Source organism: Streptomyces sp. NPDC014764, from assembly GCF_043082785.1.
GTDB lineage: Bacteria > Actinomycetota > Actinomycetes > Streptomycetales > Streptomycetaceae > Streptomyces > Streptomyces althioticus.
In genome coordinates, this window is record NZ_JBIBXY010000007.1 from 54,799 (window position 1) to 108,573 (window position 53,775).

Consider the following 53,775-nt stretch of genomic DNA (forward strand, 5'->3'; position numbering starts at 1 on the left):
GACGGTCGCTGTGCGGTTCGCGGAGGTGGTGCTCGTCGCCGAGCCGGCGGTGCTGCGGGGGCGGCGGTTCGGGAACGTGGTGCTGGCGGCGTCCGACCGTGCGATGGACGCCGGGGCGTTGACGCGGGCGGTCGCGGGGGATCCGTTTCCGGCGCGGGTGGTGCGGGGGGAGGCCCTGCGGCGGTGGGTGGGCGAGGCGTCCCCGGTTCTCGAGGCGACGGCGGTGCCGTCACCGCTGCCGCCTTCGGGGGCGTTCGCGATCGGGTAGGGGGCGGGTGCAGCGCCATCGTGGTCTCTCGCGCAGTTCCCCGCGCCCCTGGGGGTGACGGTGACTGGTCGGGTGCGGGGCCGGTTGAGGGCTGAGCGCGCAGTTCCCCGCGCCCCTGGGGGGGGCTGACGGTGGCTTGTCGGGTGCGGCGCTGTCGTGGCTTCTCGCGCAGTTCCCCGCGCCCCTTCAGGGTGACGGTGGTGCTGCGCCCTTCAGGGGGCGCGGGGAACTGCGCGAACGGCACCCACTCGGCGGCAGTGACGTTGACCGCGGGTCCGCCGTGGCGCCTTCGGGGGCGCGGGGAACTGCGCGAACGGCACCCGCCGAGCCGCGGCTACCCGACGGCCGTCCCCTTGCCGACCTCCTCCTGGGCGCCGGGCAAGGCGCCCGCGACCGGCTTCGTGCGGCGGCGCAAGTTGCGGACGTCCGGGACCGTCAGGACCGCGGCAGTGACCACAACGACCAGCACGGCGCACCCCCACAGCGCCTCCGGCCTGCCGAACGCCGTCTCCGCCGGCCCCGCGAGCGCCATCGCCGCCGGGACGAGCGCGACCGACCCGAACCAGTCGTACGCGGACACCCGCGACAGCTTCTCCTCCGGTATCTCCTGGTGCAGCGCCGTCATCCAGGAGACGCCGAAGACCTCCACGGACAGCCCCGTCACGAACATCACCGCGCACAGCACCACCACCGGCACCGGCACCGCGAGCGCCGCGGACGGCAGGGCCAGCGGGAACACGCACAGCGTGCCCACCAGCAGCAGACGGCGCGGCTGCCAGCGCGTCATCAGCAGCGCACCCGCCACCGTGCCGCCGCCGAAGAACGCCAGTGCGATGCCCCAAGGAGCCGGCCCGCCCAGATGGTCGCGGGCGACGAGCGGACCGTAGACCGCGTCCGCCGCGCCGACGACCGCGTTGGCGATGGAGAACTGCACGACGATGCCCCACAGCCACGGCCGGCCGGTGAACTCCCGCCAGCCGTCCCGCAGGTCGGCGAGCATCCCGCCGCCCGGCTCGCGCGGCGGGATGTGCTTCACGTCGAGGAACGCCCGCAGCACCGCCGCGACCGCGAAGGCCGCCGCGTCCACCGCCAGCACCCAGCCGGGCCCGATCGCGGCGACCATCGCCCCGCCGAGCGCGGCGCCGCCCAGGGTCGCCCCTTGCATCGCCATACGGAACACGGCGAACGCGCGCCCGGCCTGTTCGCCGTCGACGGAGGACAGCAGCATGCCCTCGGCGGCAGGGTTGAAGAACGCCTGCCCGGCGCCTCCCAGCCCGCTGAGCAGCATCATCTGCCACAGCTGCGGCTCACCCACGAGGACCAGCGCGGCGAACGCGGCCTGCGAGGTGCAGTTCAGGACGTTGGCCGCGACCATCACCCGGTGCCGCGGCAGCCGGTCCGCGACGGCGCCGCCGATCAGCAGGAACAGCACGAGCGGCAGGGTGCGGGCGGCGGCCACCAGGCCCACGTCTCCGCCGTCGCCGCCCGCGCCCAGCACGGCGAACGCGGCGGCGATCAGCGCGCCGTGGCTGCCCAGGTTGGTCACCACGGCGGAGGCGGTCAGCAGCGTGTAGTTGCGGCCGGCGCAGGCGGGGCGGCGGCGGACGGCGGAGGTCGGCACCCGGTGACTATCGCCGGGAGAGGGCCGTCTTGCCAAGTGGGTGCCAAGTGGGTACCGGGCCCGCACACGTGCGGGCCCGGGCCGTCACGAATCCGTCGGCGGTTCCTCGGTCAGCCGGACCGTGCTGAGAATCTTCTGCACGGTCGCCTCGGGGATCTCTTCCTTCACGCCCGCCGCGCCGTACAGGTTCCAGGTGACGAAATCGCCCGCGCCGTTCTTGAACCCGAAGGTGATCGCCTTGCCCTCGCTGTCGCACTTGCCCTTCTGCGGCGTGCCTTCCGAGTGCGCCGTGGCCACGTGCCCGGTGATCCCGGACTTCGTGGTGTACGGCTTCGGCGCGTCGAACTTCACGCTCTTCTTGTCGGGCTGCGTGTAACCGCCGAAGATCCACCACGGCACGCGGGTCTCGGCCGCCTGCTTGGTGTCCTTCGCGCCGTTCTCACCACGGGTGCCGGCGGTGGCGAGCGCGGTGTCCTCGGTGCGGCCGTCCTTGTTCTCGTCCTCGGTGCACCACTTGGACTTCAGGTAGGCGGGAGCGGTGACGGTGGTACGGCCCATCTCACCGTCCTTCTCCTCCCATTCGAAGCCCACGGAGGTGCCCGGCGACTCGATCTCCCAGTCGCCCGGGACGTCGAACTTGGTGCCGAAGCGGGTGTTCACGACGACCTGCCAGCCGGGGATCGTCGCCTTCTCACCCTCGCCGCCGCGCGGGTTGCCACCCGACGTCGAGGGGGTCGGGTCCGCGGAGGCGTCCTCGGACGCGGTCGCGCTCGGCTTGGTCGGCTTCTTGCCGTCAGCCTCGTCGTCCTTGTCGCCGCCGAGCACCAGGAAACCGGTCACGCCCGCGGCCACGACCACCGCCGTCGCCGCGATGATCGCCACCAGCTTCGTACGGTTCCCGCCACCGCCGCCGTCACCGGGCTGCGGCATGCCCACGGTGGAGGGCTCGCCCCACTGCGGCTGCTGCTGGTACGGGTTCGGCTGCTGGTAGCCGGATTGCTGGTAGGGATTCGGCTGCTGGTACCCCGGCTGCTGGTACGGATTGTTCGACTGCGGGTTCTGCTCGCCCCCGGGCGGCTGCTGTCCTGGCCACATGGGCAGCCACACTAGCCGCGCCCTGACACGATTCGGTCACTGCCCTTTGACAGGGACGTAGCAACCGGGTCCACGGGCCGCGGGCCCGGACAGGGGGAGGCGGCTCACCGGTCCCACGGGCGGACCGGTGAACCCTCCACGGCCCGGCCGGCCTCCCTCACACAGCCGCGCCGGCGCCGTACGGACCGAACAGGTCGAGCAGCCGGATGCGGGCCGAGTGCAGCCGGTGGGCCACCACCTCGCCCACCCGGCGGGTCACCTCACGGCCCAGCTCCGGATCCTCCTCGCACAGGGCGAGGACGGCCGCGGCGTCGAACTCGTACGCCCGCACCGGGGTGGCCGCCTCGGCGCCCAGCTGCCAGACGTGCGGACGGAACAGCCACGACCAGCCGACCAGTTCGTTGTGCCCGAGCCGCTCGATGACGACGGGCCGGCGGCCCGGCACCCGCATGTCCAGCTCCACGGTGCCGGTCCTGATCACCCAGAACCGGTCCGCCCGGCCGCCCTCCTCCATCAGCCGGGACCCCTGCGGAAACGACACCTCGCGCGCGGTGGCCATGAGCCGCTCCCGGTGCTCTGCGGGCAGGGCACGCGGCAGGCTGTGGGACGGGGGAGCGAACATGGCGGGCCTCCCGGGGCGAAGTGTGGGCCGTCGTCGGCATCTCCACTGGCTGCTTCCAGGGTCCCCCCGTCCGCCGACGCCCGCATGGGCCGACCGGCCCCGGCGGCGCGGCATACGGCCCCGACCGGACGGCTTCGCCCGAACCGGTAGGCTTCCCGGTCGTGCCACCTGCCCGGGTTGGCACCCACATGCACGGACACACGGCATCGGCGGACCGGAGGAAGAGGCGTTGCACGTCCAGGAATGGCTCGAGACCGTACCCGCGGTCGCCGTGTACGCGCTGGTGGGAATCGTCATCGGGCTGGAGAGCCTGGGCATCCCGCTGCCCGGCGAGATCATCCTGGTCTCCTCGGCGCTGCTGGCCTCCCAGCACGGCGACATCGACCCGGTGATCCTCGGCGCCTGCGCCACCGCCGGCGCGATCATCGGCGACTCGATCGGCTACGCCATCGGCCGCAAGGGCGGGCGGCCGCTGCTGGCCTGGCTGGGCGGGAAGTTCCCCCGCCACTTCAGCGAGGCGCACATCGCGACCGCCGAGCGGTCCTTCCAGAAGTGGGGCATGTGGGCGGTCTTCTTCGGCCGCTTCGTCGCCCTGCTGCGGATCTTCGCGGGCCCGCTCGCGGGTGTGCTGCGCATGCCGTACTGGAAGTTCCTGACCGCCAACGTCCTCGGCGGCATCCTGTGGGCGGGCGGCACGACGGCGGTCATCTACTACGTGGGGATCGTCGCGGAGTCCTGGCTGAAGCGGTTCTCCTGGCTGGGGCTGGTGGCGGCTGTTCTGATCGGCGTGACGTCGATGCTGGTGCTGAAGCGCAAGGCGAAGAAGACGGCGTCCGCCGCGGAGACCACGCCCACACCGGCGCCGGTCGGCGACTGACCCACCCGGGCGGTGCGGGCCGGTGGGGGCTTGGCGCGCAGTTCCCCGCGCCCCTGAGGGTGTCTGTCACCTGGGTGACCTTGAGGGCGCCGGTCCTGGCAGCCACCTAGGGGCGCGGGGAACTGCGCGAACGGCCACGACGGGCCCGCGGTCGCCCGTTCACCTCACGCCCTGGGTGCGGGCCGGTGGGGGCTTGGCGCGCAGTTCCCCGCGCCCCTAGGCGTACTGCCCGACAGGCACCTGCGAGGTCACCGGTGCGACAGGCACCTTCAGGGGCGCGGGTAACTGCGCGCCGAACACCCACCGGCCCGCACGCCGACAGGCGACCGCGTCTCAGCCCCCGTGCTGATCCCGATGCGCCTTCGCCAGCTCCGCGTACATCGTGCCGTTGAGGGTCAGCCCCTCCCGCTCCTCCGGCGTCAGCTCCCGCCGCACCTTCGCCGGGACGCCCGCGACCAGGGAGCCGGGCGGCACCCGCATCCCCTGCGGCACCAGCGCCTGCGCGGCGACCAGCGAGCCCGCCCCGATCACCGCGCCGTTCAGCACCGTCGCGCCCATGCCGATCAGGCAGTCGTCCTCCACGGTCGCGCCGTGGACCACCGCGTTGTGCCCGACGGACACCCGCTCGCCCACGCTCACCGGGAACCCGGGGTCGGCGTGCAGGGTGCAGTTGTCCTGCACGTTGCTGCTCGCGCCCACGGTGATCGACTCCACGTCGCCGCGCAGCACCGCGCCGTACCAGACGCTCGCCCCCGCGTTCAGCGTCACGTCGCCGATCACGCTCGCCGTGGGGGCCACGAACGCCCCCTCGTCGATCCGCGGCTCCCTGCCGCCGATGCCGGTGATCAGAGCCTGGTGCGTCATCGTCGCCTCCTAGTCGAACGTCGGGGGAACGGTACGCCACCCGGTGGGGTGAAGATCACAGGGGCGTCGGCCCGTACCCGTCGCACCCGCGGACTACGGTGAGCGGGTGCCGAAGCGCAAGAACACGTTCTCGTCCTGGCCGCGCCGCCTCGCCCAGCGCGCGGTCCACGCGGGCTGGGCCTGGGCGCAGCGCACGGGCTCGGTGACCGCCGAACACCCCGGCCGCTTCCGCTTCGGGGCGATGGGAACAGGAACCAGACTCGCCTTCCCGCTCGGCACCGTCTTCGGCGAGCCCTGGATCCGCATCGGCTCCCACTGCATCGTCGGCGAGCAGGTCACCCTCACCGCGGGACTCATGCCCGGCCTCGACCTCGGCCCCGAGCCGATCCTGCGCATCGGCGACGGCGTCGTCCTCGGCCGCGGCAGCCACGTCATCGCCGACACCACCGTGACCATCGGCAGCGACTGCTACTTCGGTCCGTACGTCTACGTCACCTCGACCAACCACTCCTACGACGACCCGCACGAGCCCATCGGCAAGCAGTGGCCTCGCATGGAGCCGGTCGAGATCGGCCCCGGCTGCTGGATCGGCACCGGCGCGGTGATCCTGCCGGGCGCCCGCGTCGGGCGGAACGTGGTGGTGGCCGCGGGCGCGGTCGTCCGGGGCGAGGTGCCGGACCACTGCGTGGTCGCGGGCGCGCCCGCCCGGGTCGTACGCCGCTGGACGCCCGACGAGGGCTGGCAGCCGCCGCTGCGCACCCCGCCGCCCGTGCCGCTCCCCGACGACGTCACGCCGGAACAGCTGCGGGCGCTGTCGCGGCTCGACGAGGAGGGCGTGGCCCGCCTCGCGGAGCTGGACGGGGCGGAACCGGAGGCCCACGGCGCCGCGCGGCTGGCCGAGATGGAGTCCGGCGCCTGACGCCCGCGCCGTACCCGCACCGGCCTCGCAGTACAGTGCGGTGAACCACCGGGTGCAGCACCCGGACAGTCGGAACGGACGGAACGTGGCGGACCTCGACCTGCTGACCCGGTCCCTGGCGCGCAACGTCAAGCGCTGGCGCACCGAGCGCGGATTCACCCTGGACATGCTCGCGGCCCGGGCGGGCGTCAGCCGCGGCATGCTCATCCAGATCGAGCAGGCCCGCACCAACCCGAGCATCGGCACGATCGTCAAGATCGGTGACGCGCTCGGCGTCAGCGTGCCCACGCTGCTCGACTACGAGCGGGGCCCGAACGTCCGCATCGTCCCCGCCGACCGAACGGTCCGCCTGTGGCACACCGAACGCGGCAGCTACAGCCGTCTGCTGACCGGCACCGAGGCGCTGGGCCCGCTGGAGATGTGGGAGTGGCGGCTGATGCCGGGGGAGAGCAGCGACTCCGACCCGCACCCCGAGGGCACGGTGGAACTCATCCACGTCACGGCCGGGGAGCTGACCCTCACCGTCGACGGGGAGGAGCACCGGGTGCCGGCCGGCGCCAGCGCCTCCTTCGAGGCCAACACGCCCCATGTGTACGGCAACGCGGGTGACGAGCCGGTCGAGATGATCATGACGGTGTCGGTGCCGCCCGCGCAGTGAGACGCGCTCCGGACACCGTGCCGCACGCTGTTACCGTGCCGCCATGCGCGCACCCATCGGAAACTTCGACCAGGCCGTCCCCGCCCCCGACTGCCTCGACGAGCTGACCGCCCCCGTCGCCGCCGCGGTCCGCGCCTGGACCGGCAGCGTCCCCGCCGACCAGATCCTCTACGTCGAGACCGACCCGCGGTGGGCCGACACCGCCGTCTTCGTCGAGCACTACGGCAGCGACCTGCTGGAGCGGTCGGCGAACTGCGTGGTGGTGGCGGGCAGGCGCGGCGGGGAGTCGACCCTTGCCGCGTGCGTCGTGCTGTCCACCACGCGGGCCGACGTGAACGGGGTGGTGCGACGCCACCTCGGCGTCCGCAAGGCGTCGTTCGCGCCGATGGACACGGCGACGGGGGAGACCGGCATGGAGTACGGCGGCATCACCCCCGTCGGGCTGCCCGAGTCCTGGCCCGTGCTGGTGGACGCGGCCGTCGTCGACCTGCCGTACGTGCTGGTCGGCAGCGGACGCAGGCGCGGGAAGCTGCTCGTGCCGGGCAAGGCGTTCGCGGAACTGCCGGGCGCGGTCGTCCTGGAGGGGCTGGGCAGGCCCGCCGCCTGAACCGGCCGCGCGGGCGTCGTCAGTACCGCGCGGCCGTGCCCAGGTACCGCTCCGCGAAGGCCGCCGCGGTGGCCGGCGAGCTGAACAGACGGCGCAGCCGGGCGAGCGCGGTGCCCGCGCGGAAGGGGTCGCCCGACGCACCTCCGTGGTACAGCTCGGACAGCCACCGGGAGAACTCCTGGTAGTCCCACACCTGCCGCAGCCGCGACGCCGAGTAGCCGGCCAGCCCGGCCCCGTCGCCTTTCAGCAGCCGTCCGACGAGCGCGTCGCCCAGCGCGAACGCGTCGTGCAGCGCCAGGTTGAGGCCCTTGGCGGCGATCGGCGCGACCAGGTGCGCCGCGTCCCCCGCCAGATGGAGGCGGCCGAAGGACATCGGTTCGGTGACGTAGTCGTGCATGTCCAGCACACGCTTCTCGATCAGCGGCCCCTCGGTGAGCGGCTCCGCGCCGGCCGCGCCCAGTCGGCGGTGCAGCTCCGCCCACACCCGTTCGTGCGGCCAGTTCTCCGGGTCGTCGCCGGGCGGGCACTGGAGGTAGTAACGCGTCACCTCGGGACTGCGGGGCATCTGCCCGGCGAACCCGTCCGGATGGCAGCCGAACAGCACGCGGTCGGCGGACGGCGGCGCCTCGGCGAGGAGGGCGAGCCAGCCGATGCCGTAGTCGTGGCGCGCCACCCGGGCCCGCCCGGCGACGGCCGCCCTGGTCACCCCGCGCGCGCCGTCGCACCCCGCGACGAAGGCGCATGCGACGGCCTCCCGGCGGCCGCTCTCCGGGCAGACGTACGACACCGACGGCCGGTCCCCGTCCAGGTCGTGCACCCGCACGTCCCGCACCCCGAACCGCACGACCCCGCCGCGCACATCCGCGTACTCCCGCACCAGGTCCGTGACCAGGAACTGCTGCGGATACACCCAGTGGTGGCAGCCCGTCAGCTCGTGGTACCCGAACGGATGGCGCTCGCCGTCGAAGCGGAACTCGCAGGCGGTGTCCCGCCGGGCCCGCTCCAGCAGGTTCCCGGCGAGACCCCGCCACTCCAGGCCGCGCACCACCGGTTCCTCGATCACCCCGGCCCGCGGCCGCCGCTCGACGAACTCCCGTGTCTCGGTCTCCAGCACCAGGCAGTCCAGCCCGGCCGCCCGCAGCACACACCCCACGGTCAGACCGGCGGGTCCCGCGCCCACCACGACGACCGGAAACCGTTGCGGCAAACGGGAGTTGGAGGAAGCAGGCATCTCGGTCACCGCGCCATTATGGCGTCACCCCGCCGTTCGGAACCGGCGGACGCACATCTCAGGCGAGCCGCGGGATCTCGATCGCGGGGCAGCGGTCCATCACCATGTCCACGCCCGCCGCACGCGTACGCGCGTACGCGTCCTGGTCGACCACCCCGAGCTGGAACCACACGGCCTTGGCGCCCTTGGCCACCGCCTCGTCCGCGACCGCGCCCGCCAGGTCGCTGTTGACGAACACGTCCACCACGTCCACGTCGAAGGGGATGTCGGCGAGCGAGGCGTACCCCTGCTCCCCGTGCACCGTCTCCGCCTTGGGGTGCACCGGCACCACGCGCTTGCCGAACCGCTGGAGCACCTGCGCGACCCCGTACGCGGCGCGCTGCCGGTTGGAGGACAGGCCGACCACGGCCCAGGTGTCACCGGACTCGGTGAGGATCTTGCGGACCGTTGCGTCGTCGCCGTACACCGTCGGCCTCCCGTGGCTCTGAAGTGAGATTGAGCTGGCGTTCCCGTCAACCAGGGGCACGGCGCGGTGATTCCCGCAAGCGACGGCGCGAAAAGCGTGCGAGATACCTGCGTGCGCCCGCTCGCGCGCCTACGCTCGCCTCGTGCTGCGCATCACCGACGCCCGAACCGGCGAACTCGTGGACGCCGCCCCCGCCCGCCGGGGCCTGACCCGCGTCGAGGCCCACCCACGGGCCCTCGACCCCACCGGCCTGCGCGTGCTGCTGGCCGCCGACCTGCTCGTGCGTGCCCTGGAACTCGGCGGCACCCCGGTGTGGGCGCTGCTCGCCGCCGAAGGGCGGCACGCGGAGCTGCGCGCGGCGGCCGACGCGCTCGGGATCCGGCCCTTCGAGGACGGCGAGGGCACCGCCGGACTGGGCGAGGCCCAGGTGCTGCACGTCGTCGACGAGGGCGGCGCCGAACCCGACGGCGTTCGGGTCGCCGTCGCGCCCGTCACATGGTCGGCCCCCGGCGCCCCGGCGGAGGCCGACCAGGCCGCCCTGCGCCTCGCGCTGCTCACCCACCCGAGGCACGCACCCGCGGTGATCGACACGGACGCGCTGGAGCAGGCCGGCGACACCCTGCGCCGCTGGCGCGGCGCGGTCGCCGACTGGGCCCGGCGGCCCTCACGCCCCGTGCCCCACGAGGCGCGCGCCGAGCTGCGCGCCGCATGGGAGGACGACCTGGACACCGCCGCCGTGCTCGGCGCGCTCCGCGCGGTGGAGACCGACCCGGGCCTTCCCGACGGCGCCCGCTTCGAGACCTACGCCTACGCCGACCGGCTCCTCGGCCTCGATCTCGCCCGCGACCTCGGACACCCCGCATGATCGAGCGCGCGGCGGCCGGCCCCCTGCGCCGGCTGGTGGTGCTGCGGCACGCCAAGTCCGCCCGCCCCGAGGGCGTCGCCGACCACGAACGTCCGCTCGCCGCGCGCGGCCGTCGGGACGCGCCCGCCGTGGGACGGGCCCTCGCCGACATGGACCGCCTGCCCGGACTCGCCCTGTGCTCCACCGCCGTCCGCGCCCGCCGCACCTGGGAGCTGGCCGCCGCGCAGTGGGGCACGCCCCCGCCGGTCCGGCTCGACCCGCGCCTCTACCACGCGGACGTCCCCGGCCTGCTGGACGTGATCCGCGAGACGCCCGCCGAGGTCGAGACGCTGCTGCTCGTCGGCCACAACCCGGGTCTCGAGGACCTGGTGCTGACCCTCGCCGACGACGGCCTCGACGGCCTCCTGGACCGGGTGCGCGCCAAGTTCCCGACCTCCGCGATCGCCGTGCTCGACTGGCGCGGCGCCGCCTGGCGCGACCTGCTCCCCGGCGGCGCCCTGCTCACGTCGGTCGCCGTCCCGCGCGGCAGGCGCTGACGCCCGCCGCATAGGCTGGCCGGATGCAGGACGAGTACCGCACCGTGGCCCGCGCGGGTGTGCACGAGACCGAGATCAACCGCTCCCGCTTCCTGTGCGCCCTCGCCCCGGCGGCCACCGAGCAGGAGGCGCAGGACTTCATCGCCGCCGTCCGCAAGGAGCACGCCGACGCCACCCACAACTGCTGGGCGTACGTCATCGGCGCGGACGCCTCCGTGCAGAAGGCCAGCGACGACGGGGAGCCCGGCGGCACCGCGGGCGTCCCCATGCTGCAGATGCTGCTGCGCCGCGACATGCGCTACGTCGTCGCCGTCGTCACCCGCTACTTCGGCGGAGTGAAGCTCGGCGCGGGCGGCCTCATCCGCGCCTACGGCGGCTCGGTCGGCGAGGCCCTGGACGCGCTCGGCACGATCACCCGGCGCCGCTTCCGGCTGGCCACCGTGACCGTCGACCACCAGCGGGCGGGGAAGGTGCAGAACGACCTGCGCTCCACCGGCCGAGAGGTGCGCGACGTGCACTACGGCGAGGAGGTCACCATCGAGATCGGCCTCCCCGACGCCGACGTGGACGCCTTCCGCGCCTGGCTCGCCGACGCCACCTCCGGCACCGCCCGCCTCGAACTGGGCGGGGAGGCCTACGGGGACGCCTGACACCCCACCCGTTTCCTCCCCATCGGGGTGATAACGGGCGATACGGGCCCGGGACGTGACGGGTGATACGGGAGCAACCGCCCGCGCTGTCGGAGGCGCCCGATACGCTGCCGGGACCATGAGATTCCTGCACACGTCCGACTGGCACCTCGGCCGCTCCTTCCACCGGGTCGGCATGCTCGGCGCCCAGGCCGAGTTCATCGGCCACCTCGTCTCGACCGTGCGCGAGCGCGAGGTGGACGCGGTGGTGGTGTCGGGGGACGTGTACGACCGGGCGGTGCCGCCGCTCTCCGCGGTCGAGCTGTTCGACGACGCGCTGCACCGGCTCGCCGACCTCGGCGTGCCCACGGTGATGATCTCCGGGAACCACGACTCGGCCCGCCGTCTCGGCGTCGGCGCGGGACTCATGGGCCGCGCCGGCATCCACCTGCGCACCGAACCCTCCGCGTGCGGCACCCCCGTCCTGCTGCCCGACGCGCACGGCGACGTCGCCTTCTACGGACTTCCCTACCTGGAGCCCGCCCTCGTACGGGACGAGTTCGGCGTGGAGCGGGCAGGGCACGAGACCGTGCTCGCCGCCGCCATGGACCGGGTGCGCGCCGACCTCGCCGCCCGCCCGGCCGGCACCCGCTCCGTCGTCCTCGCCCACGCCTTCGTCACCGGCGGAGAACCGAGCGACAGCGAACGGGACATCGCGGTCGGCGGTGTCGCGTCCGTGCCCGCCGCCGTGTTCGACGGCGTCGACTACGTGGCGCTCGGCCACCTGCACGGCTGCCAGACCCTCACCGACCGCGTCCGCTACTCCGGCTCCCCGCTGCCCTACTCCTTCTCCGAGGCCGGGCACCGCAAGTCCATGTGGCTGGTCGACCTGGCCGCCGACGGGAGCGTCATCGCCGAGCGCGTCGACTGCCCCGTGCCGCGCCCCCTCGCCCGCATCCGCGGCGCCCTCGAGGAACTGCTCGCCGACCCCGCGCTCGCGCCGCACGAGGAGGCGTGGGTCGAGGCGACCCTCACCGACCCGGTCCGCCCCGCCGACCCCATGGCCCGGCTCGCCGAGCGCTTCCCGCACACCCTCGCCCTCGTCTTCGACCCGGACCGGCCGCCGGACGACCCCGACGTGTCCTACGCCCGCCGCCTCGCCGGCCGCGACGACCAGCAGATCGCCGAGGACTTCGTCGCCCATGTGCGCGGCGCCGGACCCGACGCCCGTGAGCGCACCGTGCTGCGGGACGCCTTCGGCGCCGTCCGCGCCGACGAGGCCGTGCGCGAGGTGGCCCGATGAGACTGCACCGCCTGGACATCACCGCCTTCGGCCCGTTCGGCACCACCCAGACCGTCGACTTCGACGCCCTGTCCGCCGCCGGTCTCTTCCTGCTGCACGGCCCCACCGGCGCCGGCAAGACCTCCGTCCTGGACGCCGTCTGCTACGCCCTCTACGGCTCCGTCCCAGGCGCCCGCCAGGGCGCCCAGGGCACCACCCTGCGCAGCGACCACGCCGCGCCCGCCACCCGCACCTCCGTCACCCTCGAACTCACCGTCGCCGGACGCCGTCTGGAGATCACCCGGCAGCCCCCGTGGGAGCGCCCCAAGAAGCGCGGCGCCGGCACCACCGTCGACAAGGCGCAGACCTGGCTGCGGGAGCGTGACACCGCCACCGGCGCCTGGAAGGACCTCAGCCGCTCCCACCAGGAGATCGGCGAAGAGATCACCCAGCTGCTCGGCATGAGCCGCGAGCAGTTCTGCCAGGTCGTGCTGCTCCCGCAGGGCGACTTCGCGCGCTTCCTGCGCGCCGACGCCGAGGCCCGCGGCAAGCTGCTGGGCCGCCTCTTCGACACCCACCGCTTCGCCGAGGTCGAGAAGCACCTCGCCGACCGCCGCCGCGCCGCCGAGGCCCGCGTGCGCGACGGCGACACAGAGCTGCTCGCCGACGCGCACCGCATGCAGCAGGCCGCGGGCGGCGCCATGGAACTGCCCGAGCTGTCGCCGGGCGAACACGGCCTCGCCGACGCCGTGCTGACCGCGGCAGCAGTAGCCCGCAGCACTGCCCGCGAACAGCTCACCGCCGCCCACTGCCGCCTCACCACCGCCGAGTCCGTCCGCACCGAGGCGGGCCGCGCCCTGGACGAGGCGCGCGAGCGGCACCGGCTGCAACGACGGTTCGCCGAAGCGCGGGAGCGGGCCGAGCGGCTGCGGGAGCGGTCCGGCGCCCACGACGAGGACCAGGCCCGCATGGACCGGGCCCGCAAGGCCGAGACCGTCGCCCCCGCATTGGAGCTGCGGGACTCCGCCGAGGCCGAGCACCTCCGTGCGGCCACCGCCGAGCGGCGCGCCCGCGCCCTCCTCCCCGCGTCCCTCGCGGACGCCGGACCGGACGGCCTGGCCGCGGCGGCCCGCCGTGCCGCCGAGGAACTGGGCGGGCTGGAGTCGGCACGCCGCGCGGAGCGCCGCCTCGCCGAACTCCTCGACGAGCGGGCCGGACTGGACCGCCAGGAACGCGCCGACGAGGAGGTCCGCGAGGACGCCGAGGCGTGGCTCGCCGGCTGGGAGACCACCCGCACCGCCCTCCAGGACCGCATCGCGACCGCCCAGCAGGCCGCGACGCGCGCCGGGGAGCTCGCGGCGCGGCGCGACACCGCCCGCGCCCGGCTGGAGGCCGCCCGCAACCGCGACCGGCTCGACCGGGACGCCGAGGCCGCCGCCGAGCAGGCCGGCGCGGCCCGCGAAGAGGCCCTCGCCGCCCGGCAGCACTGGCTCGACCTCAAGGAACAGCGGCTCAGCGGCATCGCCGCCGAACTCGCCGCCGGCCTCACCGACGGCGCCCCCTGCGCGGTCTGCGGCGCCACCGAACACCCCGCCCCGGCCCGCAGGGACGCCGGACACGTCGACCGCGAGACCGAGGAGCGCGCCCTCACCGCCTCACAGGACGCCGAGGAGCGGCGCGCGCAGGCGGAGCGGCGGCTCGCCGCCGTCCGCGAGGAGCTGGCCGCCGCGGGCGCCGGCGCGGGGGACACCCCGGCCGATCAGCTCGCCCGCGAACTCGACGACGCGGAGCGGGAGTACGCCACCGCGCGGAGGGCCGCCTCCGCCCTGCACGCGGCCCAGGAGGAGCTGCGTGCCGCCGAACGCGAACACGAGCTGCGCACCGCCGCCCAGCGCGACGCGGCCGTCCGCGCCGCCGCCCGCGTCGGCCACCGCGAGCGCCTGGACCTCGAACGGGCCTCGCTGGAGCAGGAGTTGACGCAGGCGCGGGGGGACGCCACCAGCGTCGCCGAGCGCGCCCGGCAGCTCGAACGCGAGGCGGTGCTGCTCACCGACGCCGCCGACGCCGCCCGCACCGCCGAGGAGGCCGCCCGGCGGCTCAAGGACGCCGACGCGCGCCTCTCCGACGCCGCCTTCCGCGCCGGATTCGACACCCCGAGGGCCGCCGCCGAGGCCCTCCTCGACGACGACGCCCACCGGCGGTTGCAGCGCCGGCTGGACGCCTGGCACGACGAGGAGGCCGCCGTACGCGCCGTCCTCGCCGAACCCGGGACCGCGGCCGCCGCCCAGCAGCCCGCCGTCGACCTCGCCGCCGCCCAGCAAGCCGCCGAGGCCGCCGACCGCGCCGTCCGCGAGGCCGCCTCCGCGCGCGACGCGGCCGCCCGCCGCTGCGCCGAGCTCGACCGGCTCTCCGCCCGGGCAGCCGCCTCCGTGCGCCGGCTCGGACCGCTGCGCGCGGAGTACGACCGGGTGGCCCGCATGGCCGCCCTCACCGCCGGCACCTCGGCGGAGAACGAACGCCGGATGCGACTCGAGTCGTACGTGCTCGCCGCGCGCCTGGAGCAGGTCGCCGCCGCCGCGACCGTCCGGCTGCGCCGCATGTCGTCCGGCCGCTACACCCTCGTCCACTCCGACGACCGCGCGGGCCGCGGCCGCAGCGGCCTGGGACTGCACGTCGTGGACGCCTGGACCGGCCGGGAGCGCGACACCGCCACCCTCTCCGGCGGCGAGACCTTCTTCGCCTCCCTCGCTCTCGCGCTCGGCCTCGCCGACGTGGTGACCGACGAGGCGGGCGGGGTGCGGCTGGACACGCTCTTCATCGACGAGGGCTTCGGCAGCCTCGACGACCAGACCCTCGACGAGGTCCTGGACGTCCTCGACTCGCTGCGCGAACGCGACCGCAGCGTCGGCATCGTCAGCCACGTCCCCGACCTGCGCCGCCGCATACACGCCCAGCTGGAGGTCGTCAAGGACCGCTCCGGCTCCCGGCTACGGCAGCGCGGGACCTGACGGGGCTGTCCGGTCATCGCCCCACGGGACGGCGCGGCAGCGGGGAGGAGTACACCACGCTGGTGGTGACCGAACCGAGCGCGCCGATCCGCCCCGACACCTCCTCCAGATGCCGCATCGACCGCGCGGCCACCTTCAGGACGAAGCAGTCGTCACCCGTCACGTGGTGCGCCTCCAGAATCTCCGGCGTGGCGGCGACGAGGTCGTGGAACGGCTTGTAGTTGCCGGTCGGGTAACGCAGCCGGACGAACGCCAGCACCGGCAGCCCGATCCGCTCCGGGTCCACCACCGCCGCGTAGCCCTGGATGATCCCGGCCTCCTCCAATCGCCGCACCCGCTCGGTGACCGCGCTCGCGGACATCGACACGGTGCGGGCGAGTTCGGCGTAGCTGGCGCGTCCGTCCCGCTGGAGGGCGTCGAGGATGCGCCAGTCGGTGGCGTCCGGGGAATACTCGGTCATCGCCGAGAAGTAGCAGGGGAATCCCCGGCGTAGCAAGACCTGCGCCGGGATCCGTCCCTTCAGGCCCGCCGTCCGCGCCCGTAGTTTTCCTGCCATGACGACGACCACCGTGAACCCCGTCCTGCGGGTCGCCCCCGCCTCCCCTTCCGTCGCCGCCGCGCACTTCCGCGCGAGCCTCGCCCTCCACACCGACGTCTCCGACGTGGCCGCCGCGCTCGCCTCCGGCGACGGTCCCGGCTTCGTCCTGGTGGACTCCCGGGCGGCGGAGGCCTGGGACCAGGGCCGTGTGCCCGGCGCCCTGCACCTGCCCACCGCGCGGATCGCCGAGCGTGCCGCGGACCTCCTCGACCCGGCCGTCCCGGTCGTGACGTACTGCTGGGGACCCGGCTGTGACGGGGCCGCCCGCGCCGCGCTCGCCCTCGCCGAACTCGGCCACCGCGTCAAGGAGATGCTCGGCGGCTTCGAGTACTGGGTCCGTGAGGGGTACGCGTACGAGACACCGCGGGGCCGTGAGCGCCGGGCCGCCGACCCGCTGACCACCGTCGTGAACTCCGGCGCGTGCGGATGCTGAACCCGCCGCTCCGGTAAGGGAGTCGAGCCGGTAGGTTTCTCCGCCATGGAGCGATACGCGGAGCCGGGCACGGTCGAGTGGGTGGAGTCGGGCGGCGGGCCGCTCGTCGCGGTGCCGGAGACGGTGCTGCCGTTCTGGACGGGAGCCGACGGCGAGGAGTTCGCCTCGGACTACGACCGGGCGTGCGAGGTCGACGGACTCGTCGGGCTCCTCCCGGTCGGTGACGCCGCCGCCCTCGTCCTGGGCGACGAACCCGCCGCGACGGCCTACCTCCCCGGGCACTCCCTGCTGGTCCGCTGGGTCGCCGGAGAGGCCGAGGAGGACCTGCTGGCGAGCGTCCCCGCGGCGCTCGCGACCGCGCAGTGGCAGCAGGAGACGCAGTGGAAGGTGCCCGGCCCGGTCGTCCTGTTCGACGCGGCCTGGCCCGGCACGCACGCCGCCGGCACCGACCACGCCCGCCTCGGCATCGGCCCCGGCCGCTACGCCGTGCGCGCCGCGCAGGTCAGTCCCGGCCCGGAGACCTGGCTGGTCCTGGTGCAGCTCCGGCCGCTGCCCTGACCCGGGGGCCGTTATCCGCGTGCTCCCGTAGCCGGCCCGGCCCATCATGGGGATCATGCCGAAGCTTCCCCCGCCCCCGCCCGAGGAACTCCGCCGCGACCCCCTGCCCCTGCGGGGCCGCACCGCCCTGGTCACCGGGGCGAGCCGGCGCGGCGGCATCGGCCACGCCGTGGCCCGCCGGCTCGCCGCCCACGGCGCGAGCCTCTACCTGCACCACCACGTGCCGCACGACGCCGCCATGCCCTGGGGCGCCGACCGGATCGAGGACGTCACCGCCTCCGTTCGTGAGGCGCTCGGCGACCCGGACGCACGTGTGCTCGCCGGCCCCGGCGACCTGAGCGACCCGGCGGAACCGGCAGCCCTGCACGCCCGCGCCGTCGAGGCGCTCGGCGGACGCCTCGACATCCTCGTCGCCAACCACGCCCTCAGCGGCTCCGACGGCGACCTCGACACCGTCGACGCGGCCATGCTCGACGCGCACTGGGCCGTCGACGCCCGCTCCGTGCTGCTGCTAGTCCAGGCCCACGCCCGGCACCGCGCCGCCCTCCCGCCGGACACCCCGGGCGGACGCGTGCTGATGATGACCTCGGGGCAGGACATCGCCGGCGGCATGCCCGGCGAGATCGCCTACGCCCTCCAGAAGGGAGCCCTGGCCTCGATCACCCGCTCCCTGGCGACCGCGCTGGCCGGCCACACGGTCACCGTGAACACCGTCAACCCCGGCCCCGTCGACACCGACTACCTGACCGGCGAGGTCTACGACGCGATCGCCGCGCGCTTCCCCGCCGGGCGCTGGGGCATGCCCGACGACCCGGCCCGCCTCCTCGCGTGGCTGGCCACCGACGAGGCGGGCTGGATCACCGGTCAGGTCATCGACTCCGAGGGCGGCTTCCGGCGCTGAACCGGCCCTACAGCGCCGCCAGTTCGTCCACCAGGTCGTCCAGGCCCAGCGATCCCTGGGACAGCGCGGCCATGTGCCACGCCTTCAGGTCGAAGGTGTCGCCGTGCCGCTCGCGGGCCTTCTCCCGGCCCAGCAGCCAGGCCCGCTCGCCCAGCTTGTAGCCGATGGCCTGGCCGGGGATGGTCAGATAGCGGGTCAGCTCGCTCTCCACGAAGTCCGCGGGGCGGCTGCTGTGCGCGCCGAAGAACTCCTGTGCCAGCTCCGGTGTCCACCGCTCGCCCGGGTGGAACGGCGAGTCCGCCGGGATCTCCAGCTCCAAGTGCATGCCGATGTCGACGATCACCCGGGTCGCGCGCATCATCTGCGCGTCCAGATACCCGAGCCGCTCCTCCGCGTCCGTCAGGAAGCCGAGCTCGTCCATCAGCCGCTCCGCGTACAGCGCCCAGCCCTCGCAGTTGGCGCTGACCATGCCGACGGTGGCCTGGTAGCGGGAGAGGTTCTCCGCCACGTGCACCCACTGCGCCAGCTGGAGGTGATGGCCGGGGACGCCCTCGTGGTACCAGGTGGACACCAGGTCGTACACCGGGAAGCGGGTCAGGCCCATCGTGGGCAGCCAGGTGCAGCCCGGCCGGGAGAAGTCCTCCGACGGCGGCGTGTAGTACGGCGCCGCCGCGCTGCCCGCGGGGGCGATCCGCGACTCCACCTTCCGCACCCGCTCGGCCAGGTCGAAGTGGGTGCCGTCGAGGGCGTCGATCGCCTGGTCCATCAGGCCCTGCAGCCAGTCGCGGACCTCGTCCACGCCCTCGATGTGGCGGCCGTGCTCGTCGAGGTGGGCCAGCGCCACCCACGGGGTCTCCGCCCCCGGAAGGATCTTCTCGGCCTCCTTCCTCATCTCGCCCAGCAGCCGGAAGTACTCGGACCAGCCGTACGCGTACGCCTCGTCCAGGTCCAGGTCGGTGCCGTTGTAGTAGCGGGACCAGCGGGCGTAGCGCTCCCGCCCGGCCGTGTTCGGCGCGCCCTCGATCGCCGGGGCGTACACGTCCCGCAGCCAGTCCCGCAGCTCCGCCACGGCCGCTGTCGCCGCGCGGGCGGCCTCGTCCAGCTCGGCGCGCAGGGTGTCCGGGCCGGCGGCGGCGAAGTCCTCGAACCAGCCGCGGCCCTCGCCGGTGTCCGCCCACTCGCCGAGCTGTCCGACGAACGTCCCGGTCGGGCGCGGCGCCGCGTACAGCTTGCGCTCCAGGCCCAGTTCCAGCGACTCCCGGTATCCGGCCAGCGAGGCCGGCACCGCGCGCAGCCGCTCCGCGATCGCCCGCCAGTCCTCCTCGGTCTCCGCCGGGGTCACCGTGAACACCTCGCGCACCGCGTGCGCGACCGTGCCCAGGTTTCCTACCGCGCGCAGGTGCTCGTCGGCCTCGTGCACGGCCAGCTCGGCGGTCAGCCGCTCCCGCAGCAGCCGGGCGCAGCGCCGCTCGGCGTCGCTGTCCGCGCCGGGCAGCCGCTCGGCCTCGTCGAGCCGCGCGAGGGTCGCCCGGAGCAGGCCGGCGACCGCCTCCTGACCGGCGGGCGAGAGATCGGGCAGCCGGGAGGAACTCTCCTTGACGCCGAGATACGTCCCGGTGATCGGATCGAGGGCGATGAGCTCGTCGACGTAGGCGTCGGCGACCTGACGGGGGAGCGCGCTGTTGGTTGGTGACATGCGGACCATCCTGGTACGACGTCCGCCGCACGTCACCCGGATTGAGCCGAGGGCGAAGGCGGCAGTACCGGGCCGCAGTCCCACCGCTGGAAGATCAGCCGGGTCTCCACCCGTGCCACCTCCCGCTGCGAGGTGAACTCGTCGAGCACCAGCCGCTGCAGATCCGTCATGTCGGCGACCGCGACATGCACCAGGTAGTCGTCCGGGCCGGTCAGGTGGAACACGGTCAGTGACTCGGGCAGCGCCCGGATCCGCTCCACGAACGGCCCCACCAACTCCCGCCGGTGCGGCCGCACCTGGACCGACAGCAGCGCCTGCAGACCCCGGCCCAGCTTCGCCGGGTCGAGCTCCAGCCGGTGCCCGAGGATCACGCCGGAGCGGCGCAGCCGGGTCACGCGGTCCAGGCAGGTCGACGGCGCGACCCCGATCTGCGCGGCGAGATCCCGGTAGGTGGTCCGGGCGTCGTTCTGCAACAGCCGCAGCAGATGAAGGTCCACCGCATCCAGTACGACAGATTCGGCCATCGGCCGAACGTAGCACGGGAATGGCACCCACAGAACCGTTCGGTGTTCACCCTGGGTGCCATGGACAACGGCATGGACACGCGACGCACCACCAGAGCACTCGCCACCGAGGCCGTGCACGCCGGCCGGGACGACCTCGCCGGACTCGGACTGCACGCCCCGCCGATCGACCTGTCCACCACCTACCCGTCCTACGACAGCCGGGCCGAGGCCGCCCGCATCGACGCCTTCGCGACCACCGGCGCCGAGCCCGACGGCCCGCCGGTCTACGGACGGCTCGGCAATCCCACCGTCGCCCGTTTCGAGACCGCCCTCGCCCGTCTGGAGGGCACCGAGGCGGCCGTCGCGTTCGCCAGCGGCATGGCCGCGCTCAGCGCCGTCCTGCTGGTGCGCGCCTCCATGGGCCTGCGGCACGTCGTCGCCGTACGCCCGCTGTACGGGTGCAGCGACCACCTGCTGACGGCCGGGCTGCTCGGCTCGGAGGTCACCTGGACCGACCCGGCCGGTGTCGCCGACGCGCTCCGTCCGGACACGGGCCTGGTGCTGGTGGAGTCGCCCGCCAACCCGACGCTCGCCGAGATCGACCTGCGGGCCGTCGCACACGCCTGCGGCTCCGTGCCGCTGCTCGTCGACAACACCTTCGCCACGCCGGTGCTCCAGCGTCCCGTCGAGCAGGGGGCGCGGCTGGTGCTGCACAGCGCCACCAAGTACCTCGGCGGGCACGGCGACGTGCTGGCCGGCGTGGTCGCCTGCGACGAGGAGTTCGCCGGGCGGCTGCGGCAGGTGCGGTTCGCCACCGGCGGGGTGCTGCACCCGCTGGCCGGGTATCTGCTGCTGCGCGGCCTGTCGACCCTGCCGGTGCGGGTGCGCGCGGCCTCCGCGAACGCCGCCGAACTCGTGGCCCGGCTCGCCGCGGACCCGCGTGTGGCCCGGGTGCACTACCCGAGCATCGGCGGCGCGATGGTCGCCTTTGAGGTCCACGGCGACCCGCACGAGGTGATCGCGGGCGTCCGCCTGATCACCCCGGCGGTGAGCCTCGGCAGTGTGGACTCCTTGATCCAGCACCCGGCGTCCATCAGCCACCGCATCGTCGACGCCGACGACCGCAGGGACGCGGGCGTCTCCGACCGCCTGCTCCGCCTCTCGGTCGGCCTGGAGGACGTCGAGGACCTGTGGTCCGACCTCGACCAGGCCCTGGGCACACCGTCCACGCGCCCGGCCCGGTCGGAAGCCATGGCCCGGGGCTGATCGTCGCGGCCGCGAGGCTGTCGGGCGGGACCCGGGCGCCCGGTCGGCGGGCCGTCGGGCAGCGGCCCCGGGCGGATCGGAACGCGACCCGCCGGGACCGGCGCCGGGCACGTGTGGGCGAGACCGGGGCCGACGGTCCGCGGAGTGGGGCCGTGCCCCGTGGCACCGGCGCGGCGGTGCCACGGCAGCTGGTACGAACGGTACGAACGCGCCGGCAGCCGGTACGAACGGGGCGCGTTCCCGCGCTCGACCCCTGCCGGTGCGGGGGCACGGCCCCGGCGCGGCCGGCCGGGTGCCCGGCGCACGCGCGGGACGCGCGGTCGGGCCCGAGGGCCTATTGAACGGGGGTACGGCCCGGCACACCTCGGTGTGCCGGGCCGTCTTCCGTCGGCGGGTCAGTGGCGGGCGACCCTCTCGCCGGCTTCGGGGGCGCGGGTGGCCGGGGTGGTCAGACGGGCGGTGATGACGAGGGTGCCCTCCTCGACCTGGTAGTCGAGGGGGAGGTCCAGGCCGCGCATCGCGGCGACCATGCCCGTGTTGGACGCCTGCGTCACGGCGTACACGTGGGCGCAGCCCGCCTCGGCCGCCATGCCCACCAGCCGGGACAGCAGCTCCGCGCCGATGCCCCGCCGCTGCCACGCGTCCTCGACGATCAGCGCCACCTCGGTCTCGTCCCCGTCCCACAGCAGATGGCCGAGGGCGACGATGTCCCCGGACGCCGTCTGCGCGGCGAGCGTACGGCCGAAGCGCGGGCTGAGCAGGTGGTTCAGGTAACGGCTCGCGTCACCGACCGGCCCGTGGTACCGGCGGCGCAGGGTCTCGGCGGAGCACCGCTCGTGCATCGACCGCGCGGCGTCCAGGTCGGCGGTGTCCGCGCGGCGCACGGAGACATGACCGCCCTCGGACAGCGCCAGCAGGTCGCGTCCGCCCGGCACCCGCGGCCCGAGCCGGGCGTCCAGCTCCACCAGCGCCCGGGCACGGGCGAACTCCGTGGGGGTGAAGGGCAGATACGGCCGCTCGACCGTGAGGACCCCGCCCTCCGGGTCACGCAGCCGGATCACGGTCTCCTCCAGGACGCCCTCCGGAGGCACGGCCGCCGGCCCGGCGCCGAACGCCGTGGCGGGCTGGGAGCGGATCGTGCAGCGGCCCAGCAACTGGCGTAGCACCAGCGGCAGTTCGGCCGCGTCCGTCGCGGTCCGGGCGGCCAGCCCCAAGATCCGGGTCGGGCCGTCCACCAGGTCGTGGGCGTCGGCCCGCTCGGCCCAGGTGTCCGTGCCGCCGCCCGCCGCGACCGCCGCGGCGAGGTCCGTACCGGCCGGGACGCGCAGCAGGAACTCGTCCACGGTGTGGGCGCCCAGCGGGTGCGTCTGCAGGCTCAGGATGTCGACCCGTCGCTCGGCCAGCGCCGTGCACAGGGCGGCCAGTGCGCCCGGCTCGTCGCGCACCGTCGTCCGCATCCGCCACAACGCGCTCTCGACGGCCGCCGGTTCGGGCGACGGCGGAGCGCCGCCGGTATCGTGCGCCGGCGGCGCGTGGCCGTGGCGGCGTGACCGCCGTGCGTGCAGGGCCTCGCCGCGGCGCGCGGCACGGGCGAGCGGGTTCCAGCGGCGGGGCGTGCGCCCTCCGTCACGGTCGTTCGTCACGTCAAACATGTCTCGACTCATACAGTCACTGTGAAGGAATCGTGTTTCGTGATCACGAACGTACTGTGACTGACGAGTAAAGCCCTCTTCTGTCCGAAATGCTGTGTTACTGACCGACGAGGCCCGGCCGAAGTGTCTTCCTGAACAGCACTGTGCCGTCCATCTCCCGCAGCCGCACGGTGAGTTCACCGCTGTCACCGTCGATGTCCACCTCGCCGAAGAACTGGTACCCACCGGCGGGGGAGACGTTCGCGGTGGCGGGCGCCTTCACGAACACCCGTTCCGGACCGAACGTCCCGTCCAGCTCCGTGGCCGGGAACGCGCCCGCGTTGAGCGGCCCGGAGACGAATTCCCAGAACGGCTCGAAATCGCCGAACGCGGCCCGCTCGGGCCGGTAGTGCTGCGCGGAGGTGTGGTGCACGTCGGTCGTCAGCCACACCGTCCCGGTGATCCTCCGGTGCTTGACGAACCGCAGCAGCTCCGCGATCTGCAGCTCCCGCCCCAGCGGCGCCCCCGGGTCGCCCTGCGCCACCGCCTCGACGTGCGGACGTCCTTCGGTGGTGTCGGGCACGACCAGCCCGACCGGCATGTCGGCCGCGATCACCTTCCACACCGCCCGCGACCGCGCCAGCTCCCGCTTCAGCCACTCCAGTTGCTCCCGGCCGAGGATGCCCTGCGGGTCGGCGGTCTGGTCACCGGGCGAGTTGGCGTTCCGGTACGTCCGCATGTCCAGCACGAACACGTCGAGCAGCGGACCTTGCCGCACCACCCGGTGGATCCGCCCCTCCCGGGCGCCCGGCCTCAGCGTCGACACCGGGTAGTACTCGGCGAACGCCCGCCGGGCGCGGGACGCCAGCACGTCGACGCTCTTCTCCGTGTACCGGGTGTCGGCGTCCGCGATCCGCTGCCCCGGGTACCAGTTGTTGCGCACCTCGTGGTCGTCCCACTGGACGATCGACGGCACCCGGGCGTTGAACCGGCGCAGGTGCTCGTCCAGCAGGTTGTAGCGGAAGTTGCCGCGGAACTCCGCGAGGGTCTCCGCCACCTTGGACTTCTCCTCGGTGGTGATGTTCCGCCAGAGGCTGCCGTCCGGCAGTTCGGCGGTCGGGGCGATCGGCCCGTCGGCGTACACGGTGTCCCCGCTGAACAGGAAGAAGTCCGGGTCGAGCCGGGCCATCGCGTCGAAGATGCGGTAGCCGCCGAACGCCGGATTGATGCCCCAGCCCTGCCCGGCCAGGTCGCCCGACCACACGAACCGCACCCCGTCCCGCCGCCGGTCCGGCACCGTACGGAAGGTTCCGGCGACGGGCGCGCTCGTTCGGTGCGGATCGTCGGGGTCGGCGAGCAGCACCCGGTAGTGGATCTGCTCGCCCGACGGCAGCCCGCGCAGCAGGGTGGCGCCGGTGAAGTCGGTACCTGGACCGACCAACGGCCCCCGTACCCGGCGGACGTTGCGGAACGACTCCGTCGCCGAGGTCTCGACGGTCATCCGAGCAGGCCGGTCCGAGCGCACCCACACCAGCGCGGAGTCACGGGTGACGTCTCCGGTCTGGACGCCCCACTCGGCGGAGGGCCGCCCCGACCGGGTGAACGCGGGCAGGGCCAGCCCCGCCGGGAGAGCGAGGGACCCCTTCAACAGGGAGCGACGGCCGGGCAGCGGACGGATTGCCATGAGTGCGCCTCCGTGGGGTGCGGTCGGTGTGCACACCCACACCTACGCCCGCTCGACGAACTGCGGATGAACAACACGCCTCCAGGGGCGCGGGGGAAGTGCGCGACAAGCCGCCACCGCCCCGTGCCGAACGTACGGCCTAGCGACTGCCGTCCAGCAGAACCCGCGCCACCAGAGCCGGATCGTCGTTCATCGGCACATGCCCGCACCCCGGCAACCGCACCAACCGCGCCCTGGGAATGATCTGCTTCGCCCGCACCCCCTGCCGGGGAACGAGCAACCGGTCCCGCGCCCCCCACGCGACCGTCACCGGGACACCCCGCACGTCCTCCGTGAACTGCACGGACCCGCCCGCCCGCAACGTCGGCGCGAACCCGGTCGCCTCGGCCAGCGCCCGTGTCTCGGCGACCACCGCCTCCGGCGCCCGCCGCCCGGGCCGGGCGTAGATCGTGCTGGTCAGCACGGTCCGCCCGACCGCCGACCGGGCCAGGCCTTCGACCATCCGCACCGGCATCCGCCCCGCGATGCCCCGCATGGCGGACAGCACGGTGAACGCGTACCGCCGCTCGGCCTGCGTCCAGAACCCGGCGGGGGACAGCGCCGTCACCGACCGCACCATCCGCGCCCGCCCCATCTCCAGGGCGAGCAGCCCGCCCAGGGAGTTGCCGGCGACGTGCGGCCGGTCCAGCTCCAGCGCCTCGCACAGCCCGCCGAGCGCGGCGGTCATGGTGGGCAGATCGTGGTCCAGGCCGTCGGGCAGGGCGGGCGAGGCGCCGAAGCCGGGCAGGTCCACGGCGATCACCTCGCGCTCGGTGGCCAGGATGTCCACGACCGGGTCCCAGGCCTGCCGGTGGTGCCCGATGCCGTGCAGCAGAAGCAGCGGTTCACCGCGCCCCACGCGCGCGTAGGACAAGGTCACGGACTGCGGGCCCCGCGGAGAGGGGACCTGGTAGGTGACGGTCGCGGACATGGGGTGCTCCTCGTTCGGACTCGTGGATGGCGGACGGGGGCCTACGGGGGCCTTGCCCCAACGTCGTAGACAGCTTGTCAGCAATTGCTACCGACGGGTAGCCCGTCACGCCTGGACACATCACGTGACGTCCGCTGGGATGACGTGGTGACCGCCGACACCGCGACCACCCTCTTCGAGGAACATCGCCCCGTCCTCATGGGCATCGCCTACCGCATGCTGGGGCGTGCGGCCGACGCCGAGGACGTCGTCCAGGACGCCTGGCTGCGCTGGTCCGCCGGCGACCGGACCGACGTCCGTGAACCACGCGGCTTCCTCGTGCGGATCACCACCCGACTCGCCGTCGACCGGCTCCGGCAGATCAAGGCGCGCGGCGAGACCTACGTCGGCCCCTGGCTCCCCGAGCCCTACGTCACCGACTTCGGCGACACCGGGACGGACACCGAGGAGCGCGCCGTGCTCGCCGACTCCGTCTCCCTCGCGGTGCTCGTCGTCATGGAGACGCTCTCCCCGCTGGAGCGCGCGGTGTTCGTGCTGAGGGAGGCGTTCGCCTACCCGTACGCCGACATCGCGGCCATGCTCGACCGTGGCGAGGCGGCCGTACGCCGGCTCGGCGCCCGCGCCCGCCGTCATGTCGGCGAACGGCGCCCCCGCTACGACGTCGACCCCGCCCGCCGCCGCGACCTCACCGAACGCTTCCTGGACGCGGCTGCCGGGGGAGACCTGGCGGGCCTGATGGAGCTGCTCGCCCCGGACGTCCGGCTTGTCGGCGACAGCGGCGGCAAGGCGCGCGCCCCGCTGCGCGTCCTGGAAGGCGCCGACCGTGTGGGCCGCTTCTTCGTCGGGGTGGCCGGCAAGGGGCTGCCCGACGTGTCCGTGCGCAGGGTCGAGCTCAACGGCGGTCCCGCCGTGCTCGTGCTGTCCGGCGGGAAGCCCGACACGGTCGTGCAGATCGACGCCGACGGCGACCGGATCCGCACGGTCTACGTCATTCGCAACCCCGACAAGCTGGCCGCCCTCACGGCGCTCCCGTAAGCCCCTCGCGCCCCTTGTGCGTACGCCCTCGCCGCACCGCGCGCCGAGGGCGATCCGGCGCGCCGCCGATTGGTATTGACCAAGTCCGGTGGCCCCCCTATCGTCGCGTAGAAGTGAAACAACCTTTAATAAACAAGGGCGCTAAAACGCCGCCGGACACGGCGATCGTGGAGGACAGGGTGGGGACCACGCAGCTGGAATCGGTGCCGGAACCGAAGTACTGGCATCTGAAGACCGTGCTCACCGAGGCGCTGGACTCGGAGTTCTCCGTGGGCGAGATCCTGCCCAACGAGCGCGACCTCGCCGCCCGCTTCGGCGTCGCGCGCGCCACGCTCCGGCAGGCCCTGGAACAGCTCGAGCTGGAAGGCCGGCTCCAGCGCCGTCGCGGGGTGGGCACCACCGTCGCCCCGCCGCGCATGGGCGTCTCCGTCGGCAGCGAGCAGCACGCCTGGCCCGGCGGCCCGGACGACGCGTGGCACGCCGTGGACTGCCGGCTCGAGGTGCCGCCCGCCGCGCTCGCCGAGCCCTTGGTGACCGGCAGCGACGAGGCCGTGCACGTCGTGCGCCGCTCCCGCGTCTCGCGCGGTCAGCCCGTCGCGTCCGAGCTGCTGTACATCCCGGCCGCCTCGGTGCCCGACCTCTCCGGGATCGACGCCCCGTCCGGTGCGGCGCGTGCCCGCGCGGTGCTGCGGGAACTGCAGCGCCTGGAGCTCGAGCGCCAGGAGAACGCCGTGGAGCTCGGCTCGGCCGGCGCGGACGAGGCCAGGGAACTGGACCGCCTGCCCGGCGCCCCCGTCCTCGTCGTCACCACCCGCTACATCGCTCGCGGTCGCACCGCCGCCCTCTCGGTGGCCACCTACCGCGCGGACACATGCCGCCTGACCTTCGGCGACTCCGGCGGCGTCGAGATACACCACGGCCCCGAGCGCCAGGCGTCCTGACCCCGGAGCTCTTTGACGCACCGTCGACGCGCCGTGGGGCCCCGCCCCACGGCGCGCGCGAACGTCAGGGGCCGGCGTCCGTCACCGCCGGGCCGTCACCGTGCCCTCCACGGCGAACAACTGCTCCTCGACGTGGTCGAGCGCCAGCCGCACCGCGCCCGTCGCCACCGCCGCCTCGCCCAGCAGGGACAGGGTGACCTCCGGCGGGCGCAGACAGTAACGGGCCAGCTCGCGGCGCAGCGGCTCCAGCACCCCGTCGAGACCGGCCGCCCATCCCCCGATCACGACCAGCTCCGGGTCGAGCGCCAGCACCAGCGCCGCCACGTCGTGCACCAGCCGCTGGATGAACCGGTCCATCGCCGCCAGCGCCCGCTGGTCGCCCTGGCGCGCCTGCGCGAACACCTGGGCCACGGCCTGCTCGTCCAGCGGGTGCAGCGGCTCGTCCGTGGTCGACAGCAGCGTCTCCGGCGTCGCCTCCCGCCCCAGCAGATGCAGCGCCCCGATCTCACCGGCCGCCCCGCCGTACCCCCGGTGCAGCCGCCCGCCGATCAGCGAACCGGCCCCCGGGCTCAGCCCCGCCAGCACGAACACCACGTCGTCGCGGCCCTTCGCCGAGCCCTTCCAGTGCTCAGCGACCACCGCCGCGTTGGCGTCGTTCTCCACCAGCACCGGGCACTCGAAGGAACGGCTCAGCCGCTCGCCGAGGCCCAGCCCCGTCCAGCCCGGCAACGCCGTGCCCAGCCGCACCGTGCCGTCCGCGTCGACGATGCCGGGGGTGCCCACGCCGACCGCCCGCAGCGAGCCGCGCGGCACACCGGCCCGCCGCAGCAGCTCCGCGACCGCTCCCCGCAGCCGGTCCAGACGCTCGTCGGCGTCGACCGTCTCGTCCACGTCCCGCACCTGCGCGCCGATCACCCGGCCGTCCAGGTCGGCCAGCAGCGCGGCCACCCGGTGCACGCCGATCTCCAGGCCCAGCAGATGCCCCGCCTCCGCCCGGAAGCGGAACCGCCGCGCCGGACGGCCCTGACGGCGAGCGGCGCCCTCGTCGGCCGCCGCCTCCACGACCAGACCCGCCTCGATCAGGCCCTCCACGACGCCCTCGACGGTCGGCCGGGACAACCCCGTCACCCGGGTCACCTCGGTCAGCGTCGCGCAGTCCGTGGCCCGCAGCGCGTGCAGCACCACCGCGGAGTTGATCCTCCGCAGCAGCGAGGGATCCCCGCCGGTCAGCCGACCCACCGTCCGTCCTCCCAGCTCGTGCGCGTGTTGGGCGGATCGTACTCGGCGCGGCGCACCCGGGCGACCACCGGGCGGGCACCCCCGCCGCCCCGCCTCTCACACGGCCCGCTCAGCCCGGCGCCACGAACCCCGACTCGTACGCCGTCGGCTCCCTCGCCGTGTCCGCGGAGTACCGGGAGGGCGCCGCCGTGCGGCTGTCGCTGACGGCGGTCCCGCGTCGCGGGCTGTGGTTCGCCGCCAAGGTCGCCGCGATCGCCGCCGTCGTGCTCCTCGTGGCCCTGGTGACGTCCCTTGCGGCGCTCCTCGCCGGACTGGCCGGGCTCGGCGACGCGGCCGACGTCCTCACCACCGCCGACCAGGTCCGCGGCGTGGCCGGCGGAGCCGTCCACCTCACGCTCATGGCGCTGTTCGCGGCCGGACTCGGCACGCTGCTGCGGAGCGGGACGGCCACCCTGTCGGTGCTGATCCCGTTCGTGCTGATCGTGTCGTTCGTGATCGGTGACGCGCTCGGGGCTGTCGCCGACTTCCTGCCGGACCGGGCGGGGCAGGCGGCACTGCGCAGCGTGCCCGAGGGAACGCTCGGCCCGTGGACGGGACTTGCCGTCACCGCGTGCTGGACGGCCGCGGCCCTGCTGGCCGGTGCGTGGCGGCTGCGCCGTCAGGACGCATGAGGAGTGGCCGGTTGACCCGCCGCCAACTGTCAGTGGCTGCGGGTTTACTGGAGCCATGAACCTCGCCCGGCACATCGCCCTCATCGACGAGCTGTGCTTCCGGCCCTTCCCGGCGGAGCACGGCCCGTCGGACGTCGGCTCCTCGGGACCGGGCCACCATGTCGCCGTGCTGGAGACCGGCGACCGCCCGGACCTCGACCCGGCGGGCCGGGCGGTGACGGTGGACCAGTTCGAGAAGGACCGCGACGCGGTGTACGAACTGCTCGCCTCCCGCTGGGGCGACACCGACCCGTACAACCTGCGGACGGTGCAGCTGCGCACGGAGCGGGAGGACATACCCGAGCCGTGGGGATGGCTGAGTCACCACGCGGGTGTTGCCTGGCTGTGGGAGGTACGGGGGACCGGCCGCTGGGTCGCGGTCGCGCTCGCCGACCGGGACCCGAGCGCCCCCGTGCAGCTCCTGGCCGTGGCCACGGAGACGGCGCCGCCCTAGGAGGCACAGATCCTCAGGAACCCGTCACTCCTGCTCCGCCGCCTCCCGCAGCCGGGCGAACTCCTCGGCGAGCGTCTCCGGCGTCCAGTGCGCGTTCAGTCCGCTGGGATTGGGCAGCACCCACACGCGGGACTCGCCGATGGTACGCACCTGCGGCCCCACCTTGGCCGTGCGGTCGTCGAACGCCGCCCGGTACGCGGTCACGCCGAGCACGGCCAGCCAGCGCGGACGCAGCCGGGCCACCTTCACGGCGAGCTCCCGCCCGCCCTCCCGGTACTCCTCGGCGCTCAGCTCGTCGGCCCGCGCGGTCGCCCGCGCCACCACGTTGGTGATGCCCAGCCCGTACGACAGCAGCTCCCGCTGCTCCGACGGCGGCAGCTGTCGCGGGGTGAAACCGGAGCGGTGCAGGGCGGGCCAGAAGCGGTTGCCGGGCCGCGCGAAGTGGTGGCCCGTGGCGGCCGTCATCAGCCCCGGGTTGATGCCGCAGAACAGCACCCGCAGACCGTCCGCGACCACGTCCGGCACGAGGCGGTCGCGGGCGGCCTCCAGTTCCTCCTGGGTGAAGCGCCTCAGAGGATCGCCCCGGGGGTGTAGCCGGCGGCTTCCGGGTGCTGCTTCACGATCGCGTCGATCCGGCCGACCACGGTCGCGACCTGGTCGCTCGCGGCGCCGGTGAAGGACAGCTTGTCCGCCATCAGCGCCTCCAGCTCGGCGCGGTCCAGCGGCAGCCGCTCGTCGGCGGCGAGCTTGTCGAGCAGGTCGTTGCGCTCGGCGCCCTGCTCCCGCATGGCGAGCGCGGTGGCGACGGCGTTCTCCTTGATCGCCTCATGGGCGACCTCACGGCCGACGCCCGCGCGGACCGCGCCCATCAGCACCTTGGTCGTGGCGAGGAACGGCAGGTAGCGGTCCAGCTCCCGGGCCACGACGGCCGGGAACGCGCCGAACTCGTCGAGCACGGTCAGGAACGTCTCCAGCAGTCCGTCGAGCGCGAAGAACGCGTCCGGCAGCGCGACCCGGCGCACCACGGAGCATGACACGTCGCCCTCGTTCCACTGGTCGCCCGCCAGTTCGCCCGTCATCGAGGCGTAGCCGCGCAGGATCACCATCAGGCCGTTGACCCGCTCGCAGGAGCGCGTGTTCATCTTGTGCGGCATCGCGGACGAGCCGACCTGGCCGGGCTTGAAGCCCTCGGTGACCAGCTCGTGCCCGGCCATCAGCCGGACCGTCTTCGCCAGCGAGGACGGCGCGGCGGCCAGCTGCACCAGCGCGGTGACGACCTCGTAGTCCAGGGAGCGCGGGTAGACCTGGCCGACGGACGTGAACGCCTGGGAGAAGCCCAGGTGACCGGCGATCCGGTTCTCCAGCTCGGCCAGCTTGGCCGCGTCCCCGCCGAGCAGGTCCAGCATGTCCTGAGCGGTGCCGACCGGGCCCTTGATGCCGCGCAGCGGGTAGCGGCCCAGCAGCTCCTCCAGCCGCCCGTAGGCCACCAGCAGCTCGTCGGCGGCGGTCGCGAAGCGCTTGCCGAGGGTGGTGGCCTGCGCGGCCACGTTGTGCGAACGTCCGGCCATGACCAGCTCGCCGTACTCCCCGGCCAGCTTGCCGAGGCGGGCCAGCACGGCCACGGAGCGGTCGCGCATCAGCTCCAGCGAGAGCCGGATCTGCAGCTGCTCGACGTTCTCGGTGAGGTCGCGGGAGGTCATGCCCTTGTGCACGTGCTCGTGCCCGGCGAGGTCGTTGAACTCCTCGATCCGTGCCTTCACGTCATGGCGGGTGACCTTCTCCCGCTCGGCGATCGAGGCCAGGTCGACGGTGTCGAGGACCCGCTCGTAGTCGGCGATGGCCGTGTCGGGCACCTCGATCCCGAGGTCCTTCTGGGCCTTCAGCACGGCGAGCCAGAGCTGCCGCTCGAGCCTCACCTTCTGCTCGGGCGACCAGAGCGTGGCGAGCTCGGCGGAGGCGTACCGTCCGGCGAGGACGTTCGGGATACGGGGCTTGGCGGGCGCAGCAGTCACGTACAGGGAGTCTACTGGCGATTCGTGCAGGCCCGCGCCACGGGGTGACCTGGAGGAACGTACGAAAGGACCGTCACGCCGTCTCGAACGGCAGCAGCTCGGGGCGCTTGGGCGGCAGGCCGTCCCCGGAGGAGCGGCCGGTGAGCCGGCGGCCGATCCACGGCAGCAGGTGCCGGCGAGCGAACCGCGCGTCCTCGACCCGGCGCGCCACCCAGTGCGGCGGCAGCGTCGCCTCCGGGGGCAGCTGCCACTCCGGGTCCTCCGCCGGGTAACCGAGCGTCTGCCACACCGCCTCCGCGACCCTGCGGTGCCCCTCGCCGGTGAGGTGCAGCCGGTCCACGTCCCACAGCCGGGGGTCGCCGAGCGCGGGCGCCCCGTACAGGTCGACCACCACCGCGTCGTGCCGGGCGGCGAGCTCGTCGACGACCGCGAACAGCGTCTCCATACGGGGGCGGAACCGCTCCAGCACCGGTCCCTGACGGCCCGGGCTGCGCATCAGCACGAGCTGCTTGCAGTGCGGGGCCAGCCGCTCCACGGCCTCGGTGAGCAGGTCCCGCACCCGGACCATGTCGCACTTGGGGCGCAGCGTGTCGTTGAGACCGCCGACCAGGGTGATCACGTCGGCGCCCATGGCCGCCGCGCGGTCGACCTGCTCGTCGACGATCTGCTGGATCAGCTTGCCGCGCACCGCGAGGTTGGCGTACCGGAAGCCGGGCGTGACGGCGGCCATCCGGGCCGCGAGCAGGTCGGCCCAGCCGCGGTAGGTGCCGTCGGGCAGCAGGTCCGACATGCCTTCGGTGAAGGAGTCGCCCAGGGCCACGAGGCTGGTGTGGGCGGGGGTGCTGGGGGTGGAATTCGTCTGCATGGCGACAGAAATGGTAGTCCCTGGCACATACCCGCCGGTCGGTCACCTTCCCCCGGCGCGGAAGCAGCAGCTCAGGCGCGCTGCCCGAACAGCTCCCGCAGCACGTCCTCCATCGTCACCAGCCCTGCCATCCGCCCGTCCGCGCCGAGCACGGCCGCCAGATGCGTACGGCTGCGCCGCATCGCGGTGAGCACGTCGTCCAGCGGCGTGCTCTCCCGGACCCGCGCGATCGACCGCATGTCCCGCAGCCGGAACGGCATGTCCCGCGGCGAGGCGTCCAGGGCGTCCTTGACGTGCAGATAGCCGATGATGCGCCGCTGCTCGTCCACCACCGGGAACCGCGAGAAGCCGGACTCCGCCGACAGCCCCTCCAGCTCCTCCGGCGTGACGCCCACGCGCGCGTAGACCACCCGCTCCAGCGGCAGCACCACGTCCCGCACCGGACGCCGGCCCAGCTCCAGCGCGTCGTTCAGCCGTTCGCGGGCCCGGTCGTCGATCAGGCCCGCCTCACCGGAGTCCTTCACGATCTGCGCCAGCTCGGCGTCCGAGAACGACGCGGCCACCTCGTCGCGCGTCTCCACCCGCAGCAGCCGCAGCAGCGTGTTCGCGAAGGCGTTGACGGTGAAGATCACCGGGCGCAGCGCGCGGGACAGCGCCACCAGCGGCGGGCCCAGAAGCAGCGCGCTGCGCACCGGCTCGGCGAGCGCGATGTTCTTCGGCACCATCTCGCCCAGCAGCATGTGCAGATACGTGGCCAGGGTCAGCGCGATCACGAACGACACCGCGTGGCCGGCGCCCTCCGGGACGCCCACCGCGTGGAACACCGGTTCCAGCAGATGCGCGATGGCCGGCTCGGCGACGATGCCGAGGATCAGAGTGCACAGCGTGATGCCCAGCTGCGCCGCCGCCAGCAGCGCCGACACGTGCTCGAGCCCCCACAGCACCCGCTTGGCGCGCCGGTCGCCCTCGTCCGCGTACGGCTCGATCTGGCTGCGGCGCACCGAGATCAGGGCGAACTCCGCGCCGACGAAGAAGGCGTTGGCGACCAGGGTGCCCAGGCCGATCAGCAGTTGCACGGCGGTCATCGGCGGGCCCCCGGATGGTCATGGGTGTCGGCGGACGCGGTTCCGTCGCCGTCCGGCTCCCCGTCGTCGAGGGGCGCCCGCAGCAGCACGCGCGCCGCGCGGCGGCCCGACGCGTCCGCGACCTCCAGACGCCAGCCGGCCACCTCGACGGCGTCCCCGGCCTCCGGTATCCGGCCCAGCTCGGCGGCCACCAGCCCGGCCAGCGTCTCGTACGGCCCCTCCGGGGCGCGCAGCCCCACCCGGGCCAACTGGTCCAGGCGCGCGGAGCCGTCGGCGGAGAACAGCTCGTGGCCCGCCTCGTCGGTGCCGGCCGGCGCCAGGTCGGGGGTCTCGTGCGGGTCGTGCTCGTCGCGGACCTCGCCGACGACCTCCTCCACGATGTCCTCCAGGGTGGCCACACCCGCCGTGCCGCCGTACTCGTCGATGACGACGGCCATGGTGCGGCGGCCGGACAGCCGGTCGAGCAGCCGGTCCACGGTGAGCGACTCGGGCACCAGCAGCGGTTCGCGCATCAGCTCCGACACGGGCACCTCGGTACGGCGCTCGGCGGGCAGCGCCAGCACGTCCTTCACGTGCGCCGTGCCGACGACCCGGTCCAGCGTCTCGCGGTATACGGGGAACCGGGACAGCCCGGTCGCGCGGGTCACGTTGGCCACGTCCTCGCAGGTCGCGCTCTCCTCCAGGGCGATGACCTGGACGCGGGGGGTCATCACGTTCTCCGCCGTGAGGTCGGCGAGGTTCAGGGTGCGGACGAACAGCTCGGCGGTGTCCGGTTCCAGGGCGCCCTCCTTGGCGGAGTGCCGGGCCAGCGCTGCCAGCTCCTGAGGGCTGCGCGCGGACTCCAGCTCCTCGGCCGGCTCCAGCCCGATCCGGCGCACCAGCCGGTTGGCCGAGTTGTTCAGATGGGTGATGAACGGGCGGAACGCGGCGCTGAACCAGCGCTGGGCGTTGCCCACCCGTTTCGCGACCGCGAGCGGCGAGGAGATCGCCCAGTTCTTCGGCACCAGCTCGCCGACCACCATCAGGAACACCGTCGACAGGCCGGTGCCGATCACCAGCGCCAGCGAGCGGGCCAGCGACTCCGAGGCGCCGAGGTCCTGCAGCGGGCCCCCGATCAGCGCGGCGATCGACGGCTCGGACAGCATGCCGACCACCAGGTTGGTGACGGTGATGCCGAGCTGGGCCCCGGAGAGCTGGAAGGTCAGGCTGCGGACGGCCTTGAGCGCGCCGGCGGCGCCCCGCTCGCCGCGCTCCACCGCCCTCTCCAGCTCGGCCCGCTCGACCGTGGTGAGGGAGAACTCGGCCGCCACGAACGCCCCGCACAGGAGGGACAGCGCGATCGCCGCCAGCAGGAGGAGCACTTCGGTCATCGGGTCACCTCCGTCCCATCCTCGGACAGGACGGGGTCGGACGCGCGATGTCGGCGGCAACCGGAGGCGGGCCCACGGGCGGTGACACGACCTTTCACGGAGGGCCGGGCGGCCCTCACCGGGGGAGGACGGACGGGGAGGCCGACGGGCCGTGGATCACCCGCTGAGGGGTTTCACCCAGCGCCGCCAGCGTTCTTCCGGCGCATACCCCGCCGCGCCCCACGCATGATGGGCGGTCTCGTTGCGCTGCAGCACCATCGCGTCGGCGCGGCGCCCGCCGAGCGCCGTGAACCGCCCCTCCGCGGCGGCCAGCAGCGCCGTCGCGATGCCCCGGCGGCGGTGGTCCGGGTGCACCGCCAGCCGGTACAGATGGCATCGCCAGCCGTCGAAGCCCGCGATCACCGTGCCGACCAGCTCCCCGTCCCGCTCGGCGAGGATCAGCGCCTCGGGGTCGCGGGCGACCAGCCGCTCCACGCCGTCCCGGTCGTCGCTGATGCTGGTGCCCTCGGCGGCCGTCTTCCAGAAGGCCAGCACGGCGTCGAGGTCGTCGGGGCCGGCGGCCCGGATCCGCGGTGCGCTCGTAGATTCACCCATGCGGCCGATCCCAGCACGGCCGCGGCGGCGTGATCACGGAATTCCACCATGCGGACCGCTGACGGGGAGGCCGGCTCACTCGTGGGCGATGGCCTCCAGCACGTTCATCCGCGACGCCCGCAGGGCCGGCAGCAGCGCCGCTGCCACGCCCACCACCCCGGACCCGACGACCACCGCCACGACCGTGCCCCAGGGCACCGCGAAGGCGGTCATGCCCTCGAGCTCCAGCACCTGCTGGATGCACACGCCCCACACCAGCCCGAGTGACAGGCCCAGCACCGCGCCGAACACCGCGATCACCACGGACTCCAGCCGGATCATGCGCCGCAGCTGCCGCCGGCCGAGCCCGATCGCCCGCAGCAGCCCGATCTCCCGGGTGCGCTCCACCACCGACAGCGCGAGCGTGTTGACCACGCCCAGCACCGCGATCACGATGGCCAGCCCCAGGAGGGCGTACACCAGGTACAGCAGCACGGCGATCTGCTCGTGCACCAGCTCCTTGTAGTCGGCCTGGTCGCGCGCCTGAACCTGCGGATACGGGTCGAGCGTCGCCTCCAGCCGGTCACGCAGTTCGTCCGGGGAGGTGCCGGCCGCCGCGTTGACGTACAGCGCGGAGTCCTGGCCGCCCGGCACGTACTCATCGACGGCGGCCATGCCGAAGAACAGCCCGCCGCGCATCCCGAATCCCTCGCCGCCCGCCATGTCGGTCAGGGCGGCCACCGTGAACGCGGCGGTGCGCCCGCCGGGGAACTCCAGCGGCACCCGGTCGCCCCGGCGCACCCCGTGCTCGGCCGCGAACCCCGCGTCCATGGCGATTGCGCCGTCGGCCAGCGCGGCTGCCGTGCCGCCCTCGGCGTACGTCACCCGGGCGACGTCGTCGACGCCGTCGTCGTACCCGGTGGCGGTGGTCTCGATCCGCTCGCCGTCCGGCAGCCGCACCGCCACCGGCGCGAACCGCTGCCGTACGACCAGACCCACGCCCTCGGTGTCCCGCACCCGGTCGGTGACCTCCGGCGGGAACGGCATGAAGCTGGCGTTCTGGATCACGAAATCCGCGCCCAGTGTCTTGTCGATCTGCTCGTCGAAGGACCGGGACATCGACGCGCTGGCCACCGACAGACCGCCCACCAGGGCCAGCCCCACCATCAACGCGGCGGCCGTGGCCCCGGTACGGCGCGGGTTGCGCAGGGCGTTGCGCCGGCTCATCCGGCCCACCGCGCCGAACAGCGCGGGGAACGCGGCGCCCAGCACCCTGATCACGGGCCGCACCAGCAGCGGGCCCGCGACGACGGTGGCCACCAGGGTGAGCACGACCCCGATGCCCAGCAGGGACGCCGCCGTCGCCGTGTCGCCCGACAGCGCACAGCCCAGCAGCGCCGCCGCGCCGAGGGCGCCGACGACGCCTCCGGCCACCGCGCGGGCCCGCAGCGGCCGGCCCACCCCGGCGACCTCCGCGTCGGCCAGCGCGGCCATCGGGGAGACGGCCGCCGCGCGACGGGCCGGCAGGTACGCGGCGACGAAGGTGACGCCCACGCCCACCACGTACGCGGAGACGGGCGTGGCCCAGCCGACCACCATCTCCGTGGTCCTGAGGTTCATCCCGAAGGCGCCCATCAGCCGGATCAGCCCGAAGGCCAACCCCACCCCGGCCGCCAGGCCCGCCGTCGATCCCGCCAGCCCCAGCAGCACCGCCTCCGTCAGCACCGAACGCCGTACCTGCCGCCGGTCCGCGCCGAGCGCCCGCAGCAGGCCCAGCTCGCGCGTGCGCTGGGCGATGAGCATGGAGAACGTGTTGACGATGAGGAACACGCCCACGAGCACGGCGATCCCGGCGAAGCCGAGCATCGCGTACTTGATGACGTCGAGGAACGCGCCCAGCTCCTCGGAGGCGCTCTTCGCCAGCTCGTCCGCCGTCCTGATCTCGTACGCCCCGGCGCCGAGTTCCGCGGTGATCCGCCGCTTCAGCTCCGCGTCCGGCACACCCGGAGCCGCCTGCACGGAGACGCTGGTGGCCCGGTCCGCCGAGCCCAGCAGACGGGTGGCCGCCACCTTCGGGTCGAGGAACACCAGGGCCGCGCCCGGGTTGGTGGTGGTGAAGGTGGCGATCCCGACCACCTCGACGCGGAACGAACCCGGCTGCGCCTGCACGGTCAGCGCGTCGCCGATCTCCACACCCTTGGCGGCCGCCGTGTCCGCGTCCAGCACGGCCTCGCCGTCCCCGCGCGGGGTGCGGCCGGAGGTCAGCTCCACGACACTGCGCTCGGTGACGTGCCAGTCCACGGCGAGGGTCGGCGCGCCGGTGGTCGGGCCGACGGACTCGTTGCGGTCGTCGACGACGGTGACGTTCTCCACCTCGACGTCCGGGTGGGCCGACGCCACGCCCCCGACGCCGCCGAGCCGCCGGGCAAGCCCGGCGGGCACCGTCGCCACGGCCCCGGTCGGCACCGCGGCCCGCAGGTCCTCACGCGGCTGCACCGTCACGTCGGCGGAACTGGAGGCGAACAGCCGGTCGAAGGTACGGCCGACGGTGTCGGAGAAGATCAGACTGCCCGCGACGAACGCGACGGACAGCACGACGGCGAGGGCGGACAGCAGAAGCCGCCCCTTGTGCGCGAGAAAACTCCGCAGAGTCGCTTTCAGCACGCCGTCAGCCCTCCCCGCCGCCCGGCTCTCCGGCGCCGCCGGGTGACGCGGGGCGCGTCGTCCCCGCGCCGGGGGACGAGGCGTCCGGCGACCTGCCGCCCTGCGGCGGAACGCTCCGCCTTCCGCCGGCTGCGGGCGAGGCACCCTGCCGCCCGCCGTCCTGCGGCGCGGTGCCCGCGGATGCGGCACCCGAGGGCGCGGCCCCCGGCGTTCCCTCGCCTTGCGGCGGGGCGCTCGGCCCTTCGCCGGCGGCGGGCGGAGCACCCTGTCGGCCGCCGTCCGGTGCCGTCCCGTTCGGCGGCGCGGCGGTTCGCTTCTCGCCGTCCGGCGCTGTGGCGTGCGACGTCCTGCCGTCCGACGGCGCGGTGTCCGGTGGGCCGGCGGCCGTGGGCCCCGAGGGCGAGGGGTGCGGCGGCACCGCGCCGCCGGGCGGCACCGCGCCGTCCGAGACCGTCGCGCCCCGCACCGCGTCGAACCGCTTCATCCTCTCCAGGACCGACTCCGCCGTAGGGCGGTGCATCTCGTCCACGATGCGCCCGTCCGCCAGGAACAGGACCAGGTCCGAGTGGGCGGCCGCGCCGGGGTCGTGGGTCACCATGACCACCGTCTGGCCCAGCTGGTCCACCGCCTCCCGGAGGAAGCCCAGCACTTCGAGGCCGGCCCGGGAGTCGAGGTTGCCGGTCGGTTCGTCGGCGAAGATCAGCTCGGGCCGGGAGGCCAGCGCCCGCGCGCAGGCGACCCGCTGCTGCTGGCCGCCCGACAGCTGTGCGGGCCGGTGTTTCAAGCGGTCCCGCAGGCCCAGCGTGTCGATGACCCGGTCCAGCCAGGCCTCGTCGGGTTTCCGCCCGGCGATGTCCATGGGCAGGGTGATGTTCTCGCGCGCGTTCAGCGTGGGGATCAGGTTGAACGACTGGAACATGAACCCGACGCGGTCCCGCCGCAGCCGGGTCAGCTCACGGTCCTTCAGCCCCGTGATCTCCGTGCCGCCGAGCCACACCTGACCGGCCGAGACGGTGTCGAGCCCGGCCAGACAGTGCATCAGTGTGGACTTCCCCGAGCCCGACGGCCCCATCACCGCGGTGAAGCGGCCCCGCGCGATGTCCACGTCCACCGAGTCCAGGGCGATCACCGCCGTCTCGCCCGAGCCGTACGCCTTGGTCAGTCCGCGGGCGCGGGCCGCGGTGCCGTCGGGCGACGCGAGGCCGGGGGCGTGCTCCTCAGCGGGTGTGGACAAGGCCGCCTCCTCCGGTGAACAGCCGGGTCGAGCATGTCGCGCCGAGGGTAAGGCGGCCCGGTCCGCGCGGAACATCCCCCGGGAGTGCCGGATCCGGACACCGATGTAAGGGGCACATAAGCTCACGTCCCCGTTTCCTTGCCGTTGCTAGCAAACCGGCGCTAGCTTCGAGATATGGCGAAGACTCAGCTGAACGTGCGCGTGGACGAGGGCACCGCCCGCGCGGCCCGGGAGCGTGCCCTGGCGCGGGGCATCAGCGTCAACCGCTACATCGAGGAACTCGTCCGGCAGGACGCCGGCGAGACCGGACGGGCCTTCGTCGAGGCCGCCGCCGACTTCATGAAGCAGTACGAGAGCGTCTTCGCCGAGGAGTTCGGCCGGGACCGCGAGGGCACGCGAGAAGGCCGCCGCTGACCCTTGGACCACGTACGCATCGACCTCGCCTGGCTGCTCATGCTCGCCGAGCAGCAGACCCCTGGAGACCCCCAGGTCACCGACTGGGGCGCCCTCGTCGCCGCCGTCGCCCGGCACGACGCCGAGATATTCGCCGTCCCCGTCTACGACACCCCGCACAGCCGCGCCGCCGCACTGCTCCAGCTGCTCATCCACGTCCCCGCGCTGGAACGCTCCAACGCCCTGTTCGCCTCCGCCGTCGCGTACGCCTACCTGGTCGCCGGCGGATCGAAGGTCGTCACCACGCCCGAGCAGGTGCGCGACCTGGCCCGCCTCGTCAAGACGGGCGACGCGGACGTCGACGCCGTCGCGGCCGAACTGCGCCGCTGGTGCGCCTAGTCACCCGCCGTCGGCCCCCGCGTCCGAGAGGGGCCGCCACGCGGTGCCGATGACGCAGAACGACTGCGGCAGCGCGGGCCCGTTCTCGGGGATCGTCATGCGCCGGTAGGGACCCAGCTCGAACCCGGCCTCCCGCAGCGCCGCGACCGCGTCCCGGGACAGATGACATCCGCCCGCGAGCGGCGGCCACAGCGTCCGGTCCAGCGCCCGCTGGGTGGCGTGCATGACCCGCCCGCCGCCCGCGCCGTGCTCGAAGAACCGCACCTCGCCGCCGGGCCGCAGCACCCGCCGCACCTCCGCGAGCGCCCGCGGCAGGTCCCGCACGCTGCACAGCACCAGCGACAGGACCGCCGCGTCGAACGCCTCGCTCTTCACGGGCAGCGCCTCCGCCACCCCGGGCGCCACGTCCACCGGCATCTCCGCCCGCAGCGCCGCCTCCACGGCCAGCGCGCGCAGCGCACGCTCCGGCTCCATGGCGACGACCTCCGAGACCGTGCCGGGATAGTGGGCGAAGTTCAGGCCGTTGCCCGCGCCGATCTCGATCACCCGCCCGGTCAGACCCCCGAGCAGCCTGCGCCGTACGTCCGCCATCCCGCGGCTCTCGGCGGCGGCGCTGCAGCGGGCGTACCAGCGGGCGAAGACCGGATGGTGCACAGGGTCCCGCACCGCCTGGGCGGAGCGGGTGAACCGCACCTGCATGGGGACCTCCCCGGGTCGGGTCTACGGCGATTCTCCCCGTCGGCCCGCCCGGCGAATCACCGTGCGAGGGAGGGCGCCTCCCGCGTGTGGAATGCCTCCGCGTCCCAGACGCCGTCCAGCCGGGGCGCCAGCCAGTGCGGGGCGGCGGCCCGGAAGGCGGGCGGGTCCAGGCGTCCCGCGCCCTCGGGAACGGCGCCCAGCAGCGGCACGCCGGTGACGTCCGGCAGGTCCAGCAGGTTGCAGCGTTCCGCGAGCCCCGGGTCAGCGGGCCAGCTCCCGATCACCACGCCCACCGGGTGCACACCGCGCCCGCGCAGTTCTCGCACCGTCAGCTCCGTGGCGTTGAGGGTGCCGAGCCCGGCGGACGCGACCACCAGCACCGGCGCGCGCAGCAGCCCCGCCGCGTCCGCGAGCGTCCCGCCGGCCGCGTCGAACCGCACCAGCAGGCCGCCCGCGCCCTCCACCAGCACCATGCCGTGCTCGGTGGCCAGCTTGGCGGCCCGTTCGGCGATCTCGTGCGGATGCACGGGCGCACGCCCGGCCCGGCGGGCCGCCGTGGCCGGGGCCAGCGGCTCCGGGTAGCGGGCCAGTTCGGCCGACGTGACCGCCCCGGCGAGCCGCACGACCTCCGCCGCGTCTCCCGGCTCGTCCGGTCCGACCCCCGTCTGCGCGGCCTTCAGCACCGCCACCGAACGGCCGCCCGCCAGCGCCGTCGCGGCGACCGCGGCCGTCACCACCGTCTTGCCGACCTCGGTGTTCGTGCCCGTCACCACCAGCACCGGCATGTCATCCCTCCTTCGCCGCCGCGCACACCGCGCGTGTGATCCGTGCGACGTCCGCGTCGCCCGTGACGTACGGCGGCATCGTGTACACCAGGTCGCGGAACGGGCGCAGCCACACGCCCTCGCGCACGGCCGCCCGGGTGGCCGCGGCCATGTCGACGTCGTGGTCGAGCTGGACGACCCCGATCGCCCCCAGCACGCGTACCTCCCGCACCCCGGGCAGCTCGGCCGCCTCGGCCAGCCCTTCACGCAGCCCGGACTCGATCCGCTTGACCTCCGCGCGCCAGTCCTGCCCGAGCAGCAGCTCCACGGAGGCGCACGCCACGGCCGCCGCGAGAGGGTTGCCCATGAACGTCGGGCCGTGCGCCAGCACCGGCACCTCGCCGCGCGAGATGCCCTCGGCAACCCGTGAGGTGCACAGCGTCGCCGCCATCGTGAGGTAACCGCCGGTCAGCGCCTTGCCCACGCACATCACGTCCGGTGACACCGCCGCGTGCTCCGCCGCGAACAGCGCGCCCGTGCGCCCGAACCCGGTCGCGATCTCGTCGAAGACCAGCAGCACGTCGTGCGCGTCGCACGCCTCCCGCAGCACCCGCAGATACGCGGGGGAGTGGAACCGCATACCGCCCGCGCCCTGCACCACGGGCTCCACGATCACCGCGGCCAGCTCGTGCGCGTGCCGCCCGATCAGCTCCCGCAGATGCTCGGCGTACTCCTCCTCGTACTGGCCGGGCGGGGCGTCGGCGAACACCTGGCGCGGCAGTACCCCGGACCACAGGTCGTGCATCCCGCCGTCGGGGTCGCACACCGACATCGGGTGCCAGGTGTCGCCGTGGTACCCGCCCCGCCAGGTCAGCAGCCGCCGCTTCTCCGGCCGGCCCAGCGAACGCCAGTACTGCAGGCACATCTTGACCGCGACCTCGACCGACACCGACCCGGAGTCGGCCAGGAACACGTGCTCCAGACCGTCCGGTGACGTGTCGACAAGGAGCTTCGCCAGCCGTACGGCGGGCTCGTGCGTGAGCCCGCCGAACATCACGTGACTCATCCGGCCGAGCTGGTCGCGCGCGGCCTCGTTGAGCACCGGGTGGTTGTAGCCGTGGATCGCCGACCACCAGGACGACATGCCGTCGACCAGGTCGCCCGACCCGTCGGCGAGCGTCAGCCGGACCCCGCTCGCCGAGGCGACGACGAGCGGTTCCTGACGCCCCGGCATGGGCCCGTACGGATGCCACACATGCCGCCGGTCGAGCTCCAGCAGGGCGGCGACGGACGCGTCGGGCTCAGGCATTGGGCGCGAGGTCCGTTCCGGCGCCCCGACGGCGCACGGCCACCAGGTCGGGACGCGGCTCGTCGGCGGTGGCGGCGGGCGCAGGCGCGGAGACGGGGGCCGTCCCGCAGACGCCGCCGCCCTCGTGCGAACCGCAGCCGCCGCCCTCGTGGGACCCGCAGCCGGCCTCGGCGCCTTCGTGGGACCCGCACGCCCCGCCGCCCGCGTGGGACCCGCACGCCCCGCCGCCCGCGTGGGACCCGCAGCCGCCGCCTGTCCGGTGCTCGGGCAGGGTGACCTCCCCGGCGCCCTCCACCTCGAAGCCGGCGTCCGCGATCATCTCCAGGTCCGCCTTGCCGGCCTGGCCCTCGCTGGTGAGGTAGTCGCCCAGGAAGACGGAGTTGGCCAGGTGCAGTGCGAGCGGCTGCATCGTGCGCAGATGCACCTCGCGGCCGCCGGCGATCCGCACCTCGACGTCCGGGCAGACGAACCGCACCATCGCCAGGATGCGCAGGCAGCGCTGCGGCGTCAGGTTCCACTCCTTGGCGAGCGGGGTGCCCTCGAACGGGATCAGGAAGTTGACCGGCACCGAGTCCGGGTCCAGCTCACGCAGCGAGAACACCACGTCGACCAGGTCCTCGTCGGTCTCGCCCATGCCCGCGATCAGCCCGGAACAGGCGGAAAGGCCGGCCGAGTGCGCCTTGCGCACCGTGTCGACCCGGTCGGCGTAGGTGTGCGTGGTCGTGATGTCGCCGTACGTCGACTCGGACGTGTTGAGGTTGTGGTTGTAGGCGTCCGCACCCGCCTCGCGCAGCCGCTCCGCCTGGCCGTCGGAGAGCAGACCCAGACAGGCGCACACCTCGACGTCCTCGTGTCGCTCCTTGATCGCCTTGATGGTGTCGGACACCCGGTCCACGTCCCGGTCCGTGGGGCCGCGGCCGCTCGCCACCAGGCACACCCGCTTCGCGCCCCCGGCGAGTCCCGCGGCGGCGGCCTGGGACGCCTCGTCCGGCTTCAGCCAGGTGTACTTGAGGATCTCGGCCTTCGAGCCGAGCCGCTGGGAGCAGTAGGAGCAGTCCTCCGGGCACAGCCCGGACTTGAGGTTGACCAGATAGTTGAGTTTCACCCGGCGGCCGAACCAGTGCCTGCGCACCTTCCCGGCCGCCGCCACCACGTCGAGCAGCTCGTCGTCGGTCGTCGCGAGGACGGCCAGCGCCTCGGCCCGTGTCGGCGTCTCGCGCCGAAGCCCCTTGTCCACCAGCGTGTTCAGCAGGTCCATGGGAGCCGATCCTGTCGTAAGGGGCCCGTCCGGGCCAAGGAGACTTCGGACAACAGAGCCGTCCGGCGGTGTGGGTATCACCACACCGTGTGCCGGGCGGTCTGCCGCTAATGTCTGTGCATTGCCTACAAATTCCGCGGAGGACCGATGGCGTTCGGCTGGATCGACGAGCAGGCGGAACTGCGCCGCAGGGCCGGGCTCATCCGCACCCTGCGTCCCCGGCCGGCCGACACGCCGCTGCTCGACCTGGCGAGCAACGACTACCTGGGCCTCGCCCGCCACCCCGAGGTCACCGAGGGGGCCGCGCGGGCGGCCCGTACCTGGGGCGGCGGCGCGACCGGATCCCGGCTGGTCACCGGCACCACCGAGCTGCACACCGAACTCGAACGCGAACTGGCCGACTTCTGCGGCTTCGAAGCGGCCCTGGTCTTCTCCTCCGGCTACGCGGCCAACCTCGCCGCCGTCACCGCCCTCGCCCCGCACGGCTCGCTGGTCGTCTCCGACGCGGGCAACCACGCCTCGCTGATCGACGGCTGCCGGCTGGCCCGGGGTACGACCCAGGTGGTCGCGCACCGCGACCCGGACGCCGTACGCAAGGCGCTGGACGGCTACGAGGGACCCGCGGTGGCGGTGTCGGACACGGTGTTCTCGGTGGACGGCGACGCGGCCCCGCTGGCCGCGCTGGCCGAGACGTGCCGGGAGCACGGCGCGGGTCTGGTGCTCGACGACGCGCACGGGCTCGGCGTGCTGGGCGACGGCGGCCGGGGCGCACCGGACGCGGCGGGCATCGCGGGCGACGAGGACGTCGTGGTGACGGTGACGCTGTCCAAGTCGCTCGGCAGCCAGGGCGGTGCGGTGCTGGGCCCGGCGCGGGTGATCGGCCATCTGGTCAACGCGGCGCGGACGTTCATCTTCGACACCGGTCTGGCCCCCGCGGCGGCGGGCGCGGCCCTGGCGGCTCTGCGGCTGCTGCGGCGCGAACCCGGACGTGCGGCGCGCGCGGGCGAGGTCGCGCGTGAGCTGCACGCCCGGCTGACGGCCGCGGGCCTGGAAGCGGTGCGTCCGGACGCCGCGGTCGTCTCCGTGCGCGCTCCGTCCCCGGAGCAGGCCGTGCGTTGGGCGGCCGACTGCCGGACGGCCGGTCTGTCCGTGGGCTGCTTCCGTCCTCCTTCCGTGCCCGACGGCATCTCACGGCTCAGACTGACCGCCCGGGCGGACCTGTCCGGGGCGGAGATCGAACGCGCTGTACGGGTGATCGGCGAAACGCGGCCATGAGTCGGCGGGGCACGGCCGTGTGTCGCGCGAGGAACGGATGGTCGGTGGGACGACGGGACTCGTCCCGTTCATGGACGGGGACGCCGGATCAGTGGACCGCCGTCAAGAAGCGGGCCCAGGCGTCGGGCGAGAAGAGCAGCGCGGGCCCGTCCGGGGCCTTGCTGTCGCGCACTGCGAGCAGTCCGGCCGACGGGCCGGCGGACGGCCGGGCCGTCTCCACGCAGTTGTTCGCCCCCGTGCTGTAGCTGCTGCGCAGCCACCGCACTTCGTGCAGGGCGAGGCTGGAAGGGATGGTCCGAGGCGGTGCAGGCATCGTGCCTCCTTACGCGCCGGCCGCTGCGCCGGCGATGAATTCCGACGATTCCTCGGGAGAGAGGGCGTGGCTCGCCAGTGCCTCGAAGGCCTCCGAGTACGCCCGGAGGTCTTCTTTCCGTTCCAGGTAGTGACTAGTCGTCAAGTGGTCGTGCACCACCACATCCAGGTCAGATGTGCGCGGAAATGAAAAGATGACGAAGGGACCCGTCACGCCGATGTGCGCGCCCGCGCTGAACGGCAGGACCTGCAACCGCACCTGTGGCAGCCGGGACGCCTCGACCAGCCGGTCCAGCTGACGCGCCATCACCTCGGGTCCGCCCACCTCCCGGCGCAGCACGGCCTCGTCCAGCACCGCCCACAGCTTCAGCGGCGGCTCGGCGCGCAGCACGTCCTGCCGGGCCAGCCGCACCTCCACGAGTGCGTCGAGCCTCTCCTCCGACGCGCCCTCCAGGGCCGCCTCCGTCACCGCCCGTGCGTACTCGGGCGTCTGCAGCAGTCCCGGGACCACCGTGGTCTCCAGGGTGCGCATCGCGCCGGCCTGCGACTCCAGACTGATGAAGTCCCGGTACGTCGGGGGCAGTACACCACGGTACGCGTGCCACCAGTGGTGCCGTCCGTCGCCGTCGCCGGTGCCCGACAGCACCAGCAGCAACTCCCGCAACTGCGGGTCGTCCACGCCGTAGACGTCGAGGAGTAACCGTACGTCGGCCGGTTTCGTGCCGCTCGTGCCCGTCTCGATCCGGCTCACCTTCGACTGGTGCCAGCCCGCCAGCCGGGCCGCGTCGCCGCTCGTGAGTCCGGCCGCGGTGCGCAGCGCGCGCAGTTCGGCGCCCAGTTTCCTGCGGCGCACCGCGGGACCGTGCTGCATGGGCCTCTCCTTACTCCTTCCGGGCCGCCCGGATACGGTCTCCCGTCGCAGAGTTCACCGCTTTGAGCGACAGATATATGCATATCTTGGTGGATCGCCGCGCGGCACCCTGCGGTGATGGCAGTCTGGCGACGAAGCACCAGTGCGGGACCGTACTCGAACCAGCCGCTCCGTGTCGGACTGCGGTCCCGTGGGAAAGGGACGACGTCGCCATGGCAGATCACCTGGAAGCATCCGTCACTCTGCCGAGCGATCCAGCCTCGGTCTCCGCCGCGCGGGCCCATGTGGCCGGTGCGCTGGCGGAATGGGGGCTGCCACCGGACGCCGAACTCTGCGACACCGTCCGGCTGATCGTCTCCGAGCTGGCGACCAACGCGGTGCAGCACACCTTCGGCCAGTCGCCCACGTTCACGGTGGACGTCGTCCTGGTCCGCGACGAGCGGGTGCACATCGGGGTGACGGACGGCCACCCGCGGTTCCCCAAGCGGCTTCCCGCGGCGGTCCAGCAGGACAACGGGCGCGGTCTGGTCATCATCCGCTGGCTCACCGCGGAGTGCGGCGGCCGGCTGAGAATCCGGCCCACCCGTGAGGGAGGCAAGACGGTCGCCGTCGAACTCCCGTGGCCCGGCGCCGCCACCGTCCGGCCCGTCACCGCCCAGCCCGCGGAGACGGTCGCCGTAGCGTCGCAGCAGGAGCCGTGACGTCGCGTCACGGTCCGTACGGGCGTCGGAGGCCGTGACGGACGGCGTGCGGGGCCCGGGGCGGTCGTCGTCCTGAGGGCGACCCCGCCGGGCCCCTGCGGGACGCCACGCGGGCCAGGGCCCGCATGGCCGGTCGCGGCCCGGCAGCGGCGCTCCCGCGGGCGCCACCGCCCCCGCCCGTCACTTCACGCGGCCGTACCAGACGCTGTTGGTCCAGATCTTCTGCAGCCGCACCACGTCGCCGGTCTTCGGGGCGTGCCAGATCTTGTTCTTCCCGGCGTAGATACCGACGTGGTACACGTAGTTGCCCGAGTGGAAGAAGACCAGGTCCCCGGCCTTACGGCTGCTCTTGGAGATGTGGCGCGTCTTGTTGTACTGCTGCGCGGCCGTGCGGGGGAGCTTCTTCCCCGCCTTCTTGAACGAGTACAGCGTCAGGCCCGAGCAGTCGAACCGGTTCGGTCCGGTCGCCCCCCACGCGTACGGCGCCCCCTTCTTGGACGCCGCGACCTTCAGGGCCTTGCTGCCCACGGTCGCCGCGGCGGCCTCCCCGGCCGCTCCTGGTACCACGATCGAGCCGCCGACGGCGGCGAGGGTGAGGGCCGAGGCCGTGCCGGCCCGGGCCATGAGAGACGGGACACGATTGAGCGCACTCATGCGCAACCCTTCGTCAGCCGCCTGTGAAGGATGACCTGTCGGATTCGGGCTGGCGAAGTAGCCCGGCCGCTGACGCGGCTTCACCCCAAGGGCTGCTCGGGACGCGCACTGTGCGCGTACCGGCGACCCGTCGTGCTTGGGTCCTCCACTCCTGCCGATCCACTCCTGTCGACCGGTCATCCGTGCGGCGGCAGGACTCGGCGTCCGCCCGGATCGCCCCGCCGCGGCGGCGGGGTCTTGTCGTCAGTCAGGGATCTTGACCCATGGCGCGAGCGATTTCCCAACGGAACGGGTGGTTTGTGTTGTTACTCACCACTCACCCGTTCGGGTGGACAGCTGTCCGTTCGAGTCGCCGTCAAGAGGGCGTGTGAGGCCAGGACCAGGGGTGGGACGGTCAATTCCGCCCCTCGGCGGGCGCGGGTGCGCAAGTTCGACGGCATGAAAAAAGGAGGTTCGTCTACGCCGGACGGGGGTAAGCCGTTCGGTCCGTTTCAACTCGTCGCGGGGTGTGCCGTCGAGCGGGCCCTTCGCGCCGGGCCCGCTCACGTCAACGCCCCGTCTGCGGCGGCAGCGTGACCCTGGCCGTGCGCCGCTCGCCGTCCAGCACCCGCAGGGCGCGTGCCAGGGTCGCGGCGTGCAGCTCGCTCTCGCCACGCCGGTGCATCAGGGTCAGCGCGTCGCGCAGCGCGACCGCCTTGCCCACCAGCGCCTGGGCCGCGCGCAGGCTCCGATAGGTGTCGCCGCCCTGGGCCGGGTTGACCCGGCCGAGCAGGTCGACGACCTCCAGGTAACGGTCGATCAGCTCGGCCTCCGCCCGGGTCAGCGCGGGCAGCGGCGGCAGTTCGGGCAGCATCGTCTGCTCACCTCCCGCCGGTCGCCGTACGGGCACTGCGGTGGTGCGGCACGATCCGGTCGGCGATGCCGTGGTCCACGGCGGCCTGCGCGTCCAGGACGAGGTCCCGCTCCAGGTCGGCCCGCACCCGGTCCACGGGCCGGCCGGTGTGCCGGGCCAGCATCTCCTCCGTACGCACCCTGATCCGGGCCAGCTCGTCGGCCCGGACCGCCAGGTCGCTCGCGCTGCCCTCCACCGGCTCGTGAAGGGCGGGCTGACGGAGCACCAGCCGGGAGCCGGGCAGGACGTACCGCTTCCCCGGCGTGCCGGCGGCCAGCAGCAGCACCGCCGTCCCCTCCGCGCGGCCCAGGCAGACCGTCTCGACGTCACAGGTGACGTACGTCAGGACGTCGTACAACGCGGACATGGCGTGGAAGGGGCCGCCGGAGGAGTTCACGTACAGCGAGATGTCGCGGTTCGGGGCGTGGTGCTCGAGGTGCATGAGCCGGGCCGTCACGTCGTTCACCGCGGTCTCGTCGATCCGCGTGCCCAGGACGACGATCCGCTCCTCCAGCAGCCGGTCGTACGGGTCGGAGGTCCGGTGCCCCGAGGGGCGGACGGGCGGTCGCGTCATGGTGCCCTCCTGTCTCGTTGTCTGTAAAAAATGTACAGGATGTACGTGACGTTATGATGGGCGTATGGCTTACGAGATTCCGGTGACCCAGGCCAGGGCCGAGCTCGCCGACCTGATCAACCGCGTGGTGTACGGCGGTGAGCGAGTCGTCGTGACCCGTCACGGGAAGCCGCTCGTCGCCCTCGTCTCCGCGGACGACCTGCGACGACTGGAGGAGGCCGAGGGCACGGGGGAGACGCCGGTGATCAGCACGGTGGCGGGCGTACGCGAGGTCGCGTCCGCCCCCCGCGAACACGGCCGCTTCGGCATCGCGGCGGAGCATCGGGGGGCGGCGGGGTCCTGACGCGGACGAGGGTGCGTCACGTGTCCGGGCCCGGAGGAATCCCGGATCGCCGTCGGCGACGAGCTGGGTCGGGGAGTGTCCCGACAGATCGAGAAGCTCCCTCAGGTCATCGGCTACTCGGACAGACCGCCACCGTTCGAGCCGATGACCAGGCCGCCGTCCATCTGGTCCGCGCCGAGACCGACAGTGCCGCACTCCAGAAGGAGCGGCCAGGCCGGGTCATCGACGTTGACCAGCCCATCGGCCTCGCGCATCGGCATCGTCGCCCCAGCGCCGAAGACGTTGTCCGGCGAGGCGCCTCCCCTTCGATGCTGCCGCGGATGCGGTCGTGCAGGTGCCGGTCATGGACGTCCCAGCTGGTTCAGCGGCGACTGCGTGGTCGCTGTCGATCGGGCATGGGCCCTCGTTCGGCACCTGACGGAGACTGGGGTGCCTGGCGAGCCAGAGGAGTGGCGTGAGTCGTGATCCCGCACGGATCACGCGTCGCTGTAACCACCCACCTCACGATGGCGCCGCGTAACAGTGGACGGTCACCGGTTGAGACGGGCTCCAGCGTTGTTCGACCGTGGCCAGCCGTTCCCAGCCCAGCCGCTCGTACAAGGCCGCCGCGGCGGTGTCGGACGCCACGACGTCGAGTACCGGGTGCAGGGCGCGCCTCCGTGATTCCTCCACGGCCCGGCCGATCAGCAGTGCACCGAAGCCGTGCCCCCTGGCCTCCGGGGCGACGAACAGTCGGCTGACCACCGCGGTCTCGGCCGCGCTCGTCCCGTTCCGGCCGCTCCACAAGCCGGGGGCCAGATCCCCTTCGCCGCTGCGGGACAAGCTGACATGGCCGACGACACGACCGCCGAGTCCGGCGACCCAGGACCTCAAGAGGGAGGTCTGCGACAGCCATTCGGCGGGCTGGTCGGGCCAGTTCACCGGGTAACCGTCCCGCCGGTGGACTTCCGCGAGTACTCGCACGCATTCCTCGACATCGTCGTCAGTCCTTCGCCGGACCCAGCGGCCCGGCTCTGCCGCATCGACTTCGGAATCTTCGATGTTCATCACTGCAGGGAAGCACAGGCCCCGGAAGTGCCCACCAAGAACCGCGCACCCCCGTCCGCTACAGCGGGGGTGCGCGGTCGTGCAAGGGCGGTTCGTCAGCTCGCCAAGGCCGGTTCGCGGTCCTCCGTGCCGGTGGCAGGCGCCGTACGGCCGCCCACCGCGTGGCCCACCAGCACCGCGCCCAGTCCCAGCACCGCCCACCACGCCAGCGTGAGCGCGGGCCCCACCGCCGACGCCCCGTCGAAGAAGGCGACCGAGCGCAGGAGCGACACCCCCGCCCCCGGCGGCAGCCACTGGCCGATCACCCCGGCCGGCTCGGGCAGCATCTCCGGGGCGGACGCCGCACCCGAGAACGGGTTGCCGATCAGCATCATCAGCAGGGCGCCGAGGCCGAGGCCGGGCCGTCCCAGCAGGGCCGCGAGGCCCGCGACCGCCCCGCTCACCGCCAAGGTGGCCAGGGCGAACGTCCCCGCCACGGCCCACAAGCTGCCCGGCAGCGCGTCGAGCCAGCTGTGCGACAGAGCGGCCGCGACCCCGCCGACCAGCGCCGCCGACCCGGTCAGCGCACCCACCGCTGCAAGCCCCCGCAGCCCGAGCAGCGTCACCGCCACCCCCGCGCCGATCCCGGCCAGCGCCAGAGGCAGCACGCTCGTGCTCAGCACCGACCCGCGCGGATCGCTCGCCGGGGTCGGCACCACGTCCTCCGTGGCGATCTCCTGGCCGGAGGCAGCAGCCTGATGCGCGACCGCCTGCTGGAGCAGCTGTGCCACCGCCGGGCTCGCCGCGGACGCGGTCAGCAGCTTCGGGCCCTGCGGTGTGACCACAACCGCCCCGTACACCTCCCGGTCCTCGATCGCGTCCCGTGCCTCGGCCTCGTCGGCGTACCGATGGAGATCGAACGCGCCCTTCCGCTGCTCCAGCTGCTGCGCGACCGGCACCGTGGCGGCGGGCGGGCCGGCCACGCCGAGCGGAAGGTCGCGCGGCGCCGTGCGCGCCGCGGGCCAGGCGAACGCCCACAGGGCCAGCGCCACGAGGGCCGGGATCAGCACCAGGACGGCCGTGATCCGCCGGTGCGTCGGCAGGGGCATGGGAGACATGGCAGGCTCCTCTAAAAAGAAGGATCGTTCGTTTTAACTCGCTCACACCGTCCCGCCATCGCGTTCCCTTGTCAAGAAGGAATGTTCGTTTTAGATTGGCGGCATGGCTCGCGTTTCCCAGGAACACCTAGACGCCCGCCGTCGGCAGATCCTCGACGGCGCCGCGGTCTGCTTCGCCCGCAACGGCTTCCACGCGACGTCGATGCAGGACGTGCTCAAGGAGGTGGACCTCTCCGCCGGCGCCGTCTACCGGTACTTCAGCGGCAAGGAGGAGCTGATCGCGGCCATCGCCTCCGAGGTGCTCGAGACGGTGCGCGGCACCCTGGAGCAGGCGTCCCAGGAAAGCCCGCCGCCCACCCCCGACGTGCTGGTGCCGCGCGCCCTGGCGACGATGCGTGAGCTGCGGCCGGCGACCCTGGACACGGGGGAGTGGCTGTTCCCGCGGCTGATGATCCAGGTGTGGACCGAGTCCACCCGAAATCCGGGACTGACGGCCGTGCTGACCGACGGCTACGCCAAGATCCGCGCGGCGTGGGGAGGCATGGCGCAGAGCTACAAGGACGCCGGACTCCTGCCCGAGGACACCGACGTCGACGCGATGGCCCGCGCGATGATCGCGCTCGTGCAGGGATTCGCCGCCCAGATGGCCCTGTTCGGCGACGTCCCGCCGCAGGCGCTCGCCGACGGCACCCGCGCCCTGATGGCCGTCACCCGCGCCACGCCGGACGCCTGAGCCGGGCCGGCCGCGGCCGCCCCGGACGGCCGAACCGGACGCCGCGCGGTTAACGTCCTCGAAACGCCGCCCGGCTAGCCTCCGGGTCCACGCCACCGGGGATCCTTCCCGTGGCCGCGGCCACCGGGCCCCGCACGGCCCGGAGCGAGGACGGTGAGGTGGGATGCCGTGCAACTGACCCCGCACGAGCAGGAGAGGCTGCTCATCCATGTGGCGGCCGACGTGGCGGCGAAGCGCCGCGACCGCGGTCTGAAGCTCAACCACCCGGAGGCGGTCGCCCTCATCACCTCGCACCTCCTCGAGGGCGCCCGCGACGGCCGGACCGTCGCCGAACTGATGGCGTCCGGGCGGAAGGTGCTCACCAGGGACGACGTCATGGACGGCGTCCCCGAGATGATCCCCGACGTGCAGGTGGAGGCCACCTTCCCGGACGGCACCAAGCTCGTCACCGTCCACGACCCCATCGTCTGAGGGGAGGAGC

Annotated in this window: 56 protein-coding genes, 2 pseudogenes and 1 riboswitch (1 of these 59 only partly in view); of the genes and pseudogenes, 25 read left to right on the plus strand and 33 right to left on the minus strand. The window is 73.8% G+C overall.

Annotation, left to right across the window (positions count from 1 at the left end; all coding sequences use genetic code 11):
- Window positions 1-268, plus strand: the 3' end of a protein-coding gene (locus ACF1AG_RS18955) for a fused MFS/spermidine synthase (RefSeq protein ID WP_359600728.1). The gene continues 578 nt to the left of window position 1, outside the view; only the last 268 of its 846 coding nucleotides appear in the window; its start codon lies beyond the left edge, outside the window; the stop codon is at window positions 266-268.
- Window positions 269-602: 334 nt separating this feature from the next.
- Here the strand turns inward: ACF1AG_RS18955 and ACF1AG_RS18960 are convergent, their stop codons facing one another.
- The 3 genes from ACF1AG_RS18960 to ACF1AG_RS18970 form a co-directional block, all read right to left on the minus strand.
- Window positions 603-1,889 carry an MFS transporter gene (locus ACF1AG_RS18960; protein ID WP_391810075.1) on the minus strand — a complete coding sequence of 429 codons (1,287 nt, stop codon included), beginning with the start codon at window positions 1,887-1,889 and terminating at the stop codon, window positions 603-605.
- A gap of 84 nt (window positions 1,890-1,973) precedes the next feature.
- On the minus strand, window positions 1,974-2,984 hold the full coding sequence (locus ACF1AG_RS18965; RefSeq protein ID WP_359606548.1) for a hypothetical protein: 1,011 nt from the start codon (window positions 2,982-2,984) through the stop codon (window positions 1,974-1,976).
- 157 nt (window positions 2,985-3,141) lie between these two features.
- Window positions 3,142-3,606, minus strand: coding sequence for a cyclic nucleotide-binding domain-containing protein (locus tag ACF1AG_RS18970; protein WP_359606546.1), 465 nt, complete (start codon window positions 3,604-3,606; stop codon window positions 3,142-3,144).
- A 229-nt stretch (window positions 3,607-3,835) separates the two neighbouring features.
- Here ACF1AG_RS18970 and ACF1AG_RS18975 point away from each other — a divergent pair, with 229 nt between their 5' ends.
- Window positions 3,836-4,483 carry a DedA family protein gene (locus ACF1AG_RS18975; RefSeq protein WP_359606544.1) on the plus strand — a complete coding sequence of 216 codons (648 nt, stop codon included), beginning with the start codon at window positions 3,836-3,838 and terminating at the stop codon, window positions 4,481-4,483.
- A 333-nt stretch (window positions 4,484-4,816) separates the two neighbouring features.
- Here the strand turns inward: ACF1AG_RS18975 and ACF1AG_RS18980 are convergent, their stop codons facing one another.
- On the minus strand, window positions 4,817-5,347 hold the full coding sequence (locus ACF1AG_RS18980) for a gamma carbonic anhydrase family protein (RefSeq protein WP_359606543.1): 531 nt from the start codon (window positions 5,345-5,347) through the stop codon (window positions 4,817-4,819).
- A 106-nt stretch (window positions 5,348-5,453) separates the two neighbouring features.
- On the opposite strand from ACF1AG_RS18980, the gene ACF1AG_RS18985 reads away from it, so the two are divergent.
- The 3 genes from ACF1AG_RS18985 (at window position 5,454) to ACF1AG_RS18995 (ending at window position 7,531) form a co-directional block, all read left to right on the plus strand.
- Window positions 5,454-6,266, plus strand: a complete 813-nt coding sequence (locus ACF1AG_RS18985; protein ID WP_359606541.1) for an acyltransferase — start codon at window positions 5,454-5,456, stop codon at window positions 6,264-6,266.
- Between the two features lie 85 nt (window positions 6,267-6,351).
- A complete protein-coding gene (locus ACF1AG_RS18990; RefSeq protein ID WP_387797197.1) occupies window positions 6,352-6,924 on the plus strand; it encodes a helix-turn-helix domain-containing protein in 573 nt (190 codons plus the stop codon).
- 43 nt (window positions 6,925-6,967) lie between these two features.
- Complete coding sequence (locus tag ACF1AG_RS18995; RefSeq protein ID WP_359606537.1) at window positions 6,968-7,531, plus strand: YbaK/EbsC family protein; 564 nt, start codon at window positions 6,968-6,970, stop codon at window positions 7,529-7,531.
- A 19-nt stretch (window positions 7,532-7,550) separates the two neighbouring features.
- Here ACF1AG_RS18995 and ACF1AG_RS19000 read toward each other — a convergent pair whose 3' ends face one another.
- Window positions 7,551-8,762: a 4-hydroxybenzoate 3-monooxygenase gene (locus ACF1AG_RS19000; RefSeq protein ID WP_391810182.1), complete on the minus strand. Its 1,212-nt coding sequence runs from the start codon at window positions 8,760-8,762 to the stop codon at window positions 7,551-7,553.
- Between the two features lie 58 nt (window positions 8,763-8,820).
- Window positions 8,821-9,228 (minus strand): CoA-binding protein, encoded by a 408-nt coding sequence (locus ACF1AG_RS19005; RefSeq protein ID WP_387797195.1) that lies wholly within the window; start codon window positions 9,226-9,228, stop codon window positions 8,821-8,823.
- A gap of 142 nt (window positions 9,229-9,370) precedes the next feature.
- On the opposite strand from ACF1AG_RS19005, the gene ACF1AG_RS19010 reads away from it, so the two are divergent.
- From ACF1AG_RS19010 to ACF1AG_RS19030, 5 genes are all read left to right on the plus strand, one after another.
- The gene (locus ACF1AG_RS19010; protein WP_387797194.1) at window positions 9,371-10,093 is read left to right on the plus strand and encodes a hypothetical protein; all 723 of its coding nucleotides are present in this window, start codon (window positions 9,371-9,373) and stop codon (window positions 10,091-10,093) included.
- A complete protein-coding gene (locus ACF1AG_RS19015; protein ID WP_387797192.1) occupies window positions 10,090-10,629 on the plus strand; it encodes a SixA phosphatase family protein in 540 nt (179 codons plus the stop codon). The genes ACF1AG_RS19010 and ACF1AG_RS19015 overlap by 4 nt, the downstream gene beginning before the upstream one ends.
- Window positions 10,630-10,652: 23 nt before the next feature.
- A complete protein-coding gene (locus ACF1AG_RS19020) occupies window positions 10,653-11,279 on the plus strand; it encodes a YigZ family protein (protein ID WP_391810076.1) in 627 nt (208 codons plus the stop codon).
- A 118-nt stretch (window positions 11,280-11,397) separates the two neighbouring features.
- Window positions 11,398-12,561, plus strand: coding sequence for an exonuclease SbcCD subunit D (locus tag ACF1AG_RS19025; RefSeq protein WP_391810077.1), 1,164 nt, complete (start codon window positions 11,398-11,400; stop codon window positions 12,559-12,561).
- A complete protein-coding gene (locus tag ACF1AG_RS19030) occupies window positions 12,558-15,548 on the plus strand; it encodes an AAA family ATPase (RefSeq protein WP_391810078.1) in 2,991 nt (996 codons plus the stop codon). Before ACF1AG_RS19025 ends, ACF1AG_RS19030 begins: the two co-directional genes overlap by 4 nt.
- A 13-nt stretch (window positions 15,549-15,561) precedes the next feature.
- Here the strand turns inward: ACF1AG_RS19030 and ACF1AG_RS19035 are convergent, their stop codons facing one another.
- Entirely contained in the window at window positions 15,562-16,008 is a 447-nt protein-coding gene (locus tag ACF1AG_RS19035) for an Lrp/AsnC family transcriptional regulator (RefSeq protein WP_359604272.1), read from the minus strand.
- A 94-nt stretch (window positions 16,009-16,102) separates the two neighbouring features.
- Between ACF1AG_RS19035 and ACF1AG_RS19040 the strand changes: the two genes are divergently transcribed.
- The 3 genes from ACF1AG_RS19040 to ACF1AG_RS19050 are packed head-to-tail and all read left to right on the plus strand — an operon-like array spanning window position 16,103 to window position 18,038.
- A complete protein-coding gene (locus ACF1AG_RS19040) occupies window positions 16,103-16,579 on the plus strand; it encodes a rhodanese-like domain-containing protein (protein ID WP_359604270.1) in 477 nt (158 codons plus the stop codon).
- A gap of 45 nt (window positions 16,580-16,624) precedes the next feature.
- Complete coding sequence (locus ACF1AG_RS19045) at window positions 16,625-17,137, plus strand: immunity 21 family protein (RefSeq protein ID WP_359604268.1); 513 nt, start codon at window positions 16,625-16,627, stop codon at window positions 17,135-17,137.
- A 55-nt stretch (window positions 17,138-17,192) separates the two neighbouring features.
- Entirely contained in the window at window positions 17,193-18,038 is an 846-nt protein-coding gene (locus ACF1AG_RS19050; protein ID WP_387797184.1) for an SDR family oxidoreductase, read from the plus strand.
- A 7-nt stretch (window positions 18,039-18,045) separates the two neighbouring features.
- Here ACF1AG_RS19050 and ACF1AG_RS19055 read toward each other — a convergent pair whose 3' ends face one another.
- On the minus strand, window positions 18,046-19,734 hold the full coding sequence (locus tag ACF1AG_RS19055) for a DUF885 domain-containing protein (RefSeq protein WP_391810079.1): 1,689 nt from the start codon (window positions 19,732-19,734) through the stop codon (window positions 18,046-18,048).
- 32 nt (window positions 19,735-19,766) lie between these two features.
- Window positions 19,767-20,258: an Lrp/AsnC family transcriptional regulator gene (locus ACF1AG_RS19060; protein ID WP_391810080.1), complete on the minus strand. Its 492-nt coding sequence runs from the start codon at window positions 20,256-20,258 to the stop codon at window positions 19,767-19,769.
- A gap of 60 nt (window positions 20,259-20,318) precedes the next feature.
- Here ACF1AG_RS19060 and ACF1AG_RS19065 point away from each other — a divergent pair, with 60 nt between their 5' ends.
- Window positions 20,319-21,506, plus strand: coding sequence for a PLP-dependent transferase (locus tag ACF1AG_RS19065; protein WP_359604261.1), 1,188 nt, complete (start codon window positions 20,319-20,321; stop codon window positions 21,504-21,506).
- Window positions 21,507-21,901: 395 nt separating this feature from the next.
- On the opposite strand, the gene ACF1AG_RS19070 is transcribed toward ACF1AG_RS19065, so the two are convergent.
- From ACF1AG_RS19070 to ACF1AG_RS19080, 3 genes are all read right to left on the minus strand, one after another.
- A complete protein-coding gene (locus ACF1AG_RS19070; protein WP_391810081.1) occupies window positions 21,902-23,158 on the minus strand; it encodes a GNAT family N-acetyltransferase in 1,257 nt (418 codons plus the stop codon).
- A gap of 97 nt (window positions 23,159-23,255) precedes the next feature.
- Window positions 23,256-24,821 (minus strand): alkaline phosphatase D family protein, encoded by a 1,566-nt coding sequence (locus ACF1AG_RS19075; protein ID WP_391810082.1) that lies wholly within the window; start codon window positions 24,819-24,821, stop codon window positions 23,256-23,258.
- Between the two features lie 139 nt (window positions 24,822-24,960).
- Window positions 24,961-25,791 (minus strand): alpha/beta fold hydrolase, encoded by an 831-nt coding sequence (locus ACF1AG_RS19080; RefSeq protein WP_359604255.1) that lies wholly within the window; start codon window positions 25,789-25,791, stop codon window positions 24,961-24,963.
- A 147-nt stretch (window positions 25,792-25,938) separates the two neighbouring features.
- Here ACF1AG_RS19080 and ACF1AG_RS19085 point away from each other — a divergent pair, with 147 nt between their 5' ends.
- Together ACF1AG_RS19085 and ACF1AG_RS19090 are read left to right on the plus strand one after the other, a co-directional pair.
- Complete coding sequence (locus ACF1AG_RS19085) at window positions 25,939-26,826, plus strand: RNA polymerase sigma-70 factor (protein WP_359604253.1); 888 nt, start codon at window positions 25,939-25,941, stop codon at window positions 26,824-26,826.
- A gap of 179 nt (window positions 26,827-27,005) precedes the next feature.
- Entirely contained in the window at window positions 27,006-27,767 is a 762-nt protein-coding gene (locus tag ACF1AG_RS19090; protein ID WP_359604251.1) for a GntR family transcriptional regulator, read from the plus strand.
- Window positions 27,768-27,848: 81 nt separating this feature from the next.
- Here the strand turns inward: ACF1AG_RS19090 and ACF1AG_RS19095 are convergent, their stop codons facing one another.
- The gene (locus ACF1AG_RS19095) at window positions 27,849-29,006 is read right to left on the minus strand and encodes an ROK family transcriptional regulator (RefSeq protein WP_359604250.1); all 1,158 of its coding nucleotides are present in this window, start codon (window positions 29,004-29,006) and stop codon (window positions 27,849-27,851) included.
- Window positions 29,007-29,146: 140 nt separating this feature from the next.
- On the opposite strand from ACF1AG_RS19095, the pseudogene ACF1AG_RS19100 reads away from it, so the two are divergent.
- Both ACF1AG_RS19100 and ACF1AG_RS19105 read left to right on the plus strand, forming a co-directional pair.
- Window positions 29,147-29,677 (plus strand): annotated as a pseudogene (locus ACF1AG_RS19100) (ABC transporter permease); the annotation flags it as partial.
- Window positions 29,678-29,732: 55 nt separating this feature from the next.
- Window positions 29,733-30,170 carry a hypothetical protein gene (locus ACF1AG_RS19105; RefSeq protein ID WP_387797175.1) on the plus strand — a complete coding sequence of 146 codons (438 nt, stop codon included), beginning with the start codon at window positions 29,733-29,735 and terminating at the stop codon, window positions 30,168-30,170.
- A 24-nt stretch (window positions 30,171-30,194) separates the two neighbouring features.
- Here the strand turns inward: ACF1AG_RS19105 and mug are convergent, their stop codons facing one another.
- The 8 genes and pseudogenes from mug to ACF1AG_RS19145 all read right to left on the minus strand — a co-directional run.
- Window positions 30,195-30,695, minus strand: coding sequence for a G/U mismatch-specific DNA glycosylase (mug, locus tag ACF1AG_RS19110; RefSeq protein WP_359604246.1), 501 nt, complete (start codon window positions 30,693-30,695; stop codon window positions 30,195-30,197).
- Between the two features lie 44 nt (window positions 30,696-30,739).
- Window positions 30,740-32,182 (minus strand): adenylosuccinate lyase, encoded by a 1,443-nt coding sequence (purB, locus tag ACF1AG_RS19115; RefSeq protein WP_359744999.1) that lies wholly within the window; start codon window positions 32,180-32,182, stop codon window positions 30,740-30,742.
- 73 nt (window positions 32,183-32,255) lie between these two features.
- Window positions 32,256-33,047 carry an SGNH/GDSL hydrolase family protein gene (locus ACF1AG_RS19120; protein WP_359604242.1) on the minus strand — a complete coding sequence of 264 codons (792 nt, stop codon included), beginning with the start codon at window positions 33,045-33,047 and terminating at the stop codon, window positions 32,256-32,258.
- A gap of 71 nt (window positions 33,048-33,118) precedes the next feature.
- Window positions 33,119-34,132 (minus strand): hemolysin family protein, encoded by a 1,014-nt coding sequence (locus tag ACF1AG_RS19125; RefSeq protein WP_359604240.1) that lies wholly within the window; start codon window positions 34,130-34,132, stop codon window positions 33,119-33,121.
- On the minus strand, window positions 34,129-35,502 hold the full coding sequence (locus tag ACF1AG_RS19130; RefSeq protein ID WP_359604238.1) for a hemolysin family protein: 1,374 nt from the start codon (window positions 35,500-35,502) through the stop codon (window positions 34,129-34,131). The genes ACF1AG_RS19125 and ACF1AG_RS19130 overlap by 4 nt, the downstream gene beginning before the upstream one ends.
- 156 nt (window positions 35,503-35,658) lie before the next feature.
- Window positions 35,659-36,096 carry a GNAT family N-acetyltransferase gene (locus tag ACF1AG_RS19135; protein WP_359604236.1) on the minus strand — a complete coding sequence of 146 codons (438 nt, stop codon included), beginning with the start codon at window positions 36,094-36,096 and terminating at the stop codon, window positions 35,659-35,661.
- A 75-nt stretch (window positions 36,097-36,171) separates the two neighbouring features.
- Window positions 36,172-38,739 carry an ABC transporter permease gene (locus tag ACF1AG_RS19140; protein WP_391810083.1) on the minus strand — a complete coding sequence of 856 codons (2,568 nt, stop codon included), beginning with the start codon at window positions 38,737-38,739 and terminating at the stop codon, window positions 36,172-36,174.
- Between the two features lie 418 nt (window positions 38,740-39,157).
- A pseudogene (locus ACF1AG_RS19145) lies at window positions 39,158-39,973 on the minus strand (ABC transporter ATP-binding protein); the annotation flags it as partial.
- Window positions 39,974-40,147: 174 nt separating this feature from the next.
- On the opposite strand from ACF1AG_RS19145, the gene ACF1AG_RS19150 reads away from it, so the two are divergent.
- Both ACF1AG_RS19150 and ACF1AG_RS19155 read left to right on the plus strand, forming a co-directional pair.
- Window positions 40,148-40,387 carry a toxin-antitoxin system HicB family antitoxin gene (locus ACF1AG_RS19150; protein ID WP_359602962.1) on the plus strand — a complete coding sequence of 80 codons (240 nt, stop codon included), beginning with the start codon at window positions 40,148-40,150 and terminating at the stop codon, window positions 40,385-40,387.
- A gap of 3 nt (window positions 40,388-40,390) precedes the next feature.
- Window positions 40,391-40,765, plus strand: coding sequence for a fic family toxin-antitoxin system, toxin component (locus ACF1AG_RS19155; RefSeq protein WP_391810084.1), 375 nt, complete (start codon window positions 40,391-40,393; stop codon window positions 40,763-40,765).
- Here ACF1AG_RS19155 and ACF1AG_RS19160 read toward each other — a convergent pair whose 3' ends face one another.
- From ACF1AG_RS19160 to bioB, 4 genes are read right to left on the minus strand one after another with little or no spacing between them, the layout of a single operon-like run.
- On the minus strand, window positions 40,766-41,464 hold the full coding sequence (locus tag ACF1AG_RS19160; RefSeq protein ID WP_359602965.1) for a class I SAM-dependent methyltransferase: 699 nt from the start codon (window positions 41,462-41,464) through the stop codon (window positions 40,766-40,768).
- A 56-nt stretch (window positions 41,465-41,520) separates the two neighbouring features.
- The gene (gene bioD, locus ACF1AG_RS19165) at window positions 41,521-42,249 is read right to left on the minus strand and encodes a dethiobiotin synthase (RefSeq protein WP_359602967.1); all 729 of its coding nucleotides are present in this window, start codon (window positions 42,247-42,249) and stop codon (window positions 41,521-41,523) included.
- Between the two features lies 1 nt (window position 42,250).
- On the minus strand, window positions 42,251-43,537 hold the full coding sequence (locus tag ACF1AG_RS19170; protein WP_359602968.1) for an adenosylmethionine--8-amino-7-oxononanoate transaminase: 1,287 nt from the start codon (window positions 43,535-43,537) through the stop codon (window positions 42,251-42,253).
- Complete coding sequence (bioB, locus tag ACF1AG_RS19175) at window positions 43,530-44,795, minus strand: biotin synthase BioB (RefSeq protein ID WP_387797167.1); 1,266 nt, start codon at window positions 44,793-44,795, stop codon at window positions 43,530-43,532. Before bioB ends, ACF1AG_RS19170 begins: the two co-directional genes overlap by 8 nt.
- Window positions 44,796-44,942: 147 nt before the next feature.
- Between bioB and ACF1AG_RS19180 the strand changes: the two genes are divergently transcribed.
- Window positions 44,943-46,070 carry an 8-amino-7-oxononanoate synthase gene (locus ACF1AG_RS19180; RefSeq protein WP_391810085.1) on the plus strand — a complete coding sequence of 376 codons (1,128 nt, stop codon included), beginning with the start codon at window positions 44,943-44,945 and terminating at the stop codon, window positions 46,068-46,070.
- Window positions 46,071-46,158: 88 nt separating this feature from the next.
- Here ACF1AG_RS19180 and ACF1AG_RS19185 read toward each other — a convergent pair whose 3' ends face one another.
- A complete protein-coding gene (locus ACF1AG_RS19185; RefSeq protein WP_387797165.1) occupies window positions 46,159-46,383 on the minus strand; it encodes a DUF397 domain-containing protein in 225 nt (74 codons plus the stop codon).
- 9 nt (window positions 46,384-46,392) lie between these two features.
- On the minus strand, window positions 46,393-47,253 hold the full coding sequence (locus tag ACF1AG_RS19190; RefSeq protein WP_359602975.1) for a helix-turn-helix transcriptional regulator: 861 nt from the start codon (window positions 47,251-47,253) through the stop codon (window positions 46,393-46,395).
- Between the two features lie 212 nt (window positions 47,254-47,465).
- Here ACF1AG_RS19190 and ACF1AG_RS19195 point away from each other — a divergent pair, with 212 nt between their 5' ends.
- Window positions 47,466-47,954 carry an ATP-binding protein gene (locus tag ACF1AG_RS19195; RefSeq protein WP_359602977.1) on the plus strand — a complete coding sequence of 163 codons (489 nt, stop codon included), beginning with the start codon at window positions 47,466-47,468 and terminating at the stop codon, window positions 47,952-47,954.
- A gap of 180 nt (window positions 47,955-48,134) precedes the next feature.
- Here the strand turns inward: ACF1AG_RS19195 and ACF1AG_RS19200 are convergent, their stop codons facing one another.
- The 3 genes from ACF1AG_RS19200 to ACF1AG_RS19210 all read right to left on the minus strand — a co-directional run bounded on the left by ACF1AG_RS19200 (window position 48,135) and on the right by ACF1AG_RS19210 (window position 50,074).
- Complete coding sequence (locus ACF1AG_RS19200) at window positions 48,135-48,608, minus strand: C40 family peptidase (RefSeq protein WP_359602979.1); 474 nt, start codon at window positions 48,606-48,608, stop codon at window positions 48,135-48,137.
- 3 nt (window positions 48,609-48,611) lie between these two features.
- A riboswitch (cyclic di-AMP (ydaO/yuaA leader) is annotated at window positions 48,612-48,821 on the minus strand.
- Between the two features lie 334 nt (window positions 48,822-49,155).
- Entirely contained in the window at window positions 49,156-49,461 is a 306-nt protein-coding gene (locus ACF1AG_RS19205; protein WP_359602981.1) for a hypothetical protein, read from the minus strand.
- A 7-nt stretch (window positions 49,462-49,468) separates the two neighbouring features.
- Complete coding sequence (locus ACF1AG_RS19210; protein ID WP_387797163.1) at window positions 49,469-50,074, minus strand: ATP-dependent Clp protease proteolytic subunit; 606 nt, start codon at window positions 50,072-50,074, stop codon at window positions 49,469-49,471.
- Window positions 50,075-50,138: 64 nt separating this feature from the next.
- On the opposite strand from ACF1AG_RS19210, the gene ACF1AG_RS19215 reads away from it, so the two are divergent.
- Window positions 50,139-50,417 (plus strand): type II toxin-antitoxin system Phd/YefM family antitoxin, encoded by a 279-nt coding sequence (locus ACF1AG_RS19215; RefSeq protein WP_359602984.1) that lies wholly within the window; start codon window positions 50,139-50,141, stop codon window positions 50,415-50,417.
- 113 nt (window positions 50,418-50,530) lie between these two features.
- Here the strand turns inward: ACF1AG_RS19215 and ACF1AG_RS19220 are convergent, their stop codons facing one another.
- The 3 genes from ACF1AG_RS19220 to ACF1AG_RS19230 form a co-directional block, all read right to left on the minus strand.
- Window positions 50,531-50,677 carry a hypothetical protein gene (locus ACF1AG_RS19220; RefSeq protein WP_387797160.1) on the minus strand — a complete coding sequence of 49 codons (147 nt, stop codon included), beginning with the start codon at window positions 50,675-50,677 and terminating at the stop codon, window positions 50,531-50,533.
- A 241-nt stretch (window positions 50,678-50,918) separates the two neighbouring features.
- The gene (locus ACF1AG_RS19225; RefSeq protein ID WP_387797158.1) at window positions 50,919-51,464 is read right to left on the minus strand and encodes a GNAT family N-acetyltransferase; all 546 of its coding nucleotides are present in this window, start codon (window positions 51,462-51,464) and stop codon (window positions 50,919-50,921) included.
- 95 nt (window positions 51,465-51,559) lie between these two features.
- The gene (locus ACF1AG_RS19230) at window positions 51,560-52,561 is read right to left on the minus strand and encodes an ABC transporter permease (protein WP_359602988.1); all 1,002 of its coding nucleotides are present in this window, start codon (window positions 52,559-52,561) and stop codon (window positions 51,560-51,562) included.
- A 103-nt stretch (window positions 52,562-52,664) separates the two neighbouring features.
- On the opposite strand from ACF1AG_RS19230, the gene ACF1AG_RS19235 reads away from it, so the two are divergent.
- On the plus strand, window positions 52,665-53,294 hold the full coding sequence (locus ACF1AG_RS19235) for a TetR/AcrR family transcriptional regulator (protein ID WP_359602990.1): 630 nt from the start codon (window positions 52,665-52,667) through the stop codon (window positions 53,292-53,294).
- Between the two features lie 168 nt (window positions 53,295-53,462).
- Window positions 53,463-53,765 carry an urease subunit gamma gene (locus ACF1AG_RS19240; protein WP_189364145.1) on the plus strand — a complete coding sequence of 101 codons (303 nt, stop codon included), beginning with the start codon at window positions 53,463-53,465 and terminating at the stop codon, window positions 53,763-53,765.
- Window positions 53,766-53,775 lie beyond the last annotated feature (10 nt).

What these genes read in the sequence shown, in the direction of transcription:
- ACF1AG_RS18965 (WP_359606548.1), bottom strand. Translation starts at nt 2,984, where the DNA reads ATGTGGCCAGGACAGCAGCCGCCCGGGGGCGAGCAGAACCCGCAGTCG.
- ACF1AG_RS18970 (WP_359606546.1), bottom strand. Translation starts at nt 3,606, where the DNA reads ATGTTCGCTCCCCCGTCCCACAGCCTGCCGCGTGCCCTGCCCGCAGAG.
- ACF1AG_RS18980 (WP_359606543.1), bottom strand. Translation starts at nt 5,347, where the DNA reads ATGACGCACCAGGCTCTGATCACCGGCATCGGCGGCAGGGAGCCGCGG.
- ACF1AG_RS18995 (WP_359606537.1), top strand. Translation starts at nt 6,968, where the DNA reads ATGCGCGCACCCATCGGAAACTTCGACCAGGCCGTCCCCGCCCCCGAC.
- ACF1AG_RS19000 (WP_391810182.1), bottom strand. Translation starts at nt 8,762, where the DNA reads ATGCCTGCTTCCTCCAACTCCCGTTTGCCGCAACGGTTTCCGGTCGTC.
- ACF1AG_RS19015 (WP_387797192.1), top strand. Translation starts at nt 10,090, where the DNA reads ATGATCGAGCGCGCGGCGGCCGGCCCCCTGCGCCGGCTGGTGGTGCTG.
- ACF1AG_RS19020 (WP_391810076.1), top strand. Translation starts at nt 10,653, where the DNA reads ATGCAGGACGAGTACCGCACCGTGGCCCGCGCGGGTGTGCACGAGACC.
- ACF1AG_RS19025 (WP_391810077.1), top strand. Translation starts at nt 11,398, where the DNA reads ATGAGATTCCTGCACACGTCCGACTGGCACCTCGGCCGCTCCTTCCAC.
- ACF1AG_RS19030 (WP_391810078.1), top strand. Translation starts at nt 12,558, where the DNA reads ATGAGACTGCACCGCCTGGACATCACCGCCTTCGGCCCGTTCGGCACC.
- ACF1AG_RS19035 (WP_359604272.1), bottom strand. Translation starts at nt 16,008, where the DNA reads ATGACCGAGTATTCCCCGGACGCCACCGACTGGCGCATCCTCGACGCC.
- ACF1AG_RS19040 (WP_359604270.1), top strand. Translation starts at nt 16,103, where the DNA reads ATGACGACGACCACCGTGAACCCCGTCCTGCGGGTCGCCCCCGCCTCC.
- ACF1AG_RS19045 (WP_359604268.1), top strand. Translation starts at nt 16,625, where the DNA reads ATGGAGCGATACGCGGAGCCGGGCACGGTCGAGTGGGTGGAGTCGGGC.
- ACF1AG_RS19050 (WP_387797184.1), top strand. Translation starts at nt 17,193, where the DNA reads ATGCCGAAGCTTCCCCCGCCCCCGCCCGAGGAACTCCGCCGCGACCCC.
- ACF1AG_RS19055 (WP_391810079.1), bottom strand. Translation starts at nt 19,734, where the DNA reads ATGTCACCAACCAACAGCGCGCTCCCCCGTCAGGTCGCCGACGCCTAC.
- ACF1AG_RS19060 (WP_391810080.1), bottom strand. Translation starts at nt 20,258, where the DNA reads ATGGCCGAATCTGTCGTACTGGATGCGGTGGACCTTCATCTGCTGCGG.
- ACF1AG_RS19065 (WP_359604261.1), top strand. Translation starts at nt 20,319, where the DNA reads ATGGACAACGGCATGGACACGCGACGCACCACCAGAGCACTCGCCACC.
- ACF1AG_RS19070 (WP_391810081.1), bottom strand. Translation starts at nt 23,158, where the DNA reads ATGTTTGACGTGACGAACGACCGTGACGGAGGGCGCACGCCCCGCCGC.
- ACF1AG_RS19075 (WP_391810082.1), bottom strand. Translation starts at nt 24,821, where the DNA reads ATGGCAATCCGTCCGCTGCCCGGCCGTCGCTCCCTGTTGAAGGGGTCC.
- ACF1AG_RS19080 (WP_359604255.1), bottom strand. Translation starts at nt 25,791, where the DNA reads ATGTCCGCGACCGTCACCTACCAGGTCCCCTCTCCGCGGGGCCCGCAG.
- ACF1AG_RS19105 (WP_387797175.1), top strand. Translation starts at nt 29,733, where the DNA reads ATGAACCTCGCCCGGCACATCGCCCTCATCGACGAGCTGTGCTTCCGG.
- ACF1AG_RS19120 (WP_359604242.1), bottom strand. Translation starts at nt 33,047, where the DNA reads ATGCAGACGAATTCCACCCCCAGCACCCCCGCCCACACCAGCCTCGTG.
- ACF1AG_RS19125 (WP_359604240.1), bottom strand. Translation starts at nt 34,132, where the DNA reads ATGACCGCCGTGCAACTGCTGATCGGCCTGGGCACCCTGGTCGCCAAC.
- ACF1AG_RS19130 (WP_359604238.1), bottom strand. Translation starts at nt 35,502, where the DNA reads ATGACCGAAGTGCTCCTCCTGCTGGCGGCGATCGCGCTGTCCCTCCTG.
- ACF1AG_RS19135 (WP_359604236.1), bottom strand. Translation starts at nt 36,096, where the DNA reads ATGGGTGAATCTACGAGCGCACCGCGGATCCGGGCCGCCGGCCCCGAC.
- ACF1AG_RS19150 (WP_359602962.1), top strand. Translation starts at nt 40,148, where the DNA reads ATGGCGAAGACTCAGCTGAACGTGCGCGTGGACGAGGGCACCGCCCGC.
- ACF1AG_RS19160 (WP_359602965.1), bottom strand. Translation starts at nt 41,464, where the DNA reads ATGCAGGTGCGGTTCACCCGCTCCGCCCAGGCGGTGCGGGACCCTGTG.
- bioD (WP_359602967.1), bottom strand. Translation starts at nt 42,249, where the DNA reads ATGCCGGTGCTGGTGGTGACGGGCACGAACACCGAGGTCGGCAAGACG.
- ACF1AG_RS19170 (WP_359602968.1), bottom strand. Translation starts at nt 43,537, where the DNA reads ATGCCTGAGCCCGACGCGTCCGTCGCCGCCCTGCTGGAGCTCGACCGG.
- bioB (WP_387797167.1), bottom strand. Translation starts at nt 44,795, where the DNA reads ATGGACCTGCTGAACACGCTGGTGGACAAGGGGCTTCGGCGCGAGACG.
- ACF1AG_RS19180 (WP_391810085.1), top strand. Translation starts at nt 44,943, where the DNA reads ATGGCGTTCGGCTGGATCGACGAGCAGGCGGAACTGCGCCGCAGGGCC.
- ACF1AG_RS19185 (WP_387797165.1), bottom strand. Translation starts at nt 46,383, where the DNA reads ATGCCTGCACCGCCTCGGACCATCCCTTCCAGCCTCGCCCTGCACGAA.
- ACF1AG_RS19190 (WP_359602975.1), bottom strand. Translation starts at nt 47,253, where the DNA reads ATGCAGCACGGTCCCGCGGTGCGCCGCAGGAAACTGGGCGCCGAACTG.
- ACF1AG_RS19195 (WP_359602977.1), top strand. Translation starts at nt 47,466, where the DNA reads ATGGCAGATCACCTGGAAGCATCCGTCACTCTGCCGAGCGATCCAGCC.
- ACF1AG_RS19200 (WP_359602979.1), bottom strand. Translation starts at nt 48,608, where the DNA reads ATGAGTGCGCTCAATCGTGTCCCGTCTCTCATGGCCCGGGCCGGCACG.
- ACF1AG_RS19205 (WP_359602981.1), bottom strand. Translation starts at nt 49,461, where the DNA reads ATGCTGCCCGAACTGCCGCCGCTGCCCGCGCTGACCCGGGCGGAGGCC.
- ACF1AG_RS19210 (WP_387797163.1), bottom strand. Translation starts at nt 50,074, where the DNA reads ATGACGCGACCGCCCGTCCGCCCCTCGGGGCACCGGACCTCCGACCCG.
- ACF1AG_RS19215 (WP_359602984.1), top strand. Translation starts at nt 50,139, where the DNA reads ATGGCTTACGAGATTCCGGTGACCCAGGCCAGGGCCGAGCTCGCCGAC.
- ACF1AG_RS19220 (WP_387797160.1), bottom strand. Translation starts at nt 50,677, where the DNA reads ATGCCGATGCGCGAGGCCGATGGGCTGGTCAACGTCGATGACCCGGCC.
- ACF1AG_RS19225 (WP_387797158.1), bottom strand. Translation starts at nt 51,464, where the DNA reads ATGAACATCGAAGATTCCGAAGTCGATGCGGCAGAGCCGGGCCGCTGG.
- ACF1AG_RS19230 (WP_359602988.1), bottom strand. Translation starts at nt 52,561, where the DNA reads ATGTCTCCCATGCCCCTGCCGACGCACCGGCGGATCACGGCCGTCCTG.
- ACF1AG_RS19235 (WP_359602990.1), top strand. Translation starts at nt 52,665, where the DNA reads ATGGCTCGCGTTTCCCAGGAACACCTAGACGCCCGCCGTCGGCAGATC.